A 57671-nucleotide genomic window follows, 5' to 3' on the forward strand; every position below is an offset into this window, starting at 1 on the left:
GTCCAATATCGCATCAGGAATCGCAGGCTCTTTGCGGCGTGCCATCGGGCTTCTCCTTCTTTCCCACTATGCACCGGCCAAACACGAAATTCCTGACACTCCCCTTTTTTGATGCCGGCACAACGATGGCGCAACTCGCCCGCCGGCTGCGCGTGCAACCTCAGCGTATCACCGTCGTCACCAATGGCCTGACGATCGCGCAGGAACTTTCCGCGCTATCGGATATTCGCGTGATCATGATCGGCGGCGATCTGCGGGCGGAAAACATGTCCCTGGTCGGGCCGCAGGCGGAAGCGATGCTGGCTGGTATCTGGTGCGACCAGCTGTTCCTCGGCGCCGGCGCTATTGCCGAGGACGGCGCGATCTACAGCAGAGATGATCGGGAAGCGAGCCTCAACGCATTGATGTTGAAACGGGCCGCGCATCGCGTGCTGCTTGCCGATTCGAGCAAATTCGGACTGCGCACGACCTATCGCGTTTCGTCTATTGCCGAGCTTGATGTCATCGTCACTGACGCCGGCATGCCCGCGTCCTGGCGTGACCGCCTGGGACGTCTGCCGAAAACTCAAACCCGCTACATGGACGCGGCGGAGATGGTGGCTTGAGCGACTATGTGCTCGGGCTGGACGGCGGCGGCACGAAAACCTTGCTCGCGATCGCTGATCGCGCCGGTCATGTCGTCTTCCATGCGCGGGCGGCAGGGATTGGTCCCATCGAGAATCCGGATTGGGCAGAGACCCTGCGGACGCTGACGCAGAGTGTGGCAGAATACACGTCGCGCATCGCTTATGCCTCCTTCGGCATGCCGAGCTATGGTGAAATGCCCGCGGTCTCGGCCGCACAGGAAGACGCGGCCTTGGCGGGCAGCGGTTTTCCGCATTGCGTGCTCAATGACGTTCATACCGCTTTCGAAGGCGCCTTTATCGGACAGCCGGGCGTGCTTCTGCTGGCGGGTACCGGCTCGATGGTTTGGGCCGAAGATGCTGCGGGCAAGCAGATCAGGGTCGGCGGCTGGGGACATGGGTTCGGCGATGAAGGCAGCGCCTTCTGGATTGGGCAGGCAGCGATTGCCGCTTTCTCGCATTGCCTGGACGGTCGCGGTCAGGATCAAGCCTTTGCCGATGCCCTGGCCCATCGGCTGGGCTTGCCGGTCGAGAACCGCGCCGATGCGCTGACAGCCTGGTATTACGAGGGTGCTGATCCGCGCGTGAAGGTAGCCGCCCTGGCGCGCGACGTTGACGGTCTGGCCGAGCAAGGCAATGCGACCGCGAAAACCATTCTGACCCAGGCGGCGATCCATTTGTCGCTGCATGTGCGTGGGGCCTGGCGCCGCCTGCCGAGCCTGCCGGACAGGGTCTGGTGCGGCGTCGGCAGCATCATGAATAGCGGTCATGTCACGGATTATCTTCAGACATTGCTAGAAACGCCGCCGATCTCCCCGGCGCTGCCGCCTGTCGGCGGCGCGCTGTGGCGGGCGGCAACCAATGCCGGCTGGCCAATGGATTCTGCCTGGATAGACCAGCTGCGGACTGAACTCTCCTGCCAATCCTGAAAACAAAAAGGTCGGACCGATGAAACTCCGTGCGTCATTGCTCGCCTTCTCTGTCCTTTGCTCCTTCGCGATCCCCGCAGCCCATGCGGATAGCGCGAAACCCTATGCGGGACAGACCATTTCCGTGCTGCTGCCGCCCTGGGGCACGCTGCCCAAGGCCATGACGGACAGCTTCACGGCTGAGACCGGCATCAAGATTGACATGCAGACCCAGGGCTGGGATCAGATCCATGCCAAGATCCTGACCGCCATGATCGCCAATAACGCGCCGGCCGATGTGACCGAGGTTGACTGGTCCTGGGTCGGTCAGTTCGGTGCCGCCGGCTGGTATGTTCCGCTGCAGGGCAAGGTTTCCGCCGATGTGGTCAAGGATGTCGCATCATCGAAGATCTTCACGACCGACGGCAATCTGATCGCTATGCCCTATAACAACGACTTCCGCGTTCTTATCGTGAACAAGGCGATGTTCGACAAGGCCGGTATCACCAGCCTGCCCACGACAATGGACGAGCTGTGGAACGATGCCGTTGCGTTGAAGAAATCCGGCGTCACCTATCCGATCGCGCTGCCGCTCTCGGCCAATGAAGGCACCTCGACCGCCTGGTATCTGATGACCAAGGCTTTCGGCGGCGATCTGTTCGACGCGCAGCTTAAGCCGGAATTCACGACGCCCGATTCCGCCGGCTATAAGGCGCTGGATTGGATCGTGAAGGCCGTGAAGGCCGGGCTGATCGATCCGGCTTCGACCGGTTTGACGGATGTGCAGGTGCAGGCTTTCCTCTCCGGCGGTCAGGCGGCGATCGATCTTGCCGGTTGGGCCGGCAATCTCACCGTCTATAACGACCCCACGAAGTCCAAGGTCGCGGGTCATGTCGAGGCCGTGCTGATGCCGAGTGCGACCGGTCATAGCCGCAGCTTCGGTCTGCCCGAGGCGCTCGGCATTCCCGCCAATGCCGCGCATAAGGACGCTGCCCTGGCGTTCATCGATTGGTGGATGAAGCCGGCAACCCAGATCGAAGCCTATACGGCGCTGGGCGATCTGCCGACGAGCACGGCGGCCCTTTCCAGCCTCAGCGCCGCAGGCAAGATCCCGAGTGGCGATGTCTTGTTGAAGCAGATCCCGACGGTCGAGCCGCTTTTCGCGCAGGGCACGCCGGAATGGTATCCGCAGTTCAGCGCGGGTGTCTCCTCCGCCATCAACGAGGCCGCGAAGGGCCAGCTGACGGTCGCCCAGGCCATCGCGCAGATCGCGGCCCAGGCGCAGAAGGCGAAGTCTCAGTAAGCGATCTCGCGAAAGACCAGGACCAGACGGACGGGATGCTGTGACTGCGCTTTCTCTCCCTCGACGTCGCGCCCGCATCAGCGGGGGCGATGCCGGCCTCGGCCTGCTGATGGCGCTGCCGATCATTCTGTTGATGGGCAGTCTTGTCTTCTGGCCGCTGGTCATGACCTTCTGGGACAGTGTGCATCGGGTGGACCCGATGCGCTTCGGCACGCCCTTCGTGGGCCTGCGCAACTATCTGAGTTTGTTCTCGGACAGCGATGTTCAAAGCTCGGCTTTCAACACGATCGTCTATGTCGTGGTGGCCGTGGTGATAGAGACGGCGGGCGGTGTCGCGGCCGCCCTGCTGTTGAACTCTCTGGGGCGGGCGCGCAAATGGGTGCTGGCCGCCGTCATTCTGCCCTGGGCTTTGCCGCCTGTCGTCAATTCCATCATCTGGCTCTGGATCTACAACCCCAGTTACGGCGTTCTGAACGGCGTGCTGCGCGCGCTGGGTGTGATCTCCCAGAATCACGTCTGGTTCAATGACCGCTGGTCGGCACTGCTGCTCATCGCGGTCGTGCATATCTGGCGCATGCTGCCGATTACCGCTGTCATTGTGCTTGCCGGTCTGCAATCCATTCCGCAGGAATTGTATGAGGCGGCGCGGATCGACGGGGCAGGGGCGCTCAGCCGATTCGGGCGCATCACCTTGCCGCTGATCGGCGGCAGCCTTGCCATCGCCATGACGCAATCGACCGTGCTGGCCTTCAATCTCTTCGACGAGGCCTGGATCCTCAACGGCAGCAGCGGCGATACGCGGACTTTGCTCATCCAGGTCTATATGTCGGCTTTCCAGGATTTGCATTTTTCCTACGGCATGGCGCTGTCGGTGCTGGTGATGTTCGCCTCCCTCGCTGTCTCGCTCATCTATGTCATCCGCGGCAAAGCGGAGACGAGCGCGGAATGAAAACCAAACCGATACAATCCTGGCTTATGCGCGGTGGCGTCACGCTGCTGCTGGCCTGGAGCCTTGCCCCCATCCTTTGGGCTGTGCGCTCCAGCCTGACGCGGCCGGTGGACCTGACGGCGTCCAAATTCTCGTTTCTGCCGCCGACCTTCACCTTGCAGCATTACGGCAATCTTCTTGGCACCGTCAGCGCCTTTCAGGGTCAGGTGACGCAGTCGGTCTGGCCGCAATTCAGCCGCGCTTTGATCAATAGCCTGGTGACCTCGGCGGCGGCGACCGTCATCACCGTGATCGCGGCGGCCCTCGGCGGCTATGCCTTTGCCCGCCTGCGCTTTCCCGGCCGCGACGCGATCTTCGGCCTCATTGTCGCGACCCTCGCGATCCCGGCCTATACCGTCATGATCCCGCTTTATCGCATGATGGTGAGCCTGCATCTGGTCGATACCTATCTGGGCGTCACGCTTGTCTATGTCTCGGCTTTTCTGCCCCTGGCGCTTTGGTTGATGCGCAGCGTCTATCGCGGTCTGCCGATTGCGTTGGAGGAGGCGGCGGCGATAGACGGCGCCGGCAAGCTGCGCACGCTCTTTACCATCATCCTGCCCATGGCCGGGCCAGGACTGATGGCCGCCGCCATTCTGACCTTCCTGACGGCATGGGGGCAGTTTCTGATTCCCCTGGTTTTCTCGCCGACCTTGGCGACCAAGCCGCTGACGGTGCTGATCCCTGAATTCGTCAGCAAAAACTACATCGATTACGGGCTGATGAACGCGGCCGGCGTGCTTGCCATCATCCCGCCGCTTCTCCTCGTCGTTTTTCTCAATCGCTATCTGATCAGCGGGCTGACCGCCGGGTCGGGAAAATAAGCGAAATCACCAGTCACAGCGCTACAGGATTTACCATGAACGCAACCGAACGCGGCATTTTCGAGCAGTTCGAATTTTGGGCCAATGCCCCCAATCCCGCACCCTTCAGCGACAGCACGGCGATCCACGTCTTCGTGGGCTGCGGCACGTCCTTCTACATCGCCCAGGCGCTTGCCGCCGCCGCCAATGCAGATGGCGTGCAGAGCATTGCCGTGACGGGCGGCGAGTGGTGGCACCGTCCGCACTACTATCTCGCGGCCGGCCAGACAGCGCATGTCATCGTGCTGTCCCGCAGCGGTGAATCGACCGAAACGGTGCGCGCGGCGGAAGTGAGCCAGAAAGCCGGCCATCACGTCACGGCGCTGACCTGCGCCGAAGACAGCAGCATCACCCGCTTCGCCGATACCGTGCTTTATGCGCCGACCCATCCCATCGAGGGCATCGTCATGACGGCCTCGGCCAGCTTGATGCTGCTGATGGGCATGCGCCTGGCCGGCATCACGATCGGTGCGGCCGAGATCGCCGCCGCCGAAGCCGCGCTGGAGGCGGTCGATACCGCCGCCAATAGCCTGCTGGAAGGCCGCTCGCATTTCGTCTTCCTCGGCACCGGTCCGCTTGCCGGCATCGCCCAGGAAGGCGGGCTGAAGCTGCAGGAGATGAGCCTGAGCTATACCCAGTCCTATCCGACCGCCGATTACCGCCATGGACCGATCACCCTGGCCGATGAACGCAGCGTCGCGGTCATCCTCTACAGCCCGGAAGGCCAGGCCGATGATGCGGCTTTGGCGAAGGATCTGATCTCCAAGGGCGTGCGGGTTCTGGGTTTCGGTGGTCCCGGCACGGTCGAAATCGCCGTCGGTGGGGAAGCCGCCGCACGCGGTCTGGTCTGTCTGCCGGCCTTGCAGATTTTGGGTGAGCGTGAGGCGCAATTGAAGGGCCTGGATTCGATCAGCCCGCGTGGCCTCAGCAAAGTCGTCGTGCTCGGCTAAACACGCCTCATGTGAAGACCGCGCTAGCGTGCGGTCTCCACCGGGACGCTCAGGCCAAGTTTCAGGATGCTGAGCACGACATTGGTGGTCATTCGCCGAACCTGCGGGTTATGCGCCATGACGCGGGCGGAGACGGCGTCAAAAGCCTCGACATCTTCAGCGACGATGATGAGGATGACGTCGACCGACCCGGTCACGTAATAGGCCTGCTGGATTTCCAGCTGCTTTCCCGCCCAGGCGCGGAAGCGGGCGAGGGCCGTGTAATTCTCCCGCTCGATCTCAAGCCCGACGACGAAGGTCATCAGCTTGCCGGCGGCCTTGCGGTCCAGGACCGCGATTTCGGCCGTAATGATCTTGTCCTGCCGCAGGCGTTTGATGCGTCTTTGCACGGCGGATGTCGACAGACCGACCTGTTCGGCGATCTGCTCGGCCTTCAACTGGCAATCTTCCTGTAAAATGGTCAGGATTTTGCAGTCGAAACTATCCAGCGGTTCGCTCATCATGTCTCCGGCGTCGCGGCGAGCCATTCGGGCAGCGACGCCCGCAATTGGACTTGGAATGAGACAGCAATGTAGCACGGTTGGCGCAGCCCAGGCAGCATCCGCGATGCAAGGATCGATAAAAATTTGCGCTTTGTTGCCGATTTTTGGCGCGATACCGCCTTGTCACGCCATTTAGGGGCGGATTTGCAGGAAATTTGCAGATTTCGAGTAGGTCAGCGCCTGTAGGGTCCCTCGCCATTCTGGAGCCCGATGACTTTGGGTCGATCCGTCCCGACGTCTGAATTGGTCTCTAAATTATTGATCGACAGCGAGAGTTCGGATGTCGGGTTGCCTCAACCCGGCATCATCGCGTTCTAGGGATTGACTGGCATGATTATTCTGGACGGCGGTATGAGCCGGGAATTGCAGCGGATTGGAGCCCCCTTTCGCCAGCCCGAATGGTCCGCCCTCGCATTGATCGAAACCCCGGCGCTGGTCGAGCAGGTCCATCGTGAATTCGCGGCCGCCGGCGCGGATGTGATCACGACCAATAGCTATGCCCTGGTGCCGTTTCATATCGGTGAGGAGCGTTTCCGCACCGAAGCCCCGATGCTGGCCGCGCGTGCGGGTGAAGTGGCGCGCCAGGCAGCTGACGCCGTCAATGCGACCCAGCCCGGCCGCGCGGTGCGCGTTGCGGGGTCTTTGCCGCCGATCTTCGGCTCCTACCAGCCGGAACTGTTCGATGCAGCGACCGTGCAGGACTACCTCTCCGTTCTCGTCATCGGATTAAGGCCGGCGGTCGATCTTTGGCTGGGCGAGACGCTGTCCAGCCTTGCCGAGGCGCGCGCGGTGCTGGCAGCGGTGGACGGCGGCGGCCGTCCCGTGTGGATTTCCTTCACCTTGGATGATGCGGTTGAGGGGCGTGGCGCCGAACCGCGTCTGCGGTCCGGCGAGACAGTCGCCGAGGCGGCGGCCTGGGTGGCGGCGGCTGGAATCGACACGCTGCTGTTCAATTGCAGCCAGCCGGAAGTGATGGCGCCCGCCGTGCGTGCGGCGGCCAAGGTCTTCGCCGCGCATAAGGTCAGCATACCGATCGGCGTCTATGCCAATGCCTTCGAGCCGCAGAAGAACGAGAAAGCGAATGAGACGTTGGCGGATGTCCGCCAGGATCTCGACGGTTCGCGTTACAGCGATTGGGCGGATGAATGGGTGGCCGCCGGCGCTTCCATCATCGGTGGTTGCTGCGGCATCGGTGTCCATCATATCCATGCGCTGTCTCAACATCTGCGCGCCGAGGCCGTTTCCGCCAAATGACGGCCGGTTTGCGTTTCAGTCTTTAAGGCGTCTTCACAGCGGCGGCGGGGTTTGATCGATGGGTCCTTATGTTGATTCAGTAACCTATGACGAGGTGCTGCCCGAACGGGCCAGCGTCGTCGTCATCGGCGGCGGTATCATCGGGACTTCGGCCGCCTTCACCCTCGCCAGCCGCGGCATTTCGGTCGTGCTCTGTGAGAAGGGGCATATCGCGGGCGAGCAATCGAGCCGGAACTGGGGCTGGGTGCGCCAGGCCGGACGGGACTTTCGCGAAATGCCGCTGATCGTCGAAAGCCTGCGCCTGTGGCGCGGGCTTGACCGTCAGATCGGCGCTGAGACCGGCTTCCGTGAATGCGGCGTGCTCTATGTCGGTGAGACCGAAGACGACGAGCGCAACTTCTCCAACTGGATGGAGATGGCAAGCCCCTATCAGATCGGGGCGCGCATGGTGCGCGGCGTGGAGATGGAAGCGCTGATGCCGGGCTCGTCGCAAAAATTCCGCTGCGGTATGCATGTGCCGACCGATGGCTGTGCCGAGCCGCAGAAGGCGGCCCCGGCCATCGCCCGGGCGGCGCAGGAGAAGGGGGCGACCATCCTTGGCCATTGTGCAGTACGTGGCCTGGAAAAGACCGCTGGGCGTGTCAGCGCCGTGGTGACGGAACGCGGCCGCATTGCCTGCGATGCGGTTATTCTGGCGGGCGGCGCCTGGTCCGGCCTGTTCTGCGCCAGCCTGGGCATCCGCTTGCCGCAGCTGAAGGTTCTGTCATCGGTCATGCGCACCGCGCCGGTCGAAAATGGCCCGGAACCCTGCACCTGGATGGGGGAGATCGGCTATCGCAAGCGCCGCGACGGCGGCTATACCATCGCCCATGGCAGCGGCCATGTAACGCCGATCGTACCGGATTCCTTCCGCTACCTCCGCGAGTTCTGGCCCAATATCAAGCGCGAGGGGATGGCGGGCATTCGCCCCCGTTTCAACGCGCTGTCGCGCTTTGAGTTTACAACGCCCCGGCGCTGGTCGCTGGATCGACCAAGTCCATTCGAGCAGGTGCGTGTGCTGGACCCCAAGCCGAACAAGCGGTTGAACGACAGTGCGATGGAGACGATGCGCAAGCTCTATCCGGCCTTTCGCGATGTGCCGGTGGTGCAGGAATGGGGCGGCTATATCGATGTGACGCCCGATATCGTCCCCTATATCGGCGCGGCGGAAGACTTGCCGGGTCTGGTGGTGGCGACCGGCTTCTCAGGCCATGGTTTCGGCATCGGCCCTGGCGCTGGCAGGCTGGCGGCCGATATCGCGATGAACGAGACGCCTTTCGTCGATCCAACCGACTTCCGGCTGACGCGCTTCAGCGACGGCTCTCCCATCGTGCTGGGGGCGGAGTTGTGACCTTGGCCGCACCCCCTGCGGTGATCATGGACGGTGTGAACACCAGCTTCGGCACCAATCACGTGCTGCGCAATGTCTCGCTCAACGTCGGGCAGGGCGAAAGGGTGGTGATCTGCGGTCCGTCGGGCTCGGGCAAATCCACCATGATCCGCTGCATCAACGGATTGGAGCGCTATCAGTGCGGTCGTATCACCGTCGACGGCATCGCGTTGACGCGTGACGCAGCCTCGCTGAAACGCATTCGCCGTGATGTCGGCATGGTCTTTCAGTCCTTCAATCTGTTTCCGCATCTGACCGTGCTGCAGAATTGCGTGCTGGCGCCGATGTCGGTGAAGGGTATGAAACGCGCGGAAGCCGAGGCGCTGGCGATGGAGTTTCTCGGCCGCGTCAAAATCCCGGAACAGGCAGGGAAATATCCAAGCCAGCTGTCTGGCGGCCAGCAACAGCGCGTGGCCATTGCCCGCGCGCTCTGCATGCAGCCGCGCATCATGCTGTTCGACGAACCGACCTCCGCGCTGGACCCTGAGATGGTCCGCGAAGTGCTGGACACCATGGTCGAACTCGCGGGTTCCGGCATGACCATGCTCTGCGTCACGCATGAAATGGGTTTCGCGCGACAGGTGGCCGATCGGGTCATCTTCATGGATGGCGGGGAGATCGTGGAGGAGGGCGCGCCGGACAGTCTGTTCGCGGCGCCGAAGACCGAACGCCTGCAGCGCTTCCTCGCCCAGATATTGCGCAGCCATTGAGCGGGCTGGACAGTATGATGGGCGGCTACGGCAGCCAGTTCGCGGCAGGCATTTTGCTGACGCTGGAAATCTCGGTGTGTTCTTACCTCATCGGTCTGATTTTCGGCGTGCTGGGGGCGAGTGCTAAACTCTCGCCCTGGAAAGCGCTGCGCCTGCTCGGCAATCTTTATACCATCATCGTGCGCGCGCTGCCGGAACTGCTGTTGCTGCTCATCGCCTTCTATGTGCTGGCGGGCGCGATCTCAGGCCTCGCGGCGTCCATCGGCCTCGTCAAATCCGACTTCGCCTTCAATCCCTTTCTGGTTGCGGTTATCGCACTCGGCTTCATCCAGGGCGCCTATGTGACGGAGATTCTGCGCGCCGGTGTGCTTGCACTGCCGAAGGGGCAGAGCGATGCGGCGCTGGCGCTGGGCCTATCCTTTCCGGTGCGCTGGGGTCGGGTATTGGGTCCGCAGGTGATGCGTCATGCGCTGCCGGCCCTCGGCAATGTCTGGCTGAACGCGACAAAGGATTCTTCACTCATCAGCATCGTCGGTGCCTTCGCGGATGTGCTGAAGGTCAGCAGTCTGGCTGCCGCCGCGACCAAGGACTATATCCTGTTCTACGCCCTGGCCGCGCTCTGTTTCCTTCTCATCAGTGTGGTCTCGATGGCGATCCTGAATGCGCTGCATATCCGTAGCCGGCGCGGATTGCATATCGCATGAATTTCTCTGGCGCCTTCTTCATGACGCAGGTGATGCCGCAATTGATCGCGGCGATCCCCATCACGCTGGAACTGACGGCGATTGCCGCCATCGGCAGTGCCGTTTTCGGAGTGCCGCTGGCCTTGGCTCTGGGCGCCCGCGCCTGGCTGCGCTGGCCGGCCCAGGCCTATAGTCTTGTCATACGCGGCACGCCGATGCTGGTGCAGATCTATTTCATCTATTACGGCCTGGGCTCCCTCATCCCCGGCCGCTGGATGCGCCATAGCTGGGCCTCGCCCTATCTGCGTGACGCCTTCTGGTATGGCGTCGCGGCCCTCATCATCAACGAAACCGCCTATGTCGCGGTCATCCTGCGCGGCGGGCTGGACGGCGTGCCGAAGGGCGAGAGAGAGGCCGCGGCCGCGCTGGGTCTGTCCCCCGTCACGACGTTCTTCCGCATCGTGCTGCCCCGCGCCTTGATGATCACGCTACCGACCTTCGGCAGCGAGCTTATTCTTCTCCTGAAATCGACGGTGCTGGTATCGACGATCACGATCTTCGACGTGCTGGGCGAGGCGGATGTCATTCGCTACCAGACGCTGCGCGTGCTGGAGCCGCTGCTGGGGGCGGCTGTCGTCTATGTCGTGCTGGTCGGCGCAATCAGCCTGGTGGTGATGGCGATCGAGGCCTGGCTCGCCCGCATGCGCTGACCTGTCCCGGTCAGACCGGGAAAATTTGGCCTTGTTCCATCCGCGCGACGCTATCCACATCGCGCAGCGCCTGCGGCCGATGGGTGATCATCAGGGTCGTGCGGCCCTGCATCAGCAGGGCGAGCGCGTCGATCACGATACGTTCGGACAGTGCGTCCAGCCCCTCGGTCGGCTCGTCCAGCACCAGGATCGGCGCATCCTTCAGAAAGGCGCGGGCGATGGCGATGCGCCGCGCCTGACCGCCGGACAGTTGCGTGCCGACTTCGCCCACCATCGTCTCCAGCCCATCCGGCATCGCTGATACTTCGTCAAGGATACCGGCGCGGCGCAGCGCGTCGTGCATCGCGGCGTCAGTGGCATCGGGCCTGGCCAGGCGCAGGTTTTCCCGAATGCTGGTATTGAACAGATGTGTCTGCTGCGCGATGACGGCGCAAAATCCGCGCACCGTCTCGCCGTTCAGATCGCGGATCGGCACGCCGCCGATCAACACCTCGCCGCGCTCGCAATCCCAGAAACGGAGCAAAAGATTCCCGAGGCTCGTCTTGCCCGATCCGGTCGGCCCGACGATGCCGAGTGAGCCGCCGGCTGGTATCGTGAGGCTGACACCGTCCAGCGCCCAGGGGGCGTGGGCGTCATAGCGCAGCCCGACATCGCGGAATGCGATATCGAAGCGCAGCGGCGCAGGCGCTTCCGCCGACGGCTCCTTGACCGCAGGTTCAGCATCGACGATCTCGAAAATGCGCCGCGCGGCAGCCAGCGTCTCACCCAGCGCGCGATAGGCATTGGGCAATCCGCTAACCGCATCGAAACTCGCGAGCACGAAGAGCGCGATCATCGCGATATCCGGCCCCGGCAATCGTCCGGCCGAGGCAAGCGGAATGGCGCAGACGAGGGCTGCCAGCATGGTGCATTGGACGATAAACAGCCCGGCACCGCCGGAGGCCGCTTCCACCCGCGCCTGGGCGCGTTCGGCACCGATCAATGCCTCGTAACCGGCCTCATGCTGCGCAGTCTGTCGGGCGAGGGCGCCGAAGACGCGCAGCTCCTCGAAACCGCGGATGGTATCCGCAATCTCGGCGCGCAACTGGCCGCGTTGCGTGACCGCCGCCTGGCCCGGACGGCGGGCGAGACGGAAGGCCATCAGCGGCAAGGCGAGGCCGACGAGCAGCAGGCCGAGCAGATCGGCCAGGGCCGCACCCGCGCTGAAATGCGCCAGGAACAGCACCATCAGCACAGCGCAGACGGGCGCCACGATGCTCGGCGCCAGAACGCGCAGGTAGAAATTGTCGAGACTGTCGATATCGGCACGAATGCGGCTCAGCAGATCGCCCGCGCGATGGGTCTGCAGCCGCGCGGGGGCTAGGGGTTCCAGATGTTGGTAGAACCAGACACGCAATTGCGACAGCAGGCGGAAGGTCGCCTCATGCGTCGTCAACCGCTCCAGATAACGGCCGACCGTGCGGATGATGGCAAGCGCGCGGATGGCGGCCGCCGGCAGGAAATATTCCAGGTGCAGCAGGCCGAGACCCGCCAGGCCCATCGCCGCAATGAACCAGCCGGACAAGGCGAGCAGCCCGACATTGGTCAGCACCACGACAATGCCGAGCAGGATACCCAGCACCTGCCAATGCCAGCTGGCGCTCAATAGGCGGAGAAGACGCCAAAGGTCTTTCATAGCGCGCCCTCATGATAAAGCGCGCTCATGGCGGCGTAATCGGCAGGACGCGCCAGAAGTTCGTCATGCGCGCCCGCCTCGACGATGCGACCCTCGCGCAGGACAAGAATGCGGTCGGCCGATGCTGCCGTTTCCAGGCGATGGGCAATCAGCAGCACCGTCGTTTCACGGGGCATCGCCGCAATCGCATCGCGAATAAGGGTCGCGGTCGCCAGATCAAGGCTCGCCTCGGCCTCATCGAGGATCAGAAGATCGGCGGGTTTGAGCAGCGCGCGGGCCAGCGCGATACGGCGGATCTCACCGCCCGACAGCCCTTGGCCGCGTTCGCCGATCACCGTCGCATAGCCATCCGGCAGGCGCCGGATGAACCCATCCGCCGCCGCCGCTTGCGCCGCATGAATGACCGCGTCATCCGAGGCGTCCGGCACGCCGAGACGAATATTCTCGGCGATGCTGCCGGCGAAAAGGGTCGGCCGCTGCGGCATCCAGGAAATGCGGGCGAACCAGTCTTCCGGCGCGATGCTGCGAAGGTCGGTGCCGTCCAGCGTGATGCGCCCTGCGTCCGGTGCGGCAAGGCCAAGCAGCAGGCGTGCGATGGTGGATTTGCCGGAGCCGCTGGGCCCTACCAGGGCCACACGCTCCCCACGCCGGAGCGAGAAGTCGATCCCCTGCAGCGCCGGCTGGTCGGCGCGATAGGCGAAATGCACAGCCTCGACATGAATGCTGCCGAGCCTGGCCGGTGCGGCTTCGGTGCCGGGGATGGCCTCGGGTTCGGGCGTTTCCAGCAGCGCCACGATCCGTTCGGAAGCCGCGATCGCGTCCATGCGCGCGTGATATTGCGTGCCCATGGCGCGCAGCGGGCGGAAGAATTCCGGCGCCAGCAGCAGCACGAAGAAGCCGGGCAGGAAGTGCATCTGGCCGTAATAGAGGCGGAAGCCGATGAAGACGGCGACCATGGCGACGCCGAGCGTGGTGAAGAATTCCAGCACCAGGGAGGACAGAAAGGCGACGCGCAGCACGCTCATGGTGCTCTGTCGGTAATCGTCCGAGATGCGGCCGATGATCTCGGCCTCATAGCGGCTGGCGCCGAATAGCTTGAGCGTCGAGAGGCCTTCGACGACGTCAAAGAACTGCGCGCTCATCAAAGCGAGCTTGCGCCATTGCCTCTGGTTAAGGCGCTCGGTGCCCTTGCCGATGACGATCATGAAGATCGGGATCAGCGGCGCGCCGATCAGCAGAATGACGCCTGAGACCCAGTCGGCCGGAAAAACCGCGATGAGAAGGGCGACCGGAATGAAGGCCGCGACCGCCATCTGCGGCAGATAGGCGGTGTAGTATTTGTCGAGCGTATCGACGCCTTCCACCAGCAGGTTGGCGAGGTCGCCGCTGCGTTCCTGGCCGAGGAAGGCCGGCCCGAGCCGCGCGATCTTGGCGTGCAGCGCCTGCCGCAGATCGCGCTTCACCCGCGCGCTGCCCGCGACGGCGGTCACCGTCGCGCCATGGGCCATCAGGGCACGGATAAAAAAGAGCCCGACCAGCGGCCAGAGCAGCGGCATCACGGCGGCAAGGCCGCGATGCGCGAAGATGACGCCGGTCACGGCCTTGGCCAGCAGCCAGGCTTCCGGGATGAGCAGAAGTCCGCTGACTGCGCCAAGGGTGATCGCCGTATTGAGCGGCCGCCGGGCGATCGCCGCCCGGCGCTTCAGCCAACCATCCAGTGCGCGGCTGACCGCACGCGGCATGGGGGGCTTATGGGTCGTCATGATTTAACCGAGCCGTCAGTTGCCTCGGGCATTCCGTCTCAGTGATAGGCAGCCAGCGCCGAGACGCGGGCCCGGAAGACCCAGATCTGATAGGCGTTGTACATCAGCATCACCGGGAAGAAGCCGCCCATGGCGAGGGTGAAGGTAAACAGCGAAACCGCTGGGCTGGCGCCGGTATAGATGGTCCAGGTATTCGGCACGAGCCAGGGATAGACGGTCCACATCATCGCGCCCGCCATGATGGCGACGGCCGCGTTGAACCACAGGATGGCGGTGAAATCGCGATCCGCGTGGCTTGCCACACGCATCTTATAGGCCGTGAAGATGACGGCGAGCAGAACGATGCCCCAGATCCAGAAATTATGGCCGAACCATTTCTTCGAAGCCCAGGGGAAGATCGAGGCACTGATGGCGACCGTGATCGCGACGGCGACCAGCGCCAGCCAGAAGATCGTCTTCGTCCAGCGCGCCGCCTGTTCGCGGATCGGCTCGCCATGCTCAAAGCGCGCGCGGATAAACAGCACCCCGGCCAGCGTCACGGCGATGACGGCGGCAATGCCTGTCCAGATGCTGAAGGGCGTGATGAAGCGCCAGGAGCCGCCGATATAGGTCGGCACCACACCGGGCGTATTGGTCAGCGGATAGCCGTGCAGCACCGCACCCACCGCCATGCCGCCGAAGAAGGCGACCGCGAGGCTGGAGAAGCCGAAGCAGATATCCGAGAAGCGCTGCCAGGGGGTCTCCGCCAGATGGCGGAATTCCAGCGCCAATGCGCGGGTGATCATGCCCCACAGGGCGAGCGCCAGGGGCACCATGAGATAGTTGAAGGCCGAGCCGTAGACGAAGGGGAAGGTGCCGAACAGCACGCCGCCGGCGACGATCAGCCAGGTCTCGTTCGCGTCCCATGTGCCCGCCATGGCGGACATGATGGCGCCGCGCTCATGATGGCTGCGGACAAAAAGAGAGAAGACGCCGGCGCCGAGATCGGCACCATCCAGCAGGATATAGAGGAGCACGCTGAAATCGAGCGCGATCCACCAGGCGAAGGTGACGATATGTTGGATATGGTTGAGCCCGTCCATGGCTAAGCTCCCGGATAGATGCGGATCATGTGTTCGATCATCTCAGATCGGACGGACATAGGAAGGCGCCTCATGGCGGCCGGGGCGCGGCTCCAGCTCGCCCAGATGCTGGTGCCCGCCGTGAACGACGGGGCTGTCCAGATCCGGTCCGCTGCGCATCACCTTGGCGAAGAAGAACCAGGTGCTGCCCCAGACGATGATTTCGAAATACATATAGCCGAGCAGCCAAAGCAGGGCGGAGGTCACGTCCATATGGCTGACGCCTTGTTCCGTCCGCATCATGCCGTAGACGACCCAGGGCTGACGCCCGACCTCGCGCACCCACCAGCCGCACCAGATGCTGATATAAGGCAGGAAGCCGCAGAGAATGGCGGCCCAAAGAAACAGCCGGTTCTGGACGATGCGCCCGAGGGCGAAGCGACCGCGCAGGATGAGAAAGGCGCCCCAGAAGGCGAACAGCATCAGCGCACCGCCCGCCGCCGCCATGATGCGGAAAGCATAGAAGGGCACGACGACCGGCGGCCGATTCTCTGGCGGAATGGTGTCGAGGCCCGGAACCTTGCCGTTCCAGGTATGGGTTTCCAGCAGGCTCAGCACATGCGGAACGCTGATCGACCAGGCGAAGTCATCGCCCTTGGCATTGGGCCAGCCGACAACCTTCCAGCTGGTATCGACCGAACCGTCCGGATTGTAGGTATGATAATGGCCTTCCATGGCCGCGAGCGCCGCCGGCTGGTCTTGCGCCACGATAAGGCCGAGACCGTCGCCGAGATAGACCTGCAGCGGCGCGATGATCACCAGGGCCAGGACCGCGTATTGCAGCGGCCGCTGGAACAGATCCACGTGTTTTCTGGTGAGAACGAACCAGGCCGAGACCGCGATGACGAAGCAGAGGGCGAGTTCGACACAGGCGATGAGCATATGCGGAAAGCCGAGCCAGACATCCGGGTTAAAGATAGCGGCGACCCAGTCGGTCACCTCAAAGACGCCGTTCTTGAGCGCGACGCCGGTCGGCGTCTGCATCCAGGAATTGGCGTCCAGAATCCACATCGCCGAGAGGCTGGAGGAGAGGGCGACGTTGAATGTCGCGAACAGATGCATCCCCTTGCTGATCTTGCCCCAGCCGAAGATCATCAGGCCGATAAAGCCTGCCTCGTACATGAAGGCAGTGATCGTCTCGTAGCCCAGAACCTGACCGAAGAATGGTCCGGCGGCCTGGGAGAAGGGGCCATACAGAATGCCGAAGGCCATTTCCATGGTGATGCCGGTGGCGACGCCGGCCGCGAAATTCACGATGAACAGGCGGCTGAAGAACCGAACGACATGATACCAGCGGTCGTCCTTGGTCGCGACCCAGCGCCATTCCGCGAAGAACAGAAGCATGGCCAGGCCGATCGTCAGCGGCGGATAGATGATGTGGAAGGTCGTGATCCACGCGAAATCCAGCCGCGACAAGAATACGGACAATGCACTATTCGACATCAATCACGCTCCGTAACGGTATTGGGTAAGCACATCGTTTCCTGACCCATTCGCTTATGAATGAAGTCGCGGCCCCAGGCATCTCTATTCTGGTACGCGCGCGCCCGCCAGGGTGAGGCGGGTGACATCATGAGGTCGGGATCGGGACGGGCCAAGTAATGCACAAATTTCAGAAAATTCTGAAATTACGGTACTAGCCATTTGATCTGTGTCAAGGAAGCTTCCGCTTGGAAGCCATGCGTGGGACGGGCGGATAGGCCTTCGTCTCGTCACTCGTGCAGTAAGCGCGCGGGTGACGAGTAGCGAGAAGCAAGCGTTTACAGCCCGTTATGCGTCACGCGCCCGTCCATCATGGTGAGCGGGACGGTGGCAGCGGCGAGCGCATCGGCCGGGGCGTTGATCGGATCGACGGAGAGGGCGGTCAGGTCGGCGCGCATGCCGGGCGTCAGCGCGCCCGAGATCGCTTCCTCATGCACCGCATAGGCCGCGATACTGGTCAGGCCCGCCAGCGCCTCCAGCCCGGTCAGCGCCTGTGACGGCTGAATGGCCTCGGCGAGACTCTGCTCCGCCAGACGACGGAAGCGTGCGCAGACCAGAATCTCACGCGGATCGAAGGGGGCGATCGGCCAGTCCGATCCCATGACGATCGGCGCGCCGGCATCGGCAATATCCCGGCAACGCCAGGCGCGATCGGCGCGTTCCTTGCCAAGGCGGCTGGACCAATTGTCCGAATGGTCCGCCCGCGTATAGCGCACGGCGTGGGACGGCTGCATGGACGGGATGATGCCTTCGGCCGCGAACCGCCCGATATCCTCATCCGGCAGCGTCTCGATATGTTCGATGCGATGACGGGCCGCGCGGCGCAGCGCCTCCGGCACGTCCTTCAGCGTGTCGAGCACGAAGCGGATCGCGTGGTCGCCGATGGCATGGGTGATGGTCTGCACCTGCCGCTCGGCGAAGAAGCGCAGCGCATATTGATAGGCTTCGTGATCGGGCCAGAGGGCGGCGAGGCCTTCGCCATGAATGTCGGGCTCATGCAGCCAGCCGGTGCCGCCATCGATGGTGCCGTCGATGAAGAATTTGGCGGCCACCACGCGCCAGTATTTGCCGTGCAGGCTCTGCTGGGCCAGCACCTCATCGATATCGGATTGGGACGCGCCGGGATTGACCCAGGGTGCCACATGCAGGCGCAACGGCAGATCGGCCTCGGCCTCCAGCGCCGCGAACAATTCCATGCTGCGGGTATTGGCGTCCATGACATGGATGCCGGTGAGGCCGCTCGCCGCCATGCGGTTGAGCGTGGTGCGCAGCGAGGCGACACGATCGGCGAAGGTCGGGACCGGGATCAGGCCTTTCACCAGGGCAATCGCTTCCGGCTCCAGCAGCACGCCGGTGGGGCGGCCGTCGGCGTCGCAGACGATGACGGAGGCGCCGACGAAGCTGCGCGGGCCGGTGACGCCCGCCATGGTCAGCGCGGTGCGGCTGACGGCGACGCCGTGATAGTCGAAAATGAAGACGCAGGTCGGCCGACCGCCGACCGCATCCTCGATGGCGTCCGCGACATGGGGAAGCCCGGCAAAGGCGATGGGGTCCAGGCTATAGCCCATCACCCATTGGCCCAGCGGGGTGCGCTGCGCTTCCGCCCGCAGCCGCGCCAGCATTTCCTCGGCCGTGCGTGCGCCCGTCATATCGACGCCGACCTGCAGGTCATTGCCGGAGACAGGATGGGCATGACCATCGACCAGGCCCGGCGTCAGATAGGCGCCGCCGAGGTCGAAAACCTCCGTCCGGCTATTGCGGAGTTTCAGAATGTCATCGCCGGTGCCGACAGCCGCGATAAGGCCGCCGCTGATGGCGATGGCATCGCCGTCGCGGATGCCCGCGGGCGCTGTCGCATCGCGCAGCCGGGCGTTGAACAGGATTGTATCGATCTGTGTCGTCATCGCAATATTATCCAACTTACGAAAGAATGCCTTCGGACTTCAGATCGGCGCGCGTGCGCGTAATCGCTTCGCGCAGCGTCGCTGCGGTCTCGGCGATGTGCTCCTCAGTGAAGATCAGCGGCGGTGACAGCACGATGAGATGGCCGATGGAGCGCGCGATCAGCCCTAATTCGTGCGCATGGTCCGCGATGCGATGGCCGACATCGGCTTTCGGCGAGAAAACCTGCTTGGTTTTCTGATCGGCGACGGCTTCGACGCACATCATGAAATGGCTGCCGCGCACATCACCGACGATGTCGATATCGAGCAGGGATTTCAGCGCCTTTTCGAATTTCGGTCCATTCTCCCGCACCTGACCGCAGATATCCTCGTTCTCCATGGCGCGGATGGTGGCAAGGCCGGCGGCGCAGACCACGGGATGACCAGAATAGGTGAAACCATTGGTGAACCAGGCATCTTCCGGCGCGGCATTGAGCACGGCGTGAATCCGGTCGGAATAGATCAGCGCGCCGAGCGGCTGATAGCCCGAGGTGATGCCCTTGGCGGAGATGATGATATCCGGCTCGATGCCGAAATGCTCAGTGGAGGCGAAGAACTGGCCCAGCCGCCCGAAACCCGTCACGACCTCATCGGAGACGTAGAGAATATCGTATTTGCGGCAGAGGCCTTGTACGCGGGCATGATAGCCGCGCGGCGGCACGATGACGCCGCCGGCGCCCATCAGCGGTTCGGCGAAGAAGGCGGCGATGGTATCTGCGCCGAGCGAGAGGATCCGCTCTTCCATTTCGCTGATCAGCAGGTCCAGGAAAGCGGCCTCGTCCATGCCCTCGGGACGGCGATAGGTATTGGGGGACCGCAGCGTCTGCACCATCTCGGTTTCGAAATTGAGCAGCGGGCTGCGCGCCGTGTGGCGGCCGGACATGGAATGGGTCAGATAGGTGCTGCCATGGTAGCTGTCCATCTGCACCAGAAGGCGGCGCTTGTCCTTCTTGCCGCGCAGCGCATGATAAAAATGGATCAGCCGGACGGCGGAATCATTCGCGGTCGATCCGCCGCAGGTGAAGAAGACGTGGTTGAGATCGCCGGGCGCGATGCGCGCGATTTCCTTGGCGAGGTCGGCGGCGGGCAGGGAGCCGATATCCACGAAAGGCGTGAAATAGGGCATGCGCCGCGCCTGATCGGCGATGGCCTCGACAATGTCTTCACGCCCATAGCCGAGATTGACGCACCACAGCCCGGCCATGCCGTCCAGATAAGGGCGGCCCGTCGTGTCATAGACATGCACGCCGCGCGCGCCGCTGACGAGGAAGGCGCCACGCTCCTTGAAGCTCGCGAAATTGGTCCAAGGATGCAGCAGATGCTGACGGTCAGCCTCCCAGGCGGCTTTGGCCTCGGCCTCCGGGATGGCGAAATCGCGCATGCCGGAATTGGAGAGACGACCATCGGCCAGAGTAGAAGCTGTCATTGTCGGCGCGTCCTAGAGATTGCTTTCCTATGAGCCGCCTCTGACGCGACGGACGCGATTTGTGATCACTTTTTCGAAGCGTGCAAGGATTTTGTGATCAAATTCTTCAGGGTCGCAGCTTCAGCACCCAGGTTTCGCCCATCAGTGGCATGCCGAATCGGTCATGCATCGCGGTCTCTGTTATGGTGAAGCCGTGCTCGGCATAGATGCGACGCGCGGTTTCCAGAATGGTGTGAGTCCAGAGCGAGATGTCGCGGTAGCCGGTACTGCGCGCGAAATCGACACAGGTGGCAACCAGGGCGCGGCCGATGCCAAGGCCGCGGGCGGAGGATTCGACATAGAGCAAACGCAGCCGGCTGCGATCATCGCCTTCATCCGTCAGGAAGACAGATCCCGCGATCATGCCATTGACCTCGGCGACCCAGCATTGCTCGCGGCCGGGTTTGAAATTACGCAGAAAATTCGTCGTAACTTCGCCTTCGATCACTTCGATATCGGGTCCCCAGCCGTAATCCTCCCGATAGAGGATCGACTGCCGCGACGCGATCAGCCCCATATCGCCGGGGCGAAAGCTGCGCAGCGTAAACGTGCGTTCAGAGGCGGGGTCGAGCAGCGATTGCACGGTCGTCAGCGCCTGGGTCAGCTGCGCGCGTTGGCCAGGGTTCAGACGCTGCAGACTAGCCTCCACCACCGTCTGCTGACGGCTGTCCAGCTCAGCCGCGACCGCGTGGCCTGAGGCGGTCAAGGCGATCGGCCTCTGCCGGCCGTCTTCCGCGCCGCGCTCACGCTCGATCCAGCCGCGCGTTTCGAAACGGCCGAGAACACGACTGACGAAACCGCCATCCATACCCAGGGCTGCCTGAAGATCGGCGGCGAGAGGAAGGTCTCGCTGAGCGATCTCGAAAAGCAGCCGCGCTTCGGCCAAGGACATCTCGGTGCCGAGGAATTTCGGATCAAGCGCGCCGACATAATGCGTGAAAAAGCGATTGAAGCGGCGCAGTTGGGCGGTTGCAGTTTCCATGACCGCTTTATCGCAAAACAACTTGACTAAGTCAAGTATTCAGGGCGCGTAGAACCCATCCAGCACGCAGAGCGGCGTGACGATCAGGCTCGCCATGGCCGCAGCCGCGACAGGCAGCAGGAGCAGGCTGGGCGGGGCGGCATCAAGCAACCGCGCACGGGGGACCAGGAACGCGGTTGCGGGCAGTAGCGGCAGGAAATACCGGCCGGTCGGACCTTGCACGATGGGGAATCCCACCTTCGTCCAGGTCAGATATTGCGACATATAGATGGCGACGGTGATCAGCCCGAGCATGGTGAACAGCACGAATTGGTCGCGCCTTCCGAAGCCGCTCGGGCGCGTCTGCTGACGGTCGGCGAGTAGCGCGGATAACAGCGCCAAGGCCCAGAGCGCATAGAGCGGTGCCGGCAGGCGCAGCGAGACGAAGCCGAGGACGCCGATAAACTCCAGCACAATCCCTTTCTGTAGCCAAAGTGAGCGCAAAGTGAGGGTAAGGACGCGCAAAGGGTCTGCGGCCAGGACAAGCATTTGCGCCGCCGCATCAGGGCTGGTGAAGAATCGTACCGCAGGGCCCGGCCAAAATGGGCCGGCGCGGTAGAGCGGCAACGGCGGCCAGGGTGTCGCGATTTGGCTCATGGCATAACCAGCCCAGCCGAGTGCCGGAACCGCGCAAAGCGCGGCCAAAACCAGTCTCAGCCCGCAATCGCGGCGCGTCCTGATCGGAAAGACCAGCATCAGCAACAGTCCGACATAGGGAATTTTGGCGAGCGCGATGACGCCCAGCAGACCCGCCGCCGCGATCCAGTCGGGCGAGGGCCGCCGGCGTCCGAAGAGCGCCAGGACCTGTTCCTCCTCTCGGGTCAGCAGCGCCACGGCAAGTACGGCGGTCGCGATAAGCAGGCCGTCCTGATTGAGCGAAGCGGCGAGGGAGATTTCCATCGGCAAGGCCAATGTGCAGAGCAAAACGGCATGCCCGCGCCGTGCGATGCTCAACGCCAGCATGCCGATAAGGGCAAAGACAAAAAGATTGATCAGTCTTCCAGAGAGATAAGCTTCGGCAGGGCCCGCATGGATGGCACGCATCGCCGCCATGGCGATGGCCGCCGGCGCATAGAAGATCGGCATGTAGAGTGCCAAAGGCGTGATTTCGGCGAAGCTCAGATGTCCCTGCCATCGCGCTCTGTGCGCCTCATGCAGCCTAGCGGGCGTTACCCATTCGCCGGGGCCTTGAACCATGGCCGCCGCCACGATGCCAAGATCGGCGGAGACACCGGCGGCTCTGCGTGGGCTGCCGTCCGGCAGTTGGATGATCGCCCGATAGCCGATGATTTCGCCATGCGACAGGCTTTCGGCCCGCAGCGCATGAGCGGTTTCGTCGGCGACGCCGCCAAGCGGCGTGACGAAGGCAAGGATGATGCCGAGCGGCAGCACCAAAGCCAGGAAGATGATCAGGCAAAGCCTTGGCATCCGCGCATCATTTTGCAGATCCCGCCTGCCATCGGCGGGTCGGATCTCGCCTTCGTCTTCGCCCGTCGTGCGGAAGGCGATCAACCCGCTCATGCGGTTGCCTTGCGCGACGTCACCGGTATGTCGTGATGGCCTGACCTTGTCTGAACCAGACGTCCGCCGTCACCGCTGAACAAAGCAGAGCGGCGCAGGCCCATGCGCGACAGGCGATAATCGACGGAGGTTGCCAGAACACCCAGCCCATATGCCAGACTGCGGGGGAAATTGATGCTGGAGGCTTCGCGGAAATAGCGTGTCGGACAGGAGATTTCGCCAATGCGGTAGCCGGCGTCGATCGCAAGCGCCAGCATCTGATTGTCGAAGACGAAATCATCCGAACAGCGCAGCAGCGGCAGGCTTTCCAGCACGCTGCGGCTCCAGGCACGATAGCCCGTGTGGTATTCGGACAGGTTCTGCGCGAGCAGAAAATTCTGTGCGGCGGTCAGGCCAAGATTGGCGATGTATTTATAGAGCGGCATGCCGCCCTTCAGCGCGCCTTGGCCCAGAATGCGAGAGCCGAGCACGACATCGTAATGGTCGGATGCGATCATCGACGCCATGGCGCTGACGAGTTTCGGCGAATATTGGTAGTCAGGATGCAGCATGACGACGATATCGGCACCGCGCGCAAGGGCGGCTGCATAGCAAGTCTTCTGATTGGCACCATAGCCGCAATTTTCTTGATGGCAGATCGTAAAAAGCGAAAGCCCGCGCGCGACCATAACGGTGCGATCCTCGCTCGCGTCATCGGTCAGAATGATATCGTCGACAATATGACGGGGGATTTCGGCAATGGTGCGGAGCAAGGTCCGCTCCGCATTATAGGCGGGCAGAACGACGGCGACGCGCTTTCCGAGAAGCATGAACGGGTTTCCATCTTCGGTCTAAGGCGGGACCGCCCCGTGGAGATGGGCAGTGCCAAGCCAGTTGAAGCGTGGTGATCTATAATGTGGGAAAAATTCCCACACAAGGGGCGTGGGAGATGTTCCCACGAAACGTGAGGCATGTTACCTTTCGTATCGGCCCATGAACCCGCACACCCTCCCGACCGAGGCGATTTTAAACGCCTCCGCCCATCTGCTGCGCCCTTTGGTGCGGCTGATGCTGCGCGTGGGCATTACCTTTCCGGTCCTTGCCGAGCGCTTGCGCATGCTCTTCGTCGAAGTGGCGGCCAGCAGCATCGAACAGGACAAGGCGCGGACGGATAGTCGCCTCAGCCTTGCCACCGGCATTCATCGCAAGGAAATCAGGCGGCTGCGCGAAGCCGGCGGCGGCGCACCGGTGCCGGCCCTGCGGGAGCCATCCTCCGTCACGCTCACAAGCGCGCTCATCGCACGCTGGCTTGCGACGCCGACCGATGACGTTTGGCTTCTGCCGCGCAGCGCGGCGTCGGGGCCGTCTTTCGATGCGCTGGTGCGCTCCGTCACCACCGATGTGCGGCCGCGCGCCGTATTGGATGAGTTCCTGGCCCAGGGCATCGTCACACTGGAAGCGGGCGACCGGGTGCGGTTGAATATGCAAGCCTTTATCCCGGCGCCGGGGGCGGAGGCACAGCTTTTCTACTTCGGGCGCAATCTGCACGATCATATCGCGGCGGCCGCCGCGAATGTTCTGTCAACCGATCATGCGCCTTTCCCCGATCTCAGCCTGCATTACGATCGGCTGAGCACGGGGGCGGCGGACGCTCTGGACGCGGCGGCCCGCGCGGCCTCCGCCCGGTTGATGCAGGATATCAACCGGCAGGCGGCGGCCATTGCGGCTGCCGATGATGCGTCACCGAAATCGGGACCGACGAGACGGGTCAATTTCGGCATCTATCTTTATGTCGAGGATGAGCAAGGCAAGGAAGAGCGCTCATGAAGCGCTGTCCCGCCCTTGTGACATTGGCCTGGCTGCTGACCGCCTGCACGCCACAGGCTTCGGAACTGGCAGGACCGGTGCGCTGGTCTGATGTGAACTGGCTGCATCCCGCTATGTCCGGCACGGCCTGTCGCGCGCCCGAGGGCGACGGCCAGATGCGATTGGCCGAGCGTGGTATCGGCGGCACTGGCCCTATCACCCGGCCGCCGACAGCCCCTGGTCCCACGGATAGCAAGCCGCCGACCGGGGTTGCCGCCGTCATTACCGGTTTCGGCAGTGTCTGTCTCGCGGGGTTGGAGGTTGCGCTGGCGCCGTCGCTGACGGTCACTATGGATGGTCTGACGACGAGCGAGCAAAATCTGGCGGCCGGCCAGCGGGCGGTGTTGGTCGCGACCTGGGACGGTCACCGGCCAATCACGGCCAAGGTCGCGATCCGGCATGAGATCGTGGGACCGGTGGAGCGTGAGGTAACTGACGGCATCTGGATCGTCGCCGGGCAGCTTGTCCACATCGCGCCCGGCGCCTGGGTGCAGGCGGCTTTGACACGCGGCAATTGGGTGGCGGTCAGTGGCTTGCCGCAACCGGACGGCGGTGTGCTGGCAAGCCGGATCGATACCGCTGTCGCGGGTGAGGTGCTGTTACGCGGACGACTTCAACGCAATGGACAAGACTATCGCATCGGCACGCTGGTGGTTGTGGGCGGGGATGTGGCAAGCCTTGCTGGTGAGATGGTCAGCCTGCGCGGTCGGTTGGTGGGCGATGCTCTGGCGGTGCAGCGCGCGATGCCCGATCAATTGCAGAGCGATCCTGCCGCTGCCTTCGGCCCCGGCATCAGCCATTTTGCTATTCAGGCGCTGATCAGCGGTGCGCGTGGGGGCGCTGACCCTTTCGCTGCGCATCTGGCGCTGCCGCCCGGCACGGCGCTGCCCGCCGTCGCCGAACCCGCCATTCTGGGCCTGGTAAGGGCCGGCGCGACCGGACTGGTCGCGACATCGGTGAATGTGGCGGGTGGGGAATCCGCGGACGTTGGCGGTATGACGGCACCGCGTGGCACGGCCCATCAGCCGCCATCGCCGGGCGGGCCGAGTTTCGGCCATCCGGGTGGTCCGGGTCCTGGCGGCGCCGGGCCAGGCAATGGGACAGGACCCTGAACCTGACCGGTTGCAGACACAAAAAAAGCGGCTCACGCCGCCTTTTCTGTCACGTCATCCGACCTCGAACCGATTAGCTGAACATCTCTTGCGCGATGTAATTGCCTTCCTTCGGCGCCGGAGGGGCGAAGAAAATGCCTGATCCGATATGGGCGATATATTCGTTCAACGCGTCGGAGGCGCCGAGCTTGGTCTGCAGCATCTCGAAATGCGCCGGATCGTTCTGGTAGGACATGAAGAAAAGTCCCGCATCCAGCTGGCCGAATTGGTTCAGCCCGTCCGTGTAGTTGTAGGATCGCCGCAGAATGCGGATGCCCTTGTTGTTCTCGAAGGCGGCCAGCGCAATATGCGCCGTCGGCAGAATGACGGGATTGCCGGTCGCATCGACCTTCTTGAAGTCCGGTGTGTCGAATTCCTTCGTCCCCGTCAGCGGCGCGCCGGACACCTTGTGGCGGCCGAAGACGTTGTTCTGGTCGCTGGCGCGGTCCGTATCCCAGTTCTCGATATGCATCTGGATCTTGCGCACGACTTGGTACGAACCGTAGCGCTGCCAGGCCGGCCCGTCCTTCACCCAGACGAACTGCTCGAACTCGGCATCTTCCTTCAGGTTACGCGTACCGTCCTTGAAGCCGAGCAGATTGCGCGGGGTGGATTGGCCACGGCCGGCGGACGCGCGGCCGAAACCCATGACGGTCCAGCGCGTCTGCGCACTGCCCGTGCTTTTGGCGATGCGGGCGAGGTCACGCACGGCGTGATAGGCGACCTGCGGATCATCCGCACAGGCCTGGACCGAGAGGTCGCCGCCCGTCAGCGCAGGGTCAAGCTGGTCGCTCGGCAATTGCTTCAGCTCGCGCAATAGTGGCGGCATCTGATGGCTGAGCCCGTAGATATCGCTGAAGACTTTGGGGCCAAGACCGATCGTGACGGTGAGCGAGGCGGGACCGAGGTTCAGTGCCTCGCCGGTGTCGAACCCGACGGCGCTCGGCTGCTTCGGCTCCACCTGGCCGATGGTGGCACCCTGCATCATCTGCGCGATGGCAGAGGACCACAAAGCGAGCAGCACCTGCAGGTCACCGACCTTGGCCGTCGTCAGGTCAAAGGTCATGAACATGGAGTGGCGCTGCGGTTCGGTGCTGATGCCTGCCTGCTGCGCATCGCCATAAAAGGGGTGGGTCTGGGTCAGATCCACCACATCATCACCACCGGGCGCACTGGCTTGGGGCGGCACGCCCGCAAGGGCGGCTGCATGTGCAGCCACCCCCACGGCCCCGGCGGTCGCTCCGAAGAGCATACCGCGACGGGATAGAGACGAAGGTTTCGTCAATTTATGAGCCATTACTTCTCTGCGGTTGCGACTTTTTCGCCGATCTTCGACAGCGGCTCCTGCAGGGCCTGGATGGCCTTGCTGAGTTTCGCAGCGTCGGCTGCCTTCACCTGTGCCGTATAAAGCTCGTAGCCGCCGGGCTGGCTCTTGTCACGATAGGTATCGAGCATGGCATTCACCTTCGCGAACTCGCCCTGAACGCGGGCCGTCAGGTCCGGATCGATCTTCATCATGCCGGGTTCCAGGAAGGCGAAAGCCTGCTGCGCGCCTTCGACATTGCCGGCGAAGTCGAGCAGATCGATATGGCTGAAGTCTTCTTCCTCGCCCGTCACCTTCGTTGTCTGCACTTCTTCCAGCAGATCGGCCGCGCCGTTCGCCAGGTCTTCCGGCTTATAGGTCAGCGTCGGCGTGATCTTGGCCAGCATCTCGACATGCGTCAGCAGTTCGGCCGCCTGCGCCTTGGTCTCGGCGGTGATGGCGTTGTTCTGGAACAGGTCGCGCTCGATCGCGTGGAAGCCGTGCCAGCCGACCTTGGGGTCGAGGGCGGAGGCGCGCATATCGATCAAATAGTCCAAGCTGCCGGCATTGTCGGTCGCTTTGAAGCCCGGCAGCACGAAGCTGTCGACGTCCGACTCGATACGCTCATAGAAGGGGCGGGCGAGCGGGTATTCGGCGCGCGCCTTGGCAAGGTCGCCGGCGTCGATATCGGCCTTCAGGATCTTCACCGCATCGACCATGGAGGCGGCAACGCCCGCGACATATTTGGCGTAACCGATGGTGCCGTCCTGCAGCAGCTGGGCGGTCGTGCCGGTAGCGGCCGGGGCGACTTTGCCGGTGACGGTGAAGGGCTGCAGTTCCTGGCCGGCGCCGGGGCAATAGATCTGATAGGCGCCGCCACCCAGCGTCAGCGTCAGCGCCACGGCCGGCAGACCGGGGGCGAGGTTTTCTTTCTCACCCAGGATGCGGTTGTCGCTCTGGATTTCGACTTCGGTGATGGCCGTGGCGGTCTGGTTCGTGACCGTGAAGGTGATCGGGCCGGCCTTGACTTGATCGAAATCGACCAGGCAGGCGCCGCCATTGTCACTGACCAGCGTGACATGAACCTGGCTGACGCCGTTCACCACAGGCGCGGTTTCCGCGGCGCGGGCCAAGCCGGACAGGGCCGTCGTCATAGAGAGGACAGCGCCGAAACCGGCAGCGAGCAGCAGCGGACGACGGAGGCTATTCTGCAGCATGCGTATTTCCTTTGGACAGGCGATGGTTGTTCGAGGGCTGGCGCGCCTTGGCCGCCGCCGAGCGATTGAGCGCACGGGTTTTCGCACTGGCGGCTAAGGCGAGGAAAAGGGCGACGAGGGCGAGCAGGGCCGGCAGCACCAGCGCCCAGAAGGCGCGTTCTCGCTGGGCGGCCTCAAGGCGGCCGAGGGTGACGGAGACATCGGCGGCGTAGTCACCGGTGATCTGCCAGTTGCCGTTGGCATTGTCGGCAACCGTGAGCGTCCGTGGGTCGGAGAGGCCGCTGCCCGAAAGCTGCACCACCGTCGTATCGGATTGCGCGGCATCCAGCAGCATGCCGCCAGCGGTGGTCCAAACGTCAGTGGTGCGGGTGTTGGTCCATTGCGCGTCATAGGGGCCGGGATGGATGCGGAAGTTCAGGCCGATCGGGGCGCGCCCGCCGTTCAGGTCGAAGACCTGATCGATGGTCAGTGTGGCGGGGGCATTGGCCGGCTTGCCGCTTGAGGTCAGATGCCAGCGCTGTGCCGGCATGCCTTCGTGACTGGCGGCTTTAGCCTGCGCCGCAGGAAGCGCGACCCGGCTGTCCTGGCCTTTGATCGTCAGCACCAGGGCCTGACCGTGGGCCGAGAGCTTGGCGGTGCCGAGAGAGGTCTGTGTGTTGTCGGATGCGACCAGAGCCGCTGCCGGCAGCGGGCCGGGACGAGCTGGCGGGTAGAGCAAGGCCAGACCGGTCGCGAGGACCAGAAGTGCGACGGCGATGGTGTAGCGAAGCTGCACCGCGCCACGGGCGGACGGGCGACGGGACTGCGGCCAATAAACGTAAAGGGCGACGGGGATGAGATAGGCGAACCAGCCAAGGACCTCGACAAGCCGCGGATCGGTCGGGATGCCGAGCACGCCGGTGATCAATGCCGATTGCACAGTGCCGGGGGCGACCAGCCAAGCGAGATTGACCGTCATCTGCTGCCCGGCATTCAGCCAGCCGGCCTCGTGGCTGGTGCGCAGCGCGGTGATGACCAGCCCGGCCGCGACCAGGATGAGGAAGCCGCCGGTAATGCGGAAAAACCGGGACAGATTGATCTTCACGCCACCGACATAAATGCCCCAGCCGATGATGACGGCCAGCGCCACGCCGAGCACGGCGCCGGTTGCGGCCAGAACGGCCGATTGCGCGGCCGAGAAGGTGGCGAGCAGGAAGACCGCGGTCTCGAACCCTTCCTTCAGCACGGCGAGGAAGGCCATGCCAGCCAGGGCGAAGGCGCTGGTCTGGCTCAAAGCCTCGGCGGCTTGCGCTTCCAGCTCCCGCTTCATGCTGCGGGCATGCTTGTTCATCCAGGCGATCATGCCGGTGACGAAGAAGATGGCGATGGCGCCGATGACGCTCTCCATCCCTTCCTGCGCGGCCTGGGGCAGGGCCTGTTCGACCAGGTCCAGCCCGACGCCGACGAGGATGGACAGAAAGATGGCGAGCGCGACACCCGCCCACATGGCGGTGAGGCTGCGGCCGTTATTGCGCAGGAAGGCCGCGATGATGCCAACGATCAGCGCCGCTTCCAGACCTTCACGCAGGCCGATGACGAAAGTCGCAAGCATCGCTTCGCTTCGGCGGGGGTCCGCCGCCTCTGTCCGCAAGATGAGGGGGTAGGCTGGCCAATGGCCCGGATAGCGCCGGCGGGCAGGAGCCCGAGAGCGTCGTTGGTTCTTCCGTTAGATCGCTATCTCGGTGATCCCTAGCCTCCGTTTGGGCGAACGCGTGAGTGAGTACGAAGCTGGAATATCCGGCTGCCGTCGACAATGCAAGTCATTCGCAATCGCGACCCGAACCCTCAGACCTAAGGCCTGCCGGGTTGAGAGGTCGCGCCGTCCGGACTCCAGACGCCGGTCGTGGGGCGGCGCCGCGGATCGATGGCGGTCTCATCCTTGAACGCGGGGGCAGCTCGATCGCGGGCTGGTTCCTGCCCGACGTGTCAGCGAGTTCGGCCTGACGGCCCAGGTCCAACTGCCTAGGTCATCGGGGTGAAACCTAGAGCACTCAGTCTAGTATTACGCGCCAGTGTTGATGGCGATACTTCCCCGTTTACAGATTGGTGAAAATGTTGACGAGATAACCTGACGATTTCAGGGATGGATATTGCTTTGAATTGTTGATTTTTTTTACGGTGATGAGGCAGCATCCTAGCGTAACGCTTCAAAGACATGCGGTGACCGTGGAATGAATCTGACTTTCTTAGGTTTGTGCGTCAGCACCGCAAGCGGGCCTCACTTCCTGCACGATCAAGGAATCCTGGCGCTTTCTTATTGTGTTGCCGTCATTGGCAGTTATGCCGCGCTCGACATGACCGAACGGCTGAACAATGCCAGCCCGCCTTCTGCATATTTTTGGTTGATCGGCAGTGCGCTGACCCTCGGCGGCAGCATCTGGTCGATGCATTTCATCGGCATTCTTGCGGTGCGCGCGGTCTTTCCGATGGATTATAATCCCGGACTGACCGTCATTTCCTTCCTCATCGCCGTGCTTGCTTGCGGTGTGGGACTCGAAATCGTGCGCGGCACCGACGCCCCCAGCCGGCGTCAGCTTTGCGGTGCGGGCCTGACGGTCGGCATCGGTGTCGCGGCCATGCATTACACGGGCATGCAGGCACTGGAACTGCCCGGTACACTATCCTACACGCCGGGTTTCTTTTGCCTGTCGATCCTGATTGCGATCGGCGCGGCGACGGCGGCCTTCTGGCTTTCCCGCAACGCCAAGCTCAATTGGCAAAGGGTCATTGCCGCTTTGATCATGGGGGCCGCCATCTGCGGTTTGCATTACGCGGGCATGGCGGCGACCGTCATTCATTTCGGGGCAGAGATTGCGGATGAAGGCGGGATTTCGCGCAACCCGCTGACGCTGGCCGTCGCTGGCGTCACCATCTCTCTGCTTGGGCTGGCCCTTGTCTGCAATGCGGCGGATCGCAATAAGGCCGTCGCCGCACAACGGGAGACCAACATTCTTCTTGCCTCGACGCGCGAGATTGTCGGTCGTCTGTGTGCGGCCGGCGAATTCCGCGATGACGATACCGGCAATCACGTCATAAGGCTTGCGCGGATTGCCAGCCGCCTTGCCGAGCTGGCGGGAACCGGTGCGGGTTTTGCCAGGCAGATCCTGGAGGCAGCCCCTTTGCATGACATCGGCAAGATCGGAATTCCGGACCGGATTCTGTTGAAGCCGGGCGCCTTGACGGATGAGGAACGGGTCAGGATGCAGACCCATACCAGCATCGGCCATAATCTGCTGAGCGGCAGCGGGATGCCGCTGCTCGATTTCGCGGCTGAGATTGCATTGACGCATCACGAGAAATGGGACGGTAGCGGCTATCCGCGCGGGTTGCGGGGGGAGACGATCCCGCTTGCAGGCCGCGTTGTCGCGATCGCGGATGTCTTCGATGCGCTGCTGTCGAAGCGGCCTTACAAAAGGGCTTGGTCGGCCGATGAAGTCGAATCCTATCTGCGCCGGGAGTCCGGGCAGCATTTCGATCCGCGGCTGACATCGGTTTTTCTCGCAAATTTCCCTGAGATGATCAGAATCCGGGGCTTTGCTGATGAGGCGCAGGTTGCGTTGGGCGGTTCCCCGGTCATCGGAAGCAAAGCATCAGCTTAAGGCAAGCCTCCTGGCGGATAGTTCCGTTCATTCAGCAGATTTGTTAAATCAGCGAGGATGGGAAAAGTCCCCGGCCAGATTTATTAGCCGAGGTGATAGGACCTACCCCATAAGTCTAGTCTCGAATAGGGAGTTTGGTCGGGTTGTATTTCTTATAATTAAGATCGATATAATAACAATTTTATTATTCGATCTGAATTTAGAATAAATTAACCAATTTTCGTTAGCATCGACGGATCGTTTTGATCGGGATCACCTGCCGATAAGAGTTCGGATGCCATAGAGCAGAACGACAAAGAGCAAACAGATATTCGTCAAACATTGCCGGCTTGAGATGAGGACAGTAATGGCTAGCAACAAGAAGCAGTTTTCAATGGTTCGCGCCTTAGGCCTCGCAATCCTTGGCGTTTGTCTATCAGGAACGGTCGCGTCGGCGGCGACGGCGACCTCGTCATTTACCGTCACGGCATCGGTTGCATCAAGCTGCACGGTCGGTGCAACCAATATTGCATTCGGTGCCTATGTACCGACTGCAGCCTCGGTCGGCAATTCAACGATTACCGCTACCTGCACGTCTGCAGTCACCCCAAGCGTGACGCTTGGCTTTGGCAATGCCGGCAGTTCGCTGCCGCGCTATATGGCGAGTGCCACCACGTCGACCAGCCATCTGCCTTACTACCTTTTTCAGGATTCGATGCTGAGCGTGCCCTGGGGCCTGACCTCGAACCAAACCGTCACGATGTCGAGTTCCACCGGCATCGGCACAATTACCGTCTACGGGCAGATCCCGGCGAATGAATTTGTGCCGGCGGCGACCGACTATACCGACACGATCAATGTCACCTTGACTTACTGATCCTTGGTGAAACGCAAGCGGACCAAAGAATGGGGAAACCTGCCTTGTGGTACAGGGTCTATGCCTTAAGGGGATGTATGCGCTGCTTTTAGCGACAGCGGGTTTCGTCTGCCTTGAGAGCGGCAAATGCGCAGGGATTTCTGAGGCGCAATTTGACGTCACCGCCCAAGTCAACGGCTCCTGCACGGTGAATATGAATTGGCTTTTATCCGTAACCGATCATGTGACCGCATCCCTATGCGAAGACGGAACGCCGGTTCAGATTTATGTCAACCTTGCTTACAAGCAGGAAAACCATAAGGCCCGCACGGCGATGCGGGGAACAGGTGCGGGCATCCCGGCGGGTGGCGTGGAATCCTGTGGTGCTGAGACCAGCTCAAACCCCAGCGATGACAATGCCCAATCCGGTGCAGGGGTGCCGTTTGATACAAGTGCTTGGGCTCAAGGCAGACCGTCGCGTCTGGCCGTCGTTTCCGCCTGCTTCTAAATCTCGGGCAAATCATGAAGCGTCGTACTGTGATGATTGTTACGGCCGGTCTTCTGATGGAGACTCGCCTTGCTTTTGCGCAGCCAGGAAAGCTTGGCCAGGATGTGCAGATTTCGCCAACGATGCTGGCTTTGGGCCAGATTGGGGACACCGCAATTTGCACCATTTTCAATAATGGTACGGCGCCGACCAGTTCACAAATCCGGATAAAATCCTGGCGTCAGGAAGCGGGTCAGGATGTTCTGGATGACACAACCGATATCGTCGCCAGTCCGCCTTTCATGACGGTGCAGCCGAACCAGCAGCAGGTCGTTCGTGTCGCTAATCTCAGCGCCACGGCCGGTGCGACCGAACTCTCGTACCGCCTGCTGTTGAACGAACTGCCGTCCCCCGGATCCTTGACGGGTGTCGGCATTCAGATGTTGCTGGCGTTCAGCTTGCCCTTGTTCATTTCGGGCAGTGACGCGGCACCGCCCCAGCTTCAAGCCCAGTTCCTGCGTGGATCCGATGCTATTATTTTGCGGCTGAGCAATAGCGGCGATGTGCATATACGCCTGGCTGATTTGGCCTATCACACAAAAGCTGGCGCCCGGGTGATGGAACTCCCCGGTCTGTCAGGCTATGTCCTCGCAAGATCGACCAGAGACCTCTATACTAAATTGAGCGGACTGCCGCCGGCTGGCGGCCGCTTCACGGTCAGCGACAATGGCGTGGAGCGCCCGCTCTCGGTGTCGCTGATGCCGAGCGATTAGCTGACTGAATGGTATGGTCTGTCGCTCGCGCGATGAGCGATCGTGATGTGCGCCAAGGCCAGACTGCCAGGGCCGTGCCGATAGGTCGCAATGTCGGCAGGCGCAATCAGACCAAGCGTTGCAAGCGTCTGAACCGACTGGCCTGTATCATTTGCGTTGCGGTTTGCGCTTTTGGTGCAACGACGTCCGTCTGGGCGGCTGCATCGCCTCAAAATATTTTATATCTGCAGCCGGTGGTCGACGGCCGCAGCCTGGCTGGATTTCTGCCTGTCGTGATGACGGCGGGTGGCATAAGGATCAAGAGCGCCGACATGGAAAAGCTCGGCATATCCGGTCAAGTGGGTGTCGCGGCGGGGGCAGGGTACAGACTTATCCCAGCCTCCGGGCCGGTCAGCGCGGTGATTGACAATGCGACGCAGACGATCGTCTTCACGCTCCCTGCCAAGTATATTTTGCCGAGCATCACCAATCTGAGCGGAAACTCGCCCATTCAGGCACCGGCGACGGCGGCGACGGGCGCCTATTTCAACTATAATCTGGGCGTAACGACACCGTTTTCGGGCTCCAATGGCGAGAGCAATGCCTCTCTGCTCGGCACCATAAACGGGGTCCTGTTTTCGCCATGGGGGATGCTGATATCGCAGACAGGACTTCAGCTTCCGTCCGTTCCCGGCAGCGATCAGCCGGCTGTCGCCCGGCTGTCGACGACCTATGAATATGACGATGTTCAAGCCCCGCGTGCCATTCGCCTTGGCGACGTCATCACGACGCCGCCCGGTTGGGCGAGAGGCAATCTGATGGGCGGCTTCCAGATTGCGAGCGACTATAGCGTGCTGCAGCCCAGCACTGTCATTTTTCCGACACCGCAGATCGGCAGCAATCTGTCGCTGCCGTCGGCCGTGTCCTTGCTGGTCAATAGCGCCCAGGCCTATAACGGCAATCTGAACGCTGGGCCTTTCGCCTTGGTCGGGATTCCGGTTTTGAGCGGTCTTAACAGCATCACCGTCCAGACCCGCAGTCCAAGTGGGCAGGTTAGCTCGCAAACCTTGCCGTTTTACGTCAGCGCCACGATGTTGAAGGCAGGTTTGACGACCTATGCCGGTACGGTCGGATATCTTCGGCAGAATTACGGAACCTTGCAGGATGGGTATAGTATTCCGGCGACCGACGATACGATAAGCCACGGCATTTCCAACGACTATACGGGCACGCTTCACCTGGAGGCCTCCCCGAGCCTGGCCTTGTTCGGGGCAACACTCGAAACCTCCGGCTTTTTCGGCGATGTCTCGGTCTCTGCCGCCGGCAGTGCGCATCAGGGGGCTTTGGGAACGCTGGCTTCCGTCAATTACACAAGATCAGGCAATAAGCTCAGCCTATCCGCGGGTGCGACCTTGGCGAGCCCAGGCTATTACGATCTGGCGGCGGAGAACGGTGCCCCTTTTCCAAGGCTGAACTGGTATCTGTCGGCGGGATTATCCTTGCCCTATCATCTTGGCAATCTCAATGCGGCCTATACCGCGCAGGTGGCGACGCCAACCGCCGAGACACCGAATGAATATTCCTATTATGGACTGCAGCAATCGGTGCCGGACGGCGACAGCCAGTTTCTTGTTATATCATACAGCAAAATATTCTGGGATGACTGGTCTCTCAATGTCTCGGCTTTTGCGGGACAAAGCGAGAGCCAGTCCGAGACAACCAGATCCAACGGCATCGATATCAGTCTGAGTTTTCCGCTCGGCGGAACACCGCGCGGTGGCCTGTCACTCGGCGCAGGCTCGTCCCAGGGACCGCAATATGGTCAAAGCTTCTCCGACTTGCCGCGCACGCAATATGGCTATGGCGTACAGCTTCAGAATCAGATCGGAAATTATGGATCGTCCTATGCGCTGTTCCAGGCCAATACGCATCTGTCGAATGTTTCGGTAACATTGGCCCGGTTTGACGATCAGGAATCAGCGCAGCTTCTTGCCAATGGCAGCATTGCCATGCTCGACGGCATCCATTTCAGTTCGCCGACGCGATCCGCCTTCGCCTTGGTCGATGTCGGCTATCCTGATATCCCGGTTTCGCTCTTCAATCAGCCGATCGGGAAGACGGATGCGAGCGGCAAGGTCTTCGTTCCTGGTCTGACCTCCAACTATCCAAACCTCATATCGCTCGATCCAAAAGATCTGCCGCTCTCCGCCAATTTCAAGACGAATTCCATCGCGGTCGTGCCGCCGCTCTATGGCGGTGTCGTCGCGCATTTCCCAAGCAAGCCGATTACGGATGTGATGATCCGCATTACCGAGCCGGATGGTTCCTTTCCGGCACCGGGATCGTTGATCTATCTCAAAGGTTCCGATAGCCCCAATACGGTGATCGGCTATGACGGCGAGGCGCTGATTGTCAATGCACCCAAGCATTTGGAAGGCTATGTTCTGACGTCCAGGACAAAATGCCGGCTTTCGGCAAATCTGTCGGTCACCACGGATCATTACTTGAAAGGTCAGTCGGTCAAATGCTTGCCGTGAGGGTCGTTTTGGGTGTCGCGACATCGCTTCTTGTCCTGCTGCCAGGATCGGGTAAGGCTGCGGTCTGCAATGGTGGCCTGATCGGGGGGCTTTTCGCGGGCACGCCAGGAATCACGGCCAATGCCATCGTCTTCGGCCCCTATTATGGTTCGACAGGGACCGCCGTGACGGCGGTGAATACGATAACAGTGACATGCGTCGGAGCGCTGCTGCCGATTGGGCCGACACTGCCGGCCTTCACCATTGCGTTGAGCATGGGTAACGCGGCCAGCTATGGCCCGCGCACCATGACAGGCACGACAACACCGCTCTCCTACAATATCTATACCACCGCGGCCTTGACCAATGTCTGGGGCAATGGAACCGGCAGCACGCTGCAATCGGGCGGCAATGCGGGTGCATCGACGCAAAGCTTCACGGGCTTCGGGGCAATTCCCGCGCATCAATTCGTCAAGGCCGGCAGCTATTCCGACATGATCACGGTGACCGTGACTTATTGAGTTTCCAGGCAGATCGGCGCCCACAAGCTCCTTTCCCCATAATCGGCCAGGTTAACGAATAAGTGAAGTATCAACCAAAAGGATTAATTAGGGCCTATTTGTATAAGGAGACAGGTCATCCTACTTCCGCTTAGGCTTTCATAGCTTAGGAAGCCTAGGAAATGCTCAATCAAAAGGTCCAGTCCAGGAGATTAAGCTTGACGGATTGCCTGATCATTGGCGCTGGCCCCTATGGCCTGTCACTTGGGGCCTATCTGCGTTCGCGCAATCTCGACTTCAGAATTGTCGGAGCGGTCATGGGCGCTTGGGCCGATAATATGCCGGAAGGCATGTATCTGAAGTCCGAGGGTTTCGCATCCGGCTTGTATGAGCCGAGCCGAAGCTTCACGCTCGGCGCCTATTGCGAAGCGGAGTCCATTCCCTACGCGCATACCGGCATCCCGGTGAGTAAGGAGATTTTCATAGGCTATGGCCAAGCGTTTCAAAAACGCTTTCTGCCTGGTCTGGAAAACAGGATGGCGATCGGCATCACGCGAACGAAGATCGGCTTTCTGACGAAATTTGCCGATGGCGGCGAGATCGCATCGCGCCAGGTCGTTATCGCAGCCGGCGTTCGAAACTATTCCCAGCGCCCCGCCGCTTTCGAGAACCTACCGGGGACGATCTGCAGCCATAGTTCGGATCATAGCGATTTCACTCAATTCGCAGGCCAGGACTTGGCTGTTATCGGTGGTGGCTCCTCGGCCATGGATGTGGCGGCCGCGCTCAGGCGGTGCGGCGCGCATGTCACGGTGATCGCAAGACGCAAAACCGTTCGATTCCAGACGCCGCTCGGTCAGCGGTCCCTGCGCGACAAGATCCGCGCACCGATGACAGCGCTCGGGCCGGGCTGGAAATCAGTGCTCTGCACGCGCGCGCCAATGGTGTTCCATCATATGCCCGACAGATTCCGCACGGAAATCGTGCGTCGTTATCTCGGGCCCGCGCCGGCATGGTTCGTGCGCGATGAAGTGGAGGGGCATGTCCGGATCGTCACGGGAACGGTCGTGGCAGATGCGATCGAGGCCGGCGGGCAGGTCTTGCTCACGACGCGCAGCGAAGACGGTGGAGTCAACACGCTCACGGTGGATCACGTCATTTGCGCCACGGGCTATAAAGTCGAAGTCGGGCGCAACACATTTCTGAACGATGTCATGGTCGGTGCCATCCGTGACGTTGACGGCGCACCAAAATTGTCACGAAATTTTGAGACATCGGTGCCTGGGCTCTATTTCATCGGCCCGGCGGCGGCCAATAGCTTTGGCCCGGTGATGCGGTTTGCCGCCGGAGCGGAATTCACGGCGCAGCGGCTTTCACGGCATCTTGGTGCATCCAGGCCGGTCGGACGCCCAGGGCAACACGCGGCCGCGCAGCCGAAGGAGCCGATGCCTCGCTCCTTCGCCTTGGACGCTTAGATGTGCTGACGACCGGCGAGAGCTATGGGACTGCGCAAAAGGGTGTTCGTGCGCGGATATTATTCGTAGCGCTGACCAATGATGTTGGTATCGACAAGCTCCCCTCGGCCCTGGGCGGGCTGGGCGCCGCTTGCGCGGTTCTTTGCCCGCCGGGCTTTTACTGCGCGGAATCGCGGTTCATGGGGCGCCGGTTCGCCCTGCCGGCACAGCGGGGTGCTTGGCTTGCGCTGCCATTCATCCGCAGCAGGCTCGAAGCCGCCGCGCGGGAATGGGATGCGGACCTGATCATTGCATTGGATGACATGGCGGCACTCTGTCTGCGCGCGATCGCCACATCCGTCGCCGTCAGCTCCGGCCTCCGGACCTTGCTCGAAACCTCGTTCGGATCGCCTCGCGGCTATTCTGCTGTCTGCAGCCGCGCTGAACTGATGCAGGTCGCATCGACGCTTGGGCTGCGCTTGCCGCGCTTTTGTGTCTCGGATGATCCCTCTGTTGTGTTGCAACATGCGGCGGCCTGGGGCTATCCAGCGGTCCTTAAGGTCGAAAATACCTGCGGCGGCCATGGTGTCACGATTGCCAGAACCCAGGATGACCTGCGCGTGGCGATGGCAACGGCACGCGGCGCCACGTCCTGGAAGCGGCTGCGCGGCGCCATGCGCAGGAAAATCTGGGGCATGGCGGGATTGACAGGGGCCGTCGGAACCTCGCCCGTTTTGCAGTCCTACCTTCCCGGTGTTCCGGCGATGCGCACGGTCCTTGCCTGGAAGGGCGAGGTTCTGGACGGTGTCAGCTTCGTCGCGGAACAGAATAATCCGGCCCCCACCGGACCCAGCACGGTGGTGCGCCCTATCGAGAATGCGGATATGGCCGAGGCGTCGCGCCGGCTGGTCGCGGCCTTGGGCTGTTCCGGCTTTGTCAGTTTCGATTTCATGTTGGAGCCAGCGACAGGTCAGGCCTCGCTGATAGAATTAAATCCCCGTCCCATCGGCACGTCGCATCTCGGGCGGCTATTCGGGCATGATCTTTGCGCACGGCTCATGCAATGCCTGGATGAGCGCTTTGTGCCGCCAGCACCTGTGCAATCTCAGCCGCCACAGGCTGTGGCGCTCTTTCCGAAGGAGATCGAGCGCGCCCCTCATGATCTGGCGCGCCTCCGGAAGGCCGGCATCTATCACGACTTGCCTTATGACGAGCCGGGGGTGATGGCAGCCTATCTGAGGCGCCTATCCGTGATCCATCCACAGGAATTTCCGGAGATTCTGCGTGATATCGGTGCGGCCAGGGCGGCGGTGTCGGCAGTGCCGGCCAGGCGTGCCGTGCCGAGCGGGCTGAGAACAGCCGACAGGGGCTGGTTGCAGCAACCTTGCCGACATTATGCCGAGCCCCGCCGGCATGCCTGACAACGGGTGGCGCAGCTTCTGACGGCAGAGATCACGCGGTCTCGGCGTTAAGCGTTTCCGGCGATGGCCTGCCGCGGCCTTGCCATGCGGCGGCGCATGAAACGTCGCAGCGGCAGGTCGTAGAGGGTGAGCGCGCCGTAGGAGACAGCAAGCACGATCACCGCCTCCACCAGGGCAAAGGCAATCGATCCTCCGAGGCCGAAATGCTTGCGCTTCAGCACTTCCTCGCCGATGCGCAGGATAGGGCTTTGCAGGATATAGAGCGGATAGGACAGCGTGCCGAGGAGACGGAAAAAGCTTGACGCTTTGGCCCCGACCTCGCTCGCCGCACCCAGGACGATGATAGCGGGGAACAGCAGGATCACATAGGGCAGGGTGAACAGCCCGGCATGCCAGGGCGGCAGCATGATGAAGGCGATCAGGACGACAATGAGGCTTGTGGCAAGCAGGGGCGCATGCCGCGGGCGGCGGCGGAACCGGAAAATCAACACGCCGGCAAAGAAGGGAAACAGCACGCGTCCAAAGCCATAGACGAAATTGTCCTTGTCGTAGCCGCCGTAGATGTCGCCATGCGCGAGCGCCATGGCGATCAGCAGAAGGGCCGTGAACCCGACCACGCCGATCAGCACGCGGGTCGTGAGCTTCGGCGCCAGGACAGCGAAGACGGCATTCGCGAAGATCTCGAAGGTCAGCGACCACTGCGCCATGTTGAAGGGGAAAGCCGTGCCCCATTGGCTGAAGACATAGGAGGGCAGCAGCAGCAGGCCCAGAAACCCGCTGAGGGCGATCTGCTGATAGGTCACATCGTGTTTGATATGGGCGGCCAGAAACCCGAGCAGGATGCCCATGGATGTGCCGACAAACAGCAATGGGTAAAGGCGCACGAATCTGATCCAGGCAAAGGCTTTCAGGGTCATTGTGCCGGCCCGCAGCTTCGGTTCGTAGGCGAAGGCGATCACGAAACCGCTGAGCATGTAGAAAAAGTCGACGGCCAGACCCGCGAAGGGAAACTTGCCCAAAACATGCTGCTGCACGAGATGGAAACCCAATACGGAGAGCGCGCCAAACCCGCGCAAGCCGTCCAGCACGGCAAACTGATGTTTTTTTGTGGTCGGCAAAAGCATAGGACAGACCCTTCTGAAGCCTATCCGTCTTAGAAGAGGCTTCCGAAAGTCTGTAATCCGCAAAAAGCCTTAGGGGCCTCATGCAATCGGATCTGCCGACTTTTGCACCCGCGAATAGCCGAGGGTCGCGTGCGGCGCCGCTACCGCTTTTCGGTCAGAGCAGATCCCGGTCAGATGGACTCATCTGGCCGGGTGAAGATGCTCGCAAAAACAATAATCTGGAGCGGTATTTGCGCGCGTAAGCGAACAGGTACCGCTCCAGGCGCATCCGCCTGAAGCTGGCGCCCGGGCAGGAATCAGGCTGGTGCGATAAAAATGGGACTACTGACGAAAGTTGCGCCGACAACTATAGTCAGGATCAAGAGGATGATTGCCGGAATGGTCAACCGATCCGGATCGTCAGACTTGGCAGTTCGGCGCCAGAATAAGCTTGATCGAAAGCAGCCAATGGAAACGGTCGGGTTTCGCGGTTCTCTGTGTATCGGCTATAACATCAAGTTTGATTTCACAATTAATCCAGGAAAATGGGCTAAGAATTCCCAATATGCCAATGACCAGTTCTACGCCAACATGGCGAAATCCTTCGGCGTTTCGGCCCATAACGCCAGCTATAGCGGCAATGCCGTCACAGCAGGCGGTGCGGCCGCCGCAAGCTTTCTCATAGGGTTATTTGACCCGGCACCGGTCGTTCCTAAGCCTAAGCTCGGCTATTGGGTGCCGCCGACCGCGGAGCTTAATGACGGCATCAGGTCCCTTCTTTGGGGCGGTACTGTCGTATCACCTGAAACCGCGATGAATTTCTTCGGTGCTGCCATCGTTAAATACGCAGACAGTTGGCGGCTGCAGATGTACGGCAAACAGGCTGAGGAAAAAGGCAATACGGCGTTGTACGCAGCAGAAAAAAATTCGCTCCGTTTCTTGACCGTGACCCGTGGGATCCGAACGCCTTCTCCTTCACGCCAGGCAAGAGCATCGTTCATGATCTCAGTGATCGTGCCGAGAAATGGTTCCCGGGCAGCACCGATCCTTCAGATCGGCCTGCACGATCTGCTTTACCAATACACGGTCGATAAAATAAGCCAGCTTAAAAGCCCGCAGGCGCTGTATCAGTTTCTCAAAGGCCCTGACAGCGCCTACCTGGCCGATGATCACATGTCGCGCTCGGCTCTGCTCGATGTCTGGTGGGATAACAACAAGAACGGCGAATGGAACAGCGGCACCAGCTATGACTCGCTCCAGGCCAAAGCCTGGCACGACAAATTTCAGGGTGAGTTCTGGAAGCGCGAGAGCTAAGCTTAACGCCCTGCGCCTGCCGCCTTTGCTGGACGCGGCTGAGCCCCGGCCAGCAAAGGCGGCGGGCAGTCCGGTTTTCTGCGTTTCTGGGGGGATGGTGGAGATGACCGGAATCGAACCGACGACATCCTGCTTGCAAAGCAGGCGCTCTACCAACTGAGCTACATCCCCGCCCGGCATAATTGGCGTCCCGTACGAGATTCGAACTCGTGTTACCGCCGTGAAAGGGCGGTGTCCTAGGCCTCTAGACGAACGGGACGAACCATTCTGCGATGTGATGAGATGCCTTGCGGCGCCTCATCAGGCCGTGTCGCTGGGTAGCCGAGGGCCGTTCCGGAATCAACCCCTGCGTCGCGCATTTTTGGTCAGAAGCATGACAAGGCTCTCCCGCTCCTGATGCAGGGGCGGGCAGCGCGCGGTCAGGCCCAGGCGGCGTCCTGCAGAATGAAGCTGGCGCTGACCACACCATTCCATTCCTCGGCCCGCAGATAGCCCGCCAGATGCAGCGGCCGGCGGCCGGTATCGGTCAAAGCCTCGGCCAGCGGCCCGGTCTTGCCACGGAACAGCAGGGTTTTGAGCCGCCCGCCGCCTTCACCCTCGACAATGGCGCGGATGGTGCCGCCGTCCTTGCCGATGCGGTCCACCTTGGTGACGCGGGCATGGCTCATGATCAGCAGCGGCTCGTCATTGCCCTGGCCGAAGGGGGCGAGGCGGGACAGATACTCCGCCACCTGCACGGTCGCCCCGCGCGGTGTCATGACGCCTTCGATCGCGAGTGCCGCCGCCGCCGGCATCATGCTGGCTGCCACCAGGCGATCGTTCAGGAAGGCATGCAGTGCCGGCACGCCCTCGATGGGCAGGGAGAAGCCAGCGGCCATGGCATGGCCGCCGCCACGTTCCAGCAAGCCGTTCTGCCGTGCGGCCAGCACCGCCGCGCCGATATCGATGCCGGGGACCGAACGGGCGGAGCCTGTCGCGCGGCCCTCGGCATAGGCCATGACGGCGGCAGGGCGGTTGAATTTCTCTTTCAGGCGTCCGGCGACGATGCCGACGACGCCGGCATGCCAGCCTTCGCCGCCCACCAGCAGCGCCGGATGTCCGGCGGCGATCTGGGCCTCCGCCAGCCTGATCGCCTCCTCCATGACGCCCAGTTCGATCTGCTGGCGCTGGCGGTTGATGCTGTCCAGCAGTTCCGCGATTTCGCGGCCCTCGTCCGCGTCCTGGGTCAGCAGCAGACGCAGGCCGAGACCCGAATCGGCAACGCGGCCGCCGGCATTGATGCGCGGCCCGATGGCGAAACCGCAGGAGGTTGTGGTCGGCACGCCGCGCGTGCCGGCAATTTCCAGCAGAGCCGCGACTCCGGGCCGGTTGCCGCGCGCCATGATGCGCAGGCCTTGGGAGACGAAGGCGCGGTTGAGACCCGTCAGTGGCATGACGTCGCAGACGGTTGCCAGTGCCACCAGATCCAGCAGCGCCATCAGATCAGGCTCGGGCTTTGTCGCACCAAAAAATTCGTCCCGCCGCAGATGGCGGAGGATCGCGACGGCCGTGAGGAAAGCGATGCCGGTGGCGCAGAGCGAGCCCTGGCCCGAGCCGCAGTCCAGGCGGTTCGGGTTGACCGTCGCCAGGACCGCAGGCGGTGGGCCTTCCGCCTTGTGGTGGTCCAGCACGATCGCATCCGCCCGGCCGGTCAGGCAGGTCAGAGTATCGTGGGCGGCGGTGCCGCAATCGACACAGATGACGAGGCTGGCGCCCTTATCGACCAAGGCGCCGAGAGCGGTCGGGTTAGGGCCATAGCCCTCCGTCGCGCGATCAGGAATATGCGTAAAGACGATGCAGCCCAATCCGCGCAGCAATTCAGTCATCAGCGCGGTCGAGCAGGCGCCGTCGACATCGTAATCGCCGAAAATGCCGATCGTCTCGCCGCGCTTCACCGCTTCGGCGATGCGCGCTGCCGCGTGATCCATGTCGATCAGCGTCGAAGGATTTGGCAGCAGGGCACGCAAAGTCGGTGTCAGATAATGCACGGCCTCTTCGATGCCGATGCCGCGGATAGCGAGCAGGCGCCCGACGATTTCCGGCACATCGAGCTTCTGCGCAATGCCGAGGCCAAGATGCGCGGGCAGGGCATCCGCCCCCGCGCGCCACAGCCAGCGGCGGCCGCTCAGGCTTGTCTCCACCCCCAGCACGGCCTCAGCCTCGGTCGGGGAGGGGGAGGAGACGAGCGCGCTCAGCGCCGCGTCCCCCGCAAGCCGGTGATGGCTTCGCGCATCATGCGTTGGTCCAATGCTTGATGGCGAAGTCGTGCTGCGCTTCGACGAAGCGGACGGTGCCGGACTTGCTGCGCATGACGACGGAATGGGTGACGGCGCCACTTTCCGTCCGCAGCACGCCGCGCAGCATCGGGCCCGTGGTCACGCCGGTCGCCGCGAACATGACGTCGCCGCCGGCGATCTCGTGCAGGCTGTATTTGCGGTTGGGGTCGACCACACCCATGGTCTTCGCCCGTTCGATCTGGGCGTCATCCTCATACAGCAGGCGGCACTGCATCTGGCCGTTCATGCAGCGCAGGGCGGCCGCCGCGATCACGCCTTCAGGCGCGCCACCGGAACCGAGATAGATATCGACGCCGCTTTGCGGCAGGGCGGTTGCGATGCAGCCGGCGACGTCCCCAGCTTCGATCAGCATGATGCGCGCACCGGCTTCGCGGCACTCCGCGATAATCTCGGCATGGCGCGGGCGATCCAGGATGCAGACGACGAGATCGGAAATATCGACTTTCTTGGCGCGGGCGAGGTTGCGCAGATTGGCGCCGGCCGGCGCGTCCAGGTCGACCACACCCTGGGGCAGGCCCGAACCGACGGCGATTTTCTGCATGTAGATATCCGGCGCATGCAGGAAGCGGCCCTTATCGGCCAGCGCGATCACGGCCATGCCGTTGGCCGCACCCTTGGCGACGATCTCGGTGCCTTCCAGCGGGTCGACGGCGATGTCCATCTCGACGCCGCCCATGCCGACCTTCTCGCCGATATAAAGCATCGGCGCCTCGTCCATCTCGCCCTCGCCGATGACGACGGTGCCCGAGATGGCGACCGAGTCGAAGGCGTGGCGCATGGCTTCCACGGCCGCGCCGTCGGCGGCGTTCTTGTCGCCGCGGCCGATCCATTTGGCGGCGGCGATGCCGGCCGCCTCCGTCACCCGCACCAGCTCCAGGGCTAGGTTACGGTCGGTATGTTGGCGGGGAAGCTGGGACATGGCGTGCTCCTTCAAGATCTCGCTCGCGCGGGGACGAGCCTAGCCCGGCCCGCGCCGATTCGTGAAATAACGCGGGTATCAGGCGGCACCGATGCGGATCAGCGCCGGCGGTTCCAGGACGCTGTCGAGATTCGCAATGGCCGATAGCGCCTGCATCATCGCACCCTCCGTCGTCTCATGCGTCACCAGCACGATCGGCACCGATTCGCCCGGTGCGCGGCCGTGCTGCAACATGGATTGCAGGGACACGCCGGCATCACGCAGCACGGCGGTGACGTCCGCCATCACGCCGGACCGGTCGCGTACCATCAGGCGCAGATAATAGGCGCCCTGATGCGCCGACATCGGCAAAGCCGGCAGCTTGCCCAGCGCATAGCCTTCCACGCCCCAGATTGGGGTCAGGCGTCCGCGTGCGATATCGATGAGGTCCGCCACCACCGCTGAAGCGGTGGGTCCGGCACCGGCGCCACGGCCCATCAGCATCACGCGGCCGACGAAATTGCCTTCGGCCACGACCGCGTTGAAGACGCCGTCAACCTGGGCGATCTCCTCCGCTTCCGGCACCATGGTGGGGTGGACGCGCATCGAGACACCGTCCGCCGTGCGCTTGGCAATGCCGAGCAGCTTGATGCGGAAGCCAAGTTCGCGCGCGAAAGCAATATCCAGCGCGGTGATGCGGCGAATGCCTTCCACATGGAGGGCCGCGAAATCGACCGGCTGGCCGAAGGCGAGCGCGCCCAGGATGGCGAGCTTATGGGCGGCGTCGACACCGTCGATATCGAAGGCGGGGTCGGCCTCCGCGTAGCCGAAGGCCTGGGCGTCGGCCAATACTTCAGCGAAGTCGCGACCCTGCTCGCGCATCACCGTCAGAATGTAATTGCAGGTGCCGTTGAGGATGCCGGAGACCGAGATGATCTCATTGGCGGCCAGCCCCTCGCGCAGCGCCTTGATGGCAGGAATGCCGCCGGCAACCGCCGCCTCGAAGCCCAGCGGCACGCCGTATTCTTCTGCCAGACTGGCGAGTTCGGCGCCATGCAGGGCCAGCAGCGCCTTATTGGCGGTGACGACCGGTTTGCCGGCGCGGATGGCGGCACGCACCGTATCGGCCGCCGGGCCTTGCGCGCCGCCGATGACCTCGACCACCACATCGACATTGTCGTCGGTCGCGAGCGCGACCGCGTCGTCATGCCAGATCAGGCCTTCGGTCGCGAAACCGCGGTCCCGCGTGCGGTCACGGGCGGACACAGCCGTGACCGTAATCGGCCGGCCGGCACGGGCGCTGATGATAGCCGCATTCTGACGCAGAACATTGACCGTGCCGGCACCGACGGTGCCAAGGCCCGCTATGCCGACGCGCAGCGGTTTGTGGGGGTCGCTCATGCGGATACCTGCGGAGTAGAGGCCGGCAGAGCGCCAGCGGATTGATTGCCGTCGCTGGCCAGGAAGGTGCGGATATTGCGCACCGCCTGCCGCAGCCGCTGGGTGTTCTCGACCAGCGCGATGCGGACATGGCCGTCGCCGTATTCCCCGAAGCCGATGCCGGGGGCGACGGCGACGCGGGCGCGTTCCAACAGCAGCGTCGAGAAATCGAGGCTGCCCATATGGGCGTAGCGCTCGGGGATCGGTGCCCAGGCGAACATGGAGCCGCGCGGGCTGGGCACGTTCCAGCCGGCGGCGGCCAGGCCAGGAATCACGACGTCCCGCCGCTCCCGATACAGTTGTCGCGCGGCTTCCACGCAATCCTGCGGGCCGTTCAGGGCGGCAGCGGACGCCACCTGAATGGGCGTGAAGGCGCCGTAGTCGAGATAGGATTTCATGCGCGCCAGCGCCGTCACCAGCCGCTGGTTGCCGGCGGCGAAACCCATGCGCCAGCCGGGCATGGAATAGGTCTTGGACATGCTGGTGAATTCCACCGTGACGTCGCGGGCGCCCTCGACCTGCAATACCGACGGCGGCGGCGCGCCGTCGAAATACAATTCGGCATAGGCAAGGTCGGACAGGATGAAGAATTCATGCCGGCGCGCGAGCGCCACCAGTTCCTTGTAGAAATCCAGCGTGGCCAGCTCTGCCGTCGGGTTGGACGGGAAATTGACGATCAGCGCGGTCGGCTTCGGCACGGAATGGCGGACGGCACGGTCGATGGCGCGCAGCATCTCGTCATCCGGGGTCGCGGGGATGGAGCGCACAGTCGCCCCGGCGATGATGAAGCCGAACTGATGGATGGGGTAGGAGGGGTTCGGCACCATGATGGTGTCACCCGGGCTGGTGATCGCGGCGGCGAGGTTCGCCAGCCCCTCCTTGGACCCGAGCGTCGCGATAACCTCGGTCTCGGGATCCAGCGTGACGTCGAACCGACGCTGGTAATAATTGGCGAGCGCGCGGCGCAGGCCTGTGATGCCGCGGCTGACCGAATAGCGATGCGTGCGCGGGTCCTGCACCGCTTCCACCAGCTTCGCCACGATATGTGGCGGCGTCGGGCTATCCGGATTGCCCATGCCGAGGTCGATAATATCGGCCCCTTCGGCGCGAGCGGCGGCCTTGGCCTTGTTGACGACCGCGAAGACATAAGGCGGAAGCCGGCGGATGCGGTGGAACTCTTCGGTCATGGCAGGTGGTCCGAACGGGGGTGAAGCACGAAAGGGGAAAAGCCGTTACGCCCAATCCCCCCGTTGCTCAATCCGTTCAATCGTCAATCCACCAATCGCGCGAGGCCACCCTGGCCAAGCGCCTGGGCGCTCGGCACCAACGCGTCGGCCGGCAAGCCATCGGCCATCAGTTGGACGGTGATGGCCCGGCTGCGTTCCAGTGCCAGCGGCATGGCGGCGGATTGGTCCGCCAGCGTTTCACTGGCAGCGTCGCCGTAGCCGGTGACGGCAATGCGCGCAGTCTGGCGGCTATAGACCAGTTGCAACAGCGCGCGCTTCATGGGCGCCGACAGCACGGCCGATCGCGGCGGGAAGGACAAAGCGAGCGGTGGCACCGGCGGCAAAGGCGCGGGTGCCACGTAAGGGGCCGGCTGCGGCAGGACCTTGGGCGGGACATAGGTCGAAGGCAAGGCCGGGATCGCGAAGCCGGGCACGGCGGCCGGTGCCGGGATGCTGGTTGGCAGCGCGGGCGGATGCGCCTCGTCCGGCTGGGCGACGGGGCCGAGCGCGCCCGGCACGCTCAGCCCGTTGTTGGGATCGAAATAGGTATAATGGGTGCCGACGGACTTGCCTTGTTCGGGCTGTCCGGCAGCATTCACCGGCAAGCTTTGCGGGCCGGGGGGCGGGGCCTTCTGAGCATTCTGCGGCTGATCCGGCCCACCGAAGGTCACGCTGGTGCCGTTGCTGGCCGATGCGGATGCCGGCGCCTGAGTCGCGGCCGTGGCCGCTGCGACGGTTTTGGCGGAAGCCAGGCCGGCGTTGCTGCCGTTCGGCCCTTGGGCATTTTCCAGACGCTGGATCGCCGCCATATCGGCCGCCGAATCCGTGGGCGCCTGCGCTGCCGTGACCGCAGCCGCGGGCGGTTTGGCCGGAACGGGCGCCGGTTTCGGTGTCTGGGCCGCGCCATTGGCCGGCGTCGTCGGCAGGGTCGGGATCGGATTGTCGGCCGCATATTGATGGGCGTTGGCGCCCTGCGCGGTCAGCGCGGCCTTCAAGTCGGCCCACTCCGCGTCGGGCATGCCGGCCGGGCGTTTGGGTGCGGCCGCCAGATGCGGGAAAGGGGCTTTGGGGTTGGGCGGCGGCGGCCGGTCCTGCGCAATGGCGCCGCCTTCCATATTATGCCACCAGGACACCGGATCTATGGAATTGGGCACGTCGCTGCAGCCCGCCAGCAATAGCAGCAGGCCGGCCGGCGCGGTGATGGCGCCCAGGCGGGAGGCGATGGCCAAAGCCCCTGATCGCCCTAAGCTTCCGCGTGATAGCCCTGGCGTGACTGTGGGTTGAACCCGGCTGGTCCGAGCCTTACCCTCTGAATCGGTTAGCAACATACAGCCCTTATCCTTGTAGGCGGGGGTTGGTCTAACCCAAGCGGCGAATGCCGGAAAGGATCGTGTCATGGCGGATAGCGAGAAACCGGACCAGCAAGACATTCGCCTGCCTGACCCCGAGCTTGTCCGACGTACCATGACCGACATCGCCGAGCGATCCCAGCGCATCATGATCGGCTGGCTGAAGCGCCAGAACGCCGAAAAGGCCGGCGTTGCGGCCGGCAAGACCGATCCGCTGAACATCGGCGCGGCGTTCCTGGAGATGACGGCCAAGCTGATGGCCAACCCGGCCCGGCTCATGCAGGCGCAGATGGGGCTGTGGCATGATTATATGGCGCTATGGCAGAATACGACCCGCCGCATCATGGGGCTGGATACCGAACCCGTCATCGCCGCCGACCCGCGCGACCGCCGCTTCAAGGACGGCGCCTGGCAGGACAATGAAATCTTCGACTTCATCAAGCAGAGCTATCTGCTCTCCGCCCGTTTCGTGCAGGACGTGGTCAAGGACGTCGATGGGCTGGACCCCAAGGTCGCGCAGAAGGTCGATTTCTATTCGCGCCAGTTCGTCGATGCGCTGAGCCCGAGCAATTTCGTCCTCACCAACCCCGAAGTGCTGCGCCGGACGGTGGAGACGGGCGGCGAGAATCTGCTCAAGGGCCTGACCAATCTGCTGACGGATCTGGAGATGGGGCGCGGCAAGCTGCGCATCCGCATGACGGACCAGGAAGCCTTCCGGCTGGGCGAGAATATCGCGACGACGCCGGGCAAGGTCGTCTGGCAGACGCCGCTGATGCAGCTGATCCAATATGCGCCGGCGACCGAGACGGTGCTGAAGCGCCCGCTGCTGATCATTCCGCCTTGGATCAACAAGTTCTATATTCTCGACCTGCGCGCCAAGAACAGTTTCGTGCGCTGGGCGGTCAGCCAAGGCCATACGGTCTTCATGGTCTCCTGGGTCAATCCGGACGAAGAGCTGGCGGCCAAGGATTTCGAGAATTACATGACGGAAGGCGTGCTCGCGGCACTCGACGCGATCGAGCAGGTCACGGGCGAGCGGGAGATCAATGCCATCGGCTATTGCCTGGGCGGCACGCTGCTGGCCTCGACGCTCGCCTGGATGGCGGTCAAAAAGGATCGCCGCATCAAATCCGCGACCTATCTGGTGACGCTGCTGGATTTCTCGGAGGCGGGGGAGCTGGGCGTCTTCATCGACGAGCAGCAGATCCAGGCTCTGGAAGAGCGCATGAATAAGCGCGGCTTTCTGGAAGGCAGCGAAATGTCGCAGACCTTCAACATGCTGCGCGCCAACGACCTGATCTGGTCTTTCGTCGTCAACAACTACCTGCTCGGCAATGAGCCGTTCCCCTTCGATCTTCTTTATTGGAACAGCGACAGCACGCGCATGCCGGCGGCCATGCATAGTTTCTATCTGCGCAGCATGTATCAGAAGAATGCGCTGAAGGATGCCGGCGGCGTCAGCCTGTGCGGCGTGCCCATTGACCTGTCGCGCGTCAACCTGCCGATCTATATGCTGGCAGCGCGCGAAGACCATATCACGCCCTGGAAATCGACTTATCAGGGGCTGAAATATATGAAGGGCAGCAAGCGCTTCGTGCTGGCCGCATCCGGCCATATCGCGGGCGTCGTCAATCATCCCGAGTCGGGCAAATACAGCCATTGGGTAGCGTCATCGACGCCCGAAAGCCCGGACGCCTGGGAGGAGATGGCGACCGAGATCGCGGGGTCCTGGTGGCCGGACTGGCAGCGTTGGATTGCCAAGCTTTCGCCCGAAACTGTGCCGGCGCGCGAGGTGGGCACGAATGTGACGGTGATCGAGGACGCGCCTGGGTCGTATGTGAAGGTGACGGGCTGACGCTCCGCCGCAGTCGGAGGGTGACGGGGGCGGCCGGTCTGGGTAAGAGGCGCTATGACCTCTGACATCATCGCGCTCGTTCTTGGATTGATCGGCCTGGGCCTCGGCCTTCTGGCCTTTGTCACGGCGCGTGGGGGCGGTCAGGCGCGCGAGCAGGCGGCCGAAAAGCTGCGTTTGCAGGCCGAGCAGATCCTGGCCGGCATCCGTGCCGAGTCCGACACCACGCGCAGCCAGATCGCGGCGACCGAGCGCGGATTGACGGGCGCCATCCAGACCGGCACGACCGGCGCGCTGACCCGCGCTTTCGAACAGATCACCCAGGCGACGACGGCGGTCGGCGCGTCGATGGATACGATGCGACTGTCCGCGGTCGAGGAGCAGCGGCGCATCGCCGCTGCACTCGACCTGCAGCTGACGACACTGCGCGAAAGCAACGAAAAGCGCCTGGCTGAGATGCAGGCGACGGTGAATGAACAACTGCACGCGGCTGTCGAAAAACAGATGGAGCAGAGCTTCGCCCGCGTCGTTGATCAGTTTACCGCCGTGCAGAAGGCGCTGGGTGATGTGCAGGCGGTGACGGCACAGATCGGCGATATCAAGCGGCTGTTCACCAATGTCAAAACGCGCGGCGGCTGGGGTGAGGCGCAGCTGCGCGCGATGCTGGAAGATGTATTGCCCGCCGGCAGTTTTGAGGCCAACCGCAAACTGCGGGAAGACACCGACGATATGGTGGATTTCGCGGTCGCCATGCCTATGCGCGGCAGCGCGCGCGTCTGGCTGCCGGTCGATGCGAAATTCCCGGTCGAGGATTACGAGCGTCTGATCGCTGCAACCGAGGCCGGTGACGCCGAGGGTGAAAAGCAGGCAAGGCGCGGTTTGGAACGGCGCTTGCGGGATGAAAGCCGCAAGATCTACGAAAAATACATCAACCCGCCGGTGACGGTGGAATTCGGCGTGCTTTACCTCGCGACCGACGGGCTTTACGCGGAAGTCGCGCGCGTGCCCGGTCTGCTGGAGGAGATGAGCCGGGAATGTCGCGTCATGATCCTGGGCCCCAGCTTGTTCCCGGCGTTGCTGCGCACCGTCCAACTCGGCCATATCACGCTGGCGCTGGAGGAAAAGGCGGATCAGATCCGCGCGCTGCTGGGCGCCACCAAGACCGAAATGATGAAGATGGATGCTGTGCTCGGCAAACTCGCCAAGAATGCGTCGAGCATGTCCAATACCATCGAGGCCGCGCGCACGCGGGCGCGGCAGGTCAATCGCAAGCTGCGCGGTTTGGAATCGATCGAAGGCGCGCGGGCGGATGAGCTTCTCGAACTCGACGCCAGCCTGCCTGCGCTGGAGCAGGACGACGCCGAAGGCTAGGGCCTCGTGAAAAACCCCTGGAGCAGATCACGGTCAGATGGAATCATCTGACCGGGTGAAGGTGCTCGCAAAAACAATAATCTAGAGCAGCGTAAGCGAATAGAACACGATCTAGAAACGAATGTTTCCGGCCAGAATGACGCCGCCGAGGTCCAGCCTCTCAACCCCGCTCGTCTTGCTGCCGCCGTCAAAGGCCAGAAAGCGATAGCCCAGAGATAGATCGAGCCAGTTTGTCGTTTTGTATGCGACAGCGCCATAGACTTGCCACGTCAACGGCACAGACCCGCCGCCTGCATCGACGTAGAAAGGGAAATAGATATTGCTGTTCGGAATGTTGATGCGCCCTGTCACGCCACCGATGCCTTCGACATGCGACGCATTCAACGTGAGCCGTCCATCACGCGACAGCGCCACGGTCTGATTGGGGCCTTGGACATTGGCGGCCAGCGTGTAGTTGCTGCTGGCCCCGATAAATAGCTTGCGCATGCCAAGAACGGCATCGAGATTGCCCCAATCGCCCTGCAGCAGCGTGTAGCCGCCGGCAACCGACCAGATCGTCGTCGCCAGTCGCGTTCCGGTTTCAAGCTGCTGGTCTCGGGGGACATAGATCGGTCCCGACCCGAGATTGACCGAGGAGATATGGCTGTCCGAACTCGTGATACTGGCATTGGCGTAGACGAGATCGGTCATGAGGGTGAAGCGTCCGTATCTCGCCTCGGCCCCGCCCATCAGGGCGAAATTGAGTTGCGACAGATAGTCTCCGATACCGGAACTGACTGTATTGGTGACGCTGCCGACACGAGATCCCGTGTAGCTATAGGTGCTCGATACCCGCGGCAGCCAGGCATAAGGTGTCGTCGAAAAGCTCCACCCTTGTGTGGATTGGATCGGTGTCGGTGATACTGATGCCACCTGGGCGCGGCTGTGCGGGGCGAATGAAAACAAACCGGCGGCCGTGCAGAGCAGCAGCGAACCACGCAGGCGGAAACGGCAAGGGCTTCGGGATCGGCGTGTGATCAAGGTCGGCACGAGCAAGGGCCTAGAGCTTTGTGATCTTCGAGCCTTCGATACCAAGCCCCGCCATCAGTCCCTTCTGGCTGAAGATCATAGCGTAGATATCCTGGGTGATCGTGCTTGACGTCAGTTTCCTGGCCATCCCTGCATCAACCACGACGACGCTCGGGCCGACGCCGATCTCGAATCCGGATGATTTATCAAGATAGCTGAGTGCTGTGTCGGTCATCAGAAATAGGGCATAGCCGAACCACTGCGCGCCAACCTGCAATCCGTAGGACGCGGCGGCAGAACTATAATGACCGGTGACGCGGCCCTGCTGGATCATCGCACCTTCGCCATAAGCGCCGCCGAGCACAAAGCCGATCTTCACGATTTTGGGGAAGATCAAAACGGCAGTCGCCTTTGCCGCCAGCTTTCGTGCCGCCGCGTTCTCTCGGGTCAGCTTGCTCAAGGCTGCCAGAGCAGCGCGATCCTCCTGTGGGTCGGCCTGCCCTGTCGCGGCAAAGGCAGCGCTCGCGGGCGCCAAGACAGCGAGCCCGGCAACGAATGACCGTCTATCAATGAGCATCGCTTTCCCCATTCGATCACCAGTCGTAGTGATCTTAGATCAAACTTATTCCAAATAAAATATACAGAGAATCAATGCAGTTACGATGTCGTTTATATCCTGTGTCGAATGGAATTGGCTAGTGGCGAATAGGCCCCTGCGCAAAGTTGCGTCATGGCAATTTACGATTTAGATCAATAAGCATCTGCTGATAAGAAAAGTCCGCTCGCTCGGGCTTCATTGAAGAGGGCTCACGAACGATGAGACAAAAGCTTGGTTCGGCAGTGGCGGTGCTAGCCTTGGCGTTTGCAGCCACATCGGCTTTGGCAAAGAGCGAGACGCATCCGACCTATTCGGCAGATGTCCCATCCTCGATCCTGACCCCTGACACAGTCAAGACGCGCATTGGTACTCTTCGGTTTACGGATGGTGCGCCCGACGAGAGGACAGTGCAGCTGGTCTACGACCAATTGGATTTTTCCAGGGCCGTCGAGGCGTTTATGACCGGCATGCCTGCGGCCTCGGTCTACGCGATTTGCGAAGGCCTCAGTCATGTCGGCGTCAAACCGAACCAGGCCTTCGGTGTGACCGAGGATCTGATGGATGCAAGGTCGCTATTTCTGACGGCGAATGCGACGACCGTCTATGGCTTCACCTGCCTTGATCTCACGCAAGGGCCGGTCGTCGTGCAGGTTCCCCCCAATGTGCTGGGGCCTGCCGATGATGCCTATTTCAAATGGGTGACGGATATAGGGTTGAGAGGCCCGGACCAGGGCAAGGGCGGACAGTATCTGTTCGTTCCACCCGGATATAGCGGCAGTCTCGCGTCTGACGGCTATTTCGTTGCTCGGCCGCATAGCAATACGGTGCTGATGTTCTTCCGCGCCTTCGTGCAGGGCGGGGATATCGCGGCCGCTGTCGCCAGCGTCAAATCGCACGCGCGGATTTACCCGCTGTCATCAAGCGCGAACCCTCCCGCTACGGTCTTCGTCAATACGTCAGGCCTCAAATTCAATACGGTTCATGCGAACGACTTCCATTTCTATGAAGAACTGAACGCCGTCGTGCAGCACGAACCGGCCGATTTCGTCGATCCGGAAACGGTCGGGCTATTCGCCTCGATCGGCATCAAGAAGGGCAAGCCCTTCGCGCCGGACGCGCGGATGAAGGCCATTCTCACGGATGCGGCGGCGGTCGCCAACGCGACAGCACGTGCCATCCTGTTCGCGTCGCGTGACGCGCGGACGAAGCTTTACCCCGATCGTCAATGGTTCACGCCCTTCTTCGGCGGCAGTTTTCAATTCGCCGATGGTGCTGAGCGTATGCTGGATGCGCGCACGCTGTTTCACTACTACGCCACCGGCGTCACCCCGGCCATGACCGCCCCGGCGCCGGGTACGGGCTCTGCCTATGCCGTTTCGGTGCGCGACTCCCAGGGCCGCTATCTCGACGGTGGCAAGACGTATAGGATCACGCTGCCGGGACCGGTTCCGGCGAAGCAATTCTGGTCCTTCACGGTTTACGACAACCAGACGCGTTCCCTGTTGGAGACCGACCAGAAATCGGCCGGGATCGACAGCAATCACCCCGGCATCAAGCCCAATGCCGACGGATCGGTGACGGTGTGGTTCGGCCCGCAAGCCCCCGTGGGAGAAGCCAGCAACTGGGTTCAGACAATGCCGGGAAAGGGCTGGAACACGCTTCTGCGCCTTTACGGGCCGCTGCAGCCCTGGTTCGACAAAAGCTGGAAGCCGGGCGACTTCGCGCGCATCGACTGACGCTAGAGCTTTGTGCGGGAACAGACGCTTGCGCTCATGAGATTTAACGGCCAAGGCCGAAAAAAGCGGGCCGGAATCCCCTGTTATTCCGGCCCGCCTCTCGACCCTCAGAACCGGTAGCCGAAACCGACACCGAATACTGTGGGGTTGAGGGCTGTCTTGGCCTTTACACGGCCGGCGACGCTGTCGATGTCCGCTGTCGTGTTGATGAACATCTGCTTCGCATCGACATTCACAAACCAATGGTCAGCGATATTGTAGTCGAAGCCGATATCGAGCGTCGGTCCGGCAGTCGTGCTGAGGCTGAACTTCTGCACGGTCGGTGTCGCCGGATCGCTCGCATAGAAGAAGGCGACGGTGACGCCGAGGCCGAGATAGGGGCTGAAACGGTCATCGGGCAGGAAATGGTATTGCAGCGTCAGGGTCGGCGGCAGCACCCAGGCATTGCCGACATCGACATGGCCGAGTGCGGTGTCACCCGCGGAAATCCGATGATGCGTGCTGGCCGCAATCGCCTGCAACGCCCAGTGGTTGGTGAGAAAATAGGTGAGGGTCAGTTCGGGCGAGACGCCGCCGCTGGCATTCACATTGCCGCCGATGGGGCTGATACTGCTGGAGAATGTCTCCGGGATCACGCCGATGACGCTCAAGCTGGTCTCAAAAGTCCCGGCCTTCAACGGTGACGGCGCCGGGCTGAAAAAGCCGATGCCCGAATTCTGGGTCGCTTGCTGCGGGTTGACTGTCTGGGCCTTCGCCTTATCGGGAAAGGCTCCGAGCAGCGCGACCGCGATCGCACCCAACCCCAATATGCTCCACCGCTTCATGCGATCCTCCATCACGTTGTCCGTGCTGGGCATGAAGTCAGCCGGCGGGGCGAAAAGCCTTGATCGAGCGCAAAGCAGCCTTATGCTGCGGTGCAATGCAGCCCTGCACGACTAGTCTTCCGGCCAGGGATGGTTCAGCATGAAACGCAAGGGATTAAGAGCCTAAGCCGGGAGGGCGGCTTGCGAGCCAGGGCCTTTTTGCTAAAGATTAGTGAAATAGAAGCTACCAGCCTGTTCAGGGCTATTCCTGACCAAACGATAAGTACTTTTTGCCGGCCTGGGCTAATGAGCGACCCGATTTTCGAGGCTGGAGGCGGTTCTGACGACCGATAAGTTTCAAGCGTTATTGGCGGAGATCGACGTCCGCTACTTCGACGCGGCCTTCTACCTCGAAACCTATGCTGATGTTCGCGGTGCCGGGGTTGATCCGCTGCACCATTATGTAAGCTGGGGTGTCTACGAAGGACGCGACCCCAACGCTTTCTTTTCCAACACCTGGTATCTGCTGCAAAATCCGGATGTTATGGAATCCGGGATCACGGC

47 protein-coding genes, 2 tRNA genes and 1 pseudogene (1 of these 50 running past the window's edge) are annotated in these 57671 nt (G+C 62.4%); 26 read left to right on the forward strand and 24 right to left on the reverse strand.

From position 1 onward, the window contains the following. The 6 genes and pseudogenes from ACELLULO517_RS14895 to ACELLULO517_RS14920 all read left to right on the forward strand — a co-directional run. A pseudogene (locus ACELLULO517_RS14895) lies at window positions 1-605 on the forward strand (DeoR/GlpR family DNA-binding transcription regulator); the annotation flags it as partial. Then, on the forward strand, window positions 602-1552 hold the full coding sequence (locus ACELLULO517_RS14900; protein ID WP_227308206.1) for an N-acetylglucosamine kinase: 951 nt from the start codon (window positions 602-604) through the stop codon (window positions 1550-1552). The pseudogene ACELLULO517_RS14895 and the gene ACELLULO517_RS14900, both read left to right, overlap by 4 nt. 19 nt (window positions 1553-1571) lie before the next feature. Then, a complete protein-coding gene (locus ACELLULO517_RS14905; protein ID WP_227308207.1) occupies window positions 1572-2834 on the forward strand; it encodes an ABC transporter substrate-binding protein in 1263 nt (420 codons plus the stop codon). Between the two features lie 40 nt (window positions 2835-2874). After that, window positions 2875-3783, forward strand: coding sequence for a carbohydrate ABC transporter permease (locus tag ACELLULO517_RS14910; RefSeq protein ID WP_227308208.1), 909 nt, complete (start codon window positions 2875-2877; stop codon window positions 3781-3783). Further along, window positions 3780-4646 (forward strand): carbohydrate ABC transporter permease, encoded by an 867-nt coding sequence (locus tag ACELLULO517_RS14915; RefSeq protein ID WP_227308209.1) that lies wholly within the window; start codon window positions 3780-3782, stop codon window positions 4644-4646. The genes ACELLULO517_RS14910 and ACELLULO517_RS14915 overlap by 4 nt, the downstream gene beginning before the upstream one ends. Window positions 4647-4681: 35 nt before the next feature. Continuing rightward, window positions 4682-5635, forward strand: coding sequence for an SIS domain-containing protein (locus tag ACELLULO517_RS14920; protein WP_227308210.1), 954 nt, complete (start codon window positions 4682-4684; stop codon window positions 5633-5635). Between the two features lie 23 nt (window positions 5636-5658). Here ACELLULO517_RS14920 and ACELLULO517_RS14925 read toward each other — a convergent pair whose 3' ends face one another. After that, window positions 5659-6135 (reverse strand): Lrp/AsnC family transcriptional regulator, encoded by a 477-nt coding sequence (locus ACELLULO517_RS14925; RefSeq protein WP_227308211.1) that lies wholly within the window; start codon window positions 6133-6135, stop codon window positions 5659-5661. 372 nt (window positions 6136-6507) lie between these two features. On the opposite strand from ACELLULO517_RS14925, the gene ACELLULO517_RS14930 reads away from it, so the two are divergent. From ACELLULO517_RS14930 to ACELLULO517_RS14950, 5 genes are read left to right on the forward strand one after another with little or no spacing between them, the layout of a single operon-like run. Next, complete coding sequence (locus ACELLULO517_RS14930; RefSeq protein WP_227308212.1) at window positions 6508-7431, forward strand: homocysteine S-methyltransferase family protein; 924 nt, start codon at window positions 6508-6510, stop codon at window positions 7429-7431. A 58-nt stretch (window positions 7432-7489) separates the two neighbouring features. After that, a complete protein-coding gene (locus tag ACELLULO517_RS14935; protein ID WP_227308213.1) occupies window positions 7490-8821 on the forward strand; it encodes an NAD(P)/FAD-dependent oxidoreductase in 1332 nt (443 codons plus the stop codon). A gap of 26 nt (window positions 8822-8847) precedes the next feature. Then, on the forward strand, window positions 8848-9570 hold the full coding sequence (locus tag ACELLULO517_RS14940; RefSeq protein ID WP_227308694.1) for an amino acid ABC transporter ATP-binding protein: 723 nt from the start codon (window positions 8848-8850) through the stop codon (window positions 9568-9570). Beyond that, window positions 9567-10274 carry an ABC transporter permease subunit gene (locus ACELLULO517_RS14945; protein WP_227308214.1) on the forward strand — a complete coding sequence of 236 codons (708 nt, stop codon included), beginning with the start codon at window positions 9567-9569 and terminating at the stop codon, window positions 10272-10274. Before ACELLULO517_RS14940 ends, ACELLULO517_RS14945 begins: the two co-directional genes overlap by 4 nt. Then, a complete protein-coding gene (locus tag ACELLULO517_RS14950) occupies window positions 10271-10963 on the forward strand; it encodes an ABC transporter permease (RefSeq protein WP_227308215.1) in 693 nt (230 codons plus the stop codon). The genes ACELLULO517_RS14945 and ACELLULO517_RS14950 overlap by 4 nt, the downstream gene beginning before the upstream one ends. Window positions 10964-10973: 10 nt before the next feature. Here ACELLULO517_RS14950 and cydC read toward each other — a convergent pair whose 3' ends face one another. The 9 genes from cydC to ACELLULO517_RS14995 form a co-directional block, all read right to left on the reverse strand. Then, complete coding sequence (gene cydC, locus ACELLULO517_RS14955; protein WP_227308216.1) at window positions 10974-12638, reverse strand: thiol reductant ABC exporter subunit CydC; 1665 nt, start codon at window positions 12636-12638, stop codon at window positions 10974-10976. Beyond that, window positions 12635-14401 (reverse strand): thiol reductant ABC exporter subunit CydD, encoded by a 1767-nt coding sequence (cydD, locus tag ACELLULO517_RS14960; protein ID WP_227308217.1) that lies wholly within the window; start codon window positions 14399-14401, stop codon window positions 12635-12637. Before cydD ends, cydC begins: the two co-directional genes overlap by 4 nt. 38 nt (window positions 14402-14439) lie before the next feature. After that, complete coding sequence (locus ACELLULO517_RS14965; protein WP_227308218.1) at window positions 14440-15483, reverse strand: cytochrome d ubiquinol oxidase subunit II; 1044 nt, start codon at window positions 15481-15483, stop codon at window positions 14440-14442. A gap of 42 nt (window positions 15484-15525) precedes the next feature. Continuing rightward, entirely contained in the window at window positions 15526-16965 is a 1440-nt protein-coding gene (locus tag ACELLULO517_RS14970) for a cytochrome ubiquinol oxidase subunit I (protein ID WP_227308219.1), read from the reverse strand. A gap of 317 nt (window positions 16966-17282) precedes the next feature. Beyond that, complete coding sequence (locus ACELLULO517_RS14975; RefSeq protein WP_227308220.1) at window positions 17283-18908, reverse strand: amidohydrolase; 1626 nt, start codon at window positions 18906-18908, stop codon at window positions 17283-17285. Between the two features lie 16 nt (window positions 18909-18924). Then, complete coding sequence (locus ACELLULO517_RS14980) at window positions 18925-20373, reverse strand: aminotransferase (protein WP_227308221.1); 1449 nt, start codon at window positions 20371-20373, stop codon at window positions 18925-18927. Between the two features lie 106 nt (window positions 20374-20479). Continuing rightward, the gene (locus ACELLULO517_RS14985; protein WP_227308222.1) at window positions 20480-21394 is read right to left on the reverse strand and encodes a bifunctional helix-turn-helix transcriptional regulator/GNAT family N-acetyltransferase; all 915 of its coding nucleotides are present in this window, start codon (window positions 21392-21394) and stop codon (window positions 20480-20482) included. A gap of 39 nt (window positions 21395-21433) precedes the next feature. After that, complete coding sequence (locus tag ACELLULO517_RS14990) at window positions 21434-22954, reverse strand: DUF2142 domain-containing protein (protein WP_227308223.1); 1521 nt, start codon at window positions 22952-22954, stop codon at window positions 21434-21436. Further along, window positions 22951-23763, reverse strand: a complete 813-nt coding sequence (locus ACELLULO517_RS14995; protein WP_227308224.1) for a glycosyltransferase family 2 protein — start codon at window positions 23761-23763, stop codon at window positions 22951-22953. The genes ACELLULO517_RS14990 and ACELLULO517_RS14995 overlap by 4 nt, the downstream gene beginning before the upstream one ends. 163 nt (window positions 23764-23926) lie before the next feature. On the opposite strand from ACELLULO517_RS14995, the gene ACELLULO517_RS15000 reads away from it, so the two are divergent. Beyond that, complete coding sequence (locus ACELLULO517_RS15000) at window positions 23927-24760, forward strand: DUF6502 family protein (protein WP_227308225.1); 834 nt, start codon at window positions 23927-23929, stop codon at window positions 24758-24760. Beyond that, the gene (locus ACELLULO517_RS15005) at window positions 24757-25911 is read left to right on the forward strand and encodes a DUF5666 domain-containing protein (protein WP_227308226.1); all 1155 of its coding nucleotides are present in this window, start codon (window positions 24757-24759) and stop codon (window positions 25909-25911) included. The genes ACELLULO517_RS15000 and ACELLULO517_RS15005 overlap by 4 nt, the downstream gene beginning before the upstream one ends. Window positions 25912-25984: 73 nt before the next feature. Here ACELLULO517_RS15005 and ACELLULO517_RS15010 read toward each other — a convergent pair whose 3' ends face one another. The 3 genes from ACELLULO517_RS15010 to efeU all read right to left on the reverse strand — a co-directional run bounded on the left by ACELLULO517_RS15010 (window position 25985) and on the right by efeU (window position 30061). Continuing rightward, window positions 25985-27169 (reverse strand): Dyp-type peroxidase, encoded by a 1185-nt coding sequence (locus ACELLULO517_RS15010; RefSeq protein ID WP_227308227.1) that lies wholly within the window; start codon window positions 27167-27169, stop codon window positions 25985-25987. Window positions 27170-27246: 77 nt separating this feature from the next. Then, the gene (efeO, locus tag ACELLULO517_RS15015; protein WP_227308228.1) at window positions 27247-28470 is read right to left on the reverse strand and encodes an iron uptake system protein EfeO; all 1224 of its coding nucleotides are present in this window, start codon (window positions 28468-28470) and stop codon (window positions 27247-27249) included. Beyond that, the gene (gene efeU, locus ACELLULO517_RS15020; protein ID WP_227308229.1) at window positions 28457-30061 is read right to left on the reverse strand and encodes an iron uptake transporter permease EfeU; all 1605 of its coding nucleotides are present in this window, start codon (window positions 30059-30061) and stop codon (window positions 28457-28459) included. Before efeU ends, efeO begins: the two co-directional genes overlap by 14 nt. Before the next feature lie 790 nt (window positions 30062-30851). On the opposite strand from efeU, the gene ACELLULO517_RS15025 reads away from it, so the two are divergent. The 8 genes from ACELLULO517_RS15025 (at window position 30852) to ACELLULO517_RS15060 (ending at window position 40073) form a co-directional block, all read left to right on the forward strand. Then, complete coding sequence (locus ACELLULO517_RS15025; RefSeq protein WP_227308230.1) at window positions 30852-32108, forward strand: MHYT domain-containing protein; 1257 nt, start codon at window positions 30852-30854, stop codon at window positions 32106-32108. 346 nt (window positions 32109-32454) lie between these two features. Then, window positions 32455-32964, forward strand: coding sequence for a Csu type fimbrial protein (locus ACELLULO517_RS15030; RefSeq protein WP_227308231.1), 510 nt, complete (start codon window positions 32455-32457; stop codon window positions 32962-32964). A gap of 73 nt (window positions 32965-33037) precedes the next feature. Beyond that, window positions 33038-33451 (forward strand): hypothetical protein, encoded by a 414-nt coding sequence (locus ACELLULO517_RS15035; protein ID WP_227308232.1) that lies wholly within the window; start codon window positions 33038-33040, stop codon window positions 33449-33451. A 14-nt stretch (window positions 33452-33465) separates the two neighbouring features. After that, window positions 33466-34203: a fimbrial biogenesis chaperone gene (locus ACELLULO517_RS15040; RefSeq protein WP_227308233.1), complete on the forward strand. Its 738-nt coding sequence runs from the start codon at window positions 33466-33468 to the stop codon at window positions 34201-34203. A 311-nt stretch (window positions 34204-34514) separates the two neighbouring features. Beyond that, window positions 34515-36719, forward strand: a complete 2205-nt coding sequence (locus ACELLULO517_RS15045) for a fimbria/pilus outer membrane usher protein (protein ID WP_227308234.1) — start codon at window positions 34515-34517, stop codon at window positions 36717-36719. After that, window positions 36707-37219: a spore coat protein U domain-containing protein gene (locus tag ACELLULO517_RS15050; RefSeq protein WP_227308235.1), complete on the forward strand. Its 513-nt coding sequence runs from the start codon at window positions 36707-36709 to the stop codon at window positions 37217-37219. The genes ACELLULO517_RS15045 and ACELLULO517_RS15050 overlap by 13 nt, the downstream gene beginning before the upstream one ends. 197 nt (window positions 37220-37416) lie before the next feature. Next, window positions 37417-38673: an NAD(P)-binding domain-containing protein gene (locus tag ACELLULO517_RS15055; protein ID WP_227308236.1), complete on the forward strand. Its 1257-nt coding sequence runs from the start codon at window positions 37417-37419 to the stop codon at window positions 38671-38673. Between the two features lie 2 nt (window positions 38674-38675). Then, window positions 38676-40073 carry an ATP-grasp domain-containing protein gene (locus ACELLULO517_RS15060; RefSeq protein ID WP_227308237.1) on the forward strand — a complete coding sequence of 466 codons (1398 nt, stop codon included), beginning with the start codon at window positions 38676-38678 and terminating at the stop codon, window positions 40071-40073. Window positions 40074-40120: 47 nt separating this feature from the next. Here the strand turns inward: ACELLULO517_RS15060 and ACELLULO517_RS15065 are convergent, their stop codons facing one another. Continuing rightward, a complete protein-coding gene (locus tag ACELLULO517_RS15065; RefSeq protein ID WP_227308238.1) occupies window positions 40121-41197 on the reverse strand; it encodes an acyltransferase family protein in 1077 nt (358 codons plus the stop codon). A 366-nt stretch (window positions 41198-41563) separates the two neighbouring features. Between ACELLULO517_RS15065 and ACELLULO517_RS15070 the strand changes: the two genes are divergently transcribed. Beyond that, complete coding sequence (locus ACELLULO517_RS15070) at window positions 41564-42490, forward strand: hypothetical protein (RefSeq protein WP_227308239.1); 927 nt, start codon at window positions 41564-41566, stop codon at window positions 42488-42490. A gap of 95 nt (window positions 42491-42585) precedes the next feature. Here the strand turns inward: ACELLULO517_RS15070 and ACELLULO517_RS15075 are convergent. The 7 genes from ACELLULO517_RS15075 to ACELLULO517_RS15105 form a co-directional block, all read right to left on the reverse strand. Beyond that, window positions 42586-42661, reverse strand: a tRNA-Ala gene (locus ACELLULO517_RS15075). A 12-nt stretch (window positions 42662-42673) separates the two neighbouring features. Further along, a tRNA-Glu gene (locus ACELLULO517_RS15080) sits at window positions 42674-42749 on the reverse strand. 160 nt (window positions 42750-42909) lie between these two features. Further along, entirely contained in the window at window positions 42910-44865 is a 1956-nt protein-coding gene (gene recJ / locus ACELLULO517_RS15085; RefSeq protein WP_319796429.1) for a single-stranded-DNA-specific exonuclease RecJ, read from the reverse strand. Next, the gene (glpX, locus tag ACELLULO517_RS15090; protein WP_227308240.1) at window positions 44762-45745 is read right to left on the reverse strand and encodes a class II fructose-bisphosphatase; all 984 of its coding nucleotides are present in this window, start codon (window positions 45743-45745) and stop codon (window positions 44762-44764) included. Before glpX ends, recJ begins: the two co-directional genes overlap by 104 nt. Window positions 45746-45823: 78 nt before the next feature. Further along, window positions 45824-47125, reverse strand: coding sequence for a homoserine dehydrogenase (locus ACELLULO517_RS15095; protein WP_227308241.1), 1302 nt, complete (start codon window positions 47123-47125; stop codon window positions 45824-45826). Continuing rightward, a complete protein-coding gene (locus ACELLULO517_RS15100) occupies window positions 47122-48351 on the reverse strand; it encodes an LL-diaminopimelate aminotransferase (RefSeq protein WP_227308242.1) in 1230 nt (409 codons plus the stop codon). The genes ACELLULO517_RS15095 and ACELLULO517_RS15100 overlap by 4 nt, the downstream gene beginning before the upstream one ends. 83 nt (window positions 48352-48434) lie before the next feature. After that, the gene (locus ACELLULO517_RS15105) at window positions 48435-49619 is read right to left on the reverse strand and encodes a hypothetical protein (protein ID WP_227308243.1); all 1185 of its coding nucleotides are present in this window, start codon (window positions 49617-49619) and stop codon (window positions 48435-48437) included. Between the two features lie 166 nt (window positions 49620-49785). Between ACELLULO517_RS15105 and ACELLULO517_RS15110 the strand changes: the two genes are divergently transcribed. Together ACELLULO517_RS15110 and ACELLULO517_RS15115 are read left to right on the forward strand one after the other, a co-directional pair. Continuing rightward, on the forward strand, window positions 49786-51594 hold the full coding sequence (locus tag ACELLULO517_RS15110; protein ID WP_227308244.1) for a PHA/PHB synthase family protein: 1809 nt from the start codon (window positions 49786-49788) through the stop codon (window positions 51592-51594). A 54-nt stretch (window positions 51595-51648) separates the two neighbouring features. Beyond that, window positions 51649-52962, forward strand: coding sequence for a DNA recombination protein RmuC (locus ACELLULO517_RS15115; RefSeq protein WP_227308245.1), 1314 nt, complete (start codon window positions 51649-51651; stop codon window positions 52960-52962). A 111-nt stretch (window positions 52963-53073) separates the two neighbouring features. Here ACELLULO517_RS15115 and ACELLULO517_RS15120 read toward each other — a convergent pair whose 3' ends face one another. Both ACELLULO517_RS15120 and ACELLULO517_RS15125 read right to left on the reverse strand, forming a co-directional pair. Beyond that, entirely contained in the window at window positions 53074-53991 is a 918-nt protein-coding gene (locus ACELLULO517_RS15120; RefSeq protein ID WP_227308246.1) for a hypothetical protein, read from the reverse strand. 10 nt (window positions 53992-54001) lie between these two features. After that, complete coding sequence (locus tag ACELLULO517_RS15125; RefSeq protein ID WP_227308247.1) at window positions 54002-54430, reverse strand: lipid-binding SYLF domain-containing protein; 429 nt, start codon at window positions 54428-54430, stop codon at window positions 54002-54004. Window positions 54431-55026: 596 nt separating this feature from the next. Here ACELLULO517_RS15125 and ACELLULO517_RS15130 point away from each other — a divergent pair. Then, window positions 55027-56304, forward strand: coding sequence for a DUF1254 domain-containing protein (locus ACELLULO517_RS15130; protein ID WP_227308248.1), 1278 nt, complete (start codon window positions 55027-55029; stop codon window positions 56302-56304). A 107-nt stretch (window positions 56305-56411) separates the two neighbouring features. On the opposite strand, the gene ACELLULO517_RS15135 is transcribed toward ACELLULO517_RS15130, so the two are convergent. Beyond that, complete coding sequence (locus ACELLULO517_RS15135; protein ID WP_227308249.1) at window positions 56412-57161, reverse strand: OmpW/AlkL family protein; 750 nt, start codon at window positions 57159-57161, stop codon at window positions 56412-56414. Between the two features lie 313 nt (window positions 57162-57474). Here ACELLULO517_RS15135 and ACELLULO517_RS15140 point away from each other — a divergent pair, with 313 nt between their 5' ends. After that, window positions 57475-57671, forward strand: the 5' portion of a protein-coding gene (locus ACELLULO517_RS15140) for a glycosyltransferase (RefSeq protein WP_227308250.1). Its footprint extends 3583 nt past the window's final position; only the first 197 of its 3780 coding nucleotides appear in the window; the start codon lies at window positions 57475-57477; the stop codon falls past the right edge of the window.

The organism is Acidisoma cellulosilyticum (assembly GCF_020621385.1).
Classification (GTDB): Bacteria; Pseudomonadota; Alphaproteobacteria; order Acetobacterales; family Acetobacteraceae; genus Acidisoma; species Acidisoma cellulosilyticum.

Bases quoted from the DNA above. Each gene is read 5' to 3' on its own strand.
- ACELLULO517_RS15005 (WP_227308226.1), top strand. From the start codon at position 24,757: ATGAAGCGCTGTCCCGCCCTTGTGACATTGGCCTGGCTGCTGACCGCC.
- ACELLULO517_RS15115 (WP_227308245.1), top strand. From the start codon at position 51,649: ATGACCTCTGACATCATCGCGCTCGTTCTTGGATTGATCGGCCTGGGC.
- ACELLULO517_RS15065 (WP_227308238.1), bottom strand. From the start codon at position 41,197: ATGCTTTTGCCGACCACAAAAAAACATCAGTTTGCCGTGCTGGACGGC.
- ACELLULO517_RS15000 (WP_227308225.1), top strand. From the start codon at position 23,927: ATGAACCCGCACACCCTCCCGACCGAGGCGATTTTAAACGCCTCCGCC.
- ACELLULO517_RS14985 (WP_227308222.1), bottom strand. From the start codon at position 21,394: ATGGAAACTGCAACCGCCCAACTGCGCCGCTTCAATCGCTTTTTCACG.
- ACELLULO517_RS15095 (WP_227308241.1), bottom strand. From the start codon at position 47,125: ATGAGCGACCCCCACAAACCGCTGCGCGTCGGCATAGCGGGCCTTGGC.
- ACELLULO517_RS14975 (WP_227308220.1), bottom strand. From the start codon at position 18,908: ATGACGACACAGATCGATACAATCCTGTTCAACGCCCGGCTGCGCGAT.
- ACELLULO517_RS14915 (WP_227308209.1), top strand. From the start codon at position 3,780: ATGAAAACCAAACCGATACAATCCTGGCTTATGCGCGGTGGCGTCACG.
- ACELLULO517_RS14965 (WP_227308218.1), bottom strand. From the start codon at position 15,483: ATGGACGGGCTCAACCATATCCAACATATCGTCACCTTCGCCTGGTGG.
- ACELLULO517_RS15070 (WP_227308239.1), top strand. From the start codon at position 41,564: ATGATTGCCGGAATGGTCAACCGATCCGGATCGTCAGACTTGGCAGTT.
- ACELLULO517_RS15045 (WP_227308234.1), top strand. From the start codon at position 34,515: ATGGAAAAGCTCGGCATATCCGGTCAAGTGGGTGTCGCGGCGGGGGCA.
- ACELLULO517_RS14925 (WP_227308211.1), bottom strand. From the start codon at position 6,135: ATGAGCGAACCGCTGGATAGTTTCGACTGCAAAATCCTGACCATTTTA.
- ACELLULO517_RS14990 (WP_227308223.1), bottom strand. From the start codon at position 22,954: ATGAGCGGGTTGATCGCCTTCCGCACGACGGGCGAAGACGAAGGCGAG.
- ACELLULO517_RS15130 (WP_227308248.1), top strand. From the start codon at position 55,027: ATGACCGGCATGCCTGCGGCCTCGGTCTACGCGATTTGCGAAGGCCTC.
- ACELLULO517_RS15135 (WP_227308249.1), bottom strand. From the start codon at position 57,161: ATGCCCAGCACGGACAACGTGATGGAGGATCGCATGAAGCGGTGGAGC.
- ACELLULO517_RS14905 (WP_227308207.1), top strand. From the start codon at position 1,572: ATGAAACTCCGTGCGTCATTGCTCGCCTTCTCTGTCCTTTGCTCCTTC.
- cydD (WP_227308217.1), bottom strand. From the start codon at position 14,401: ATGACGACCCATAAGCCCCCCATGCCGCGTGCGGTCAGCCGCGCACTG.
- ACELLULO517_RS14995 (WP_227308224.1), bottom strand. From the start codon at position 23,763: ATGCTTCTCGGAAAGCGCGTCGCCGTCGTTCTGCCCGCCTATAATGCG.
- cydC (WP_227308216.1), bottom strand. From the start codon at position 12,638: ATGAAAGACCTTTGGCGTCTTCTCCGCCTATTGAGCGCCAGCTGGCAT.
- ACELLULO517_RS14970 (WP_227308219.1), bottom strand. From the start codon at position 16,965: ATGTCGAATAGTGCATTGTCCGTATTCTTGTCGCGGCTGGATTTCGCG.
- ACELLULO517_RS15030 (WP_227308231.1), top strand. From the start codon at position 32,455: ATGGCTAGCAACAAGAAGCAGTTTTCAATGGTTCGCGCCTTAGGCCTC.
- ACELLULO517_RS15040 (WP_227308233.1), top strand. From the start codon at position 33,466: ATGAAGCGTCGTACTGTGATGATTGTTACGGCCGGTCTTCTGATGGAG.
- efeU (WP_227308229.1), bottom strand. From the start codon at position 30,061: ATGCTTGCGACTTTCGTCATCGGCCTGCGTGAAGGTCTGGAAGCGGCG.
- ACELLULO517_RS15100 (WP_227308242.1), bottom strand. From the start codon at position 48,351: ATGACCGAAGAGTTCCACCGCATCCGCCGGCTTCCGCCTTATGTCTTC.
- ACELLULO517_RS15035 (WP_227308232.1), top strand. From the start codon at position 33,038: ATGTATGCGCTGCTTTTAGCGACAGCGGGTTTCGTCTGCCTTGAGAGC.
- ACELLULO517_RS14935 (WP_227308213.1), top strand. From the start codon at position 7,490: ATGGGTCCTTATGTTGATTCAGTAACCTATGACGAGGTGCTGCCCGAA.
- ACELLULO517_RS15110 (WP_227308244.1), top strand. From the start codon at position 49,786: ATGGCGGATAGCGAGAAACCGGACCAGCAAGACATTCGCCTGCCTGAC.
- ACELLULO517_RS14980 (WP_227308221.1), bottom strand. From the start codon at position 20,373: ATGACAGCTTCTACTCTGGCCGATGGTCGTCTCTCCAATTCCGGCATG.
- ACELLULO517_RS14920 (WP_227308210.1), top strand. From the start codon at position 4,682: ATGAACGCAACCGAACGCGGCATTTTCGAGCAGTTCGAATTTTGGGCC.
- ACELLULO517_RS14950 (WP_227308215.1), top strand. From the start codon at position 10,271: ATGAATTTCTCTGGCGCCTTCTTCATGACGCAGGTGATGCCGCAATTG.
- ACELLULO517_RS14940 (WP_227308694.1), top strand. From the start codon at position 8,848: ATGGACGGTGTGAACACCAGCTTCGGCACCAATCACGTGCTGCGCAAT.
- ACELLULO517_RS14930 (WP_227308212.1), top strand. From the start codon at position 6,508: ATGATTATTCTGGACGGCGGTATGAGCCGGGAATTGCAGCGGATTGGA.
- ACELLULO517_RS15050 (WP_227308235.1), top strand. From the start codon at position 36,707: ATGCTTGCCGTGAGGGTCGTTTTGGGTGTCGCGACATCGCTTCTTGTC.
- efeO (WP_227308228.1), bottom strand. From the start codon at position 28,470: ATGCTGCAGAATAGCCTCCGTCGTCCGCTGCTGCTCGCTGCCGGTTTC.
- glpX (WP_227308240.1), bottom strand. From the start codon at position 45,745: ATGTCCCAGCTTCCCCGCCAACATACCGACCGTAACCTAGCCCTGGAG.